We start from the raw sequence: 53,490 nt of genomic DNA, 5'->3' as shown, positions 1-53,490 counted from the left end.
CGCCGTCGCCTCGGTGGAGCTCTCCACCGGCGAGGTCGAGGTGCTGGCGACGGGCGTCTCGGGCCTGGCCTCGGCGCTCGCCGCCCTCGGCCCCTCCGAGATCCTGGTGCCGGACCGCCTGTTCTCCGACGAGGCGGTGAACCAGGCGCTGAAGGCCGCGGGCGGCTTCGTCCAGCCGCTCCCCCAGGCGCTCGCCGAGCCCGCCGCCTCGGAGGCCCGCCTGAAGCGCCTCTATGGCGTAGAGACCCTCGACGGCTTCGGGACCCTGACCGGCGCCGAGGTCTCGGCGCTGGGCCTGATCGCCGCCCACCTGGAGACCACCCAGGCCGGCCGCCTGCCGGCCCTCTCGGCGCCCCGCCGGGCGGGCGAGACCGACGTCATGGCCATCGACCCGGCGACGCGCGCCAGCCTGGAGATCGAAAGGGCCCAGTCCGGCGGCCGCGATGGCTCGCTGCTGTCGGCCATCGACCGCACGGTGACGGCGCCCGGCGCGCGCCTGCTCGCCGCCCGGCTCGCCCGCCCGCTGCTCGACCCCGCCGCCATCGACGCCCGCCTCGACGCGGTGGCCTGGTTCTGCGAGCAGCGCGGCCAGCGCCAGCGCCTGCGCGACCAGCTCAAGGGGCTGGGCGACATGGCCCGCGCGCTCTCCCGCCTGGCGCTCGGACGCGGCGGTCCGCGCGACCTCGGCTGCCTGCGCGACGGCCTGGTGGCCGCGGAAGCCGTCGTCGCCCTCTTCGCCCAGACCCGCGACCCGCTGGTCAATCCGCCGGGCGAGATCGCCGGCGCCCTGGCCGCGCTCAACCCGGACCTGCACGCCGACCTTCTGGCCTTCCGCGACCTGCTCTGCGCCGGCCTCGGCGCGGACCTCCCGGCGCTCGCCCGCGACGGCGGCTTCGTCGCCGCCGGCGTCCGTCCCGAGCTCGACCGGGCCCGCGCCCTGCGCGACGACAGCCGCCGGGTGATCGCCCAGCTGGAGGCCCGCCTCGCCCAAGAGAGCGGCGTGGCGCTCAAGGTCCGCCACAACGCCGTCCTCGGCTATTTCGTGGAGACCACCGCCAAGGCCGCCGAGCCGCTGATGGCCGCGCCGCTGAACGCCACCTTCATCCACCGCCAGACGCTCGCCAACCAGGTCCGCTTCACCACCGTCGAGCTGGCCGAGCTGGACGCGAAGATCGCCCAGGCCGCCGAGCGGGCGCTGGCGATCGAGCTGGAGACCTTCGAGGCCTGGCGCGAGGCGGCCCGCGAGGTCGCGCCCGCGATCCAGGCCGCCGCCGAGGCCGCCGCCCGCCTGGACGTGGCCGCGGCCTGCGCCGAATGGGCCGACGACGTGGGCGCGGTCCGCCCGGTCGTGGACCGCTCCACCGCCTTTGAGGCCGAGGCCGCCCGCCACCCGGTGGTGGAGACCGCCGTCCGCCGGGCCGGCGAGGCCTTCACCCCCAACGACTGCCGCCTCGACGGGGCGGGGGCCGGCGGCCCGCGGCTGTCCATCGTCACCGGCCCGAACATGGCCGGCAAGTCGACCTTCCTGCGCCAGAACGCGCTCCTGGCCGTCCTCGCCCAGGCCGGCTGCTTCGTGCCGGCGAAGCGCCTGCGGCTCGGCGTCGTCGACCGGCTGTTCAGCCGCGTGGGGGCCGGCGACGACCTGGCCCGCGGCCGCTCCACCTTCATGCTGGAGATGGTCGAGACCGCCGCCATCCTCACCCAGGCGACCCCGCGCAGCCTGGTGATCCTCGACGAGATCGGCCGCGGCACGGCCACCTACGACGGCCTGGCCATCGCCTGGGCCTGCGCCGAGGCCCTGCACGAGGTGAACCGCTGCCGGGCGTTGTTCGCCACCCACTACCACGAGCTCGCCGTGCTGGAGGGAAGGCTGGCCTATGTCGCCAACCTCAGCCTGCGCGCCAAGGAATGGAACGGCGACCTGATCTTCCTGCACGAGGCGGGTCCCGGGCCTGCCGACCGCTCCTACGGCGTGCAGGTGGCCAAGCTGGCCGGCGTGCCGCCCGCGGTGGTCGCCCGGGCCAAGGACGTGCTGGAGCGTCTGGAGCGCGAGGCCGGCGCCCCCGCCCACCTCGAGGACCTGCCGCTCTTCGCCGCCGCGGCCGAGGCCTCCTCCGCCGACCGCGCCGGCCCCAGCCCCGTCGAGGAGGCCCTGAAGGCCCTCGACCCCGACGGAATGAGCCCGCGCGAGGCCATGGACGCCCTCTACAAGCTCAAGGGCCTGCTGACCTAGGGCGCGCGCTCCGGATGTTGCGGCAGGCCGTCGTGGAGGCTGACCCACGGCAGTCTGGCGCTGAACCAGATGTGCATCTCCGGGCGCAGGGCGGCGGGGTCGTCGAGGGTGGCGAGCGCGACGCCGAGGCGCGCGGGCGGGTCCTTCGGCGCCGCAAACATCGGCGTGCCGCAGCGGGCGCAGGACAGCCGGTCGAGCCGGTCCGACGAGGGCCAGCGGGTGGTCTCGCCCTCGTGCGCGATATCCTCGGCGAGGAAGATCGCCCGGGCGAAGAACGGCGCCCCGGTCGCCCGCTGGCAGAGCCGGCAGTGGCAGACGCGCACGTTCGCGGGCTCGGCGGTCGCCCGCCAGCTCACCTGCCCGCAGAGGCAGCGCCCGGTGTAGTCCGCCATGGCCGGAATCCCGACGACCTGTGTTCTCCCAGACCTAGCGCGCACGGCGACGCTTGCCTACGTACGCGGTTCGCTTCGGGGGAGGTGAGCATGGGCGCGCTGCATCTGGACACCGCGGTCCGCCGCGACGGCGAGCGCCTGGTGGCCGAGCTGTCGCGGGACTGGGAGATCTGGGGCCCGAACGGCGGCTATGTCTCCGCCGTCGCCCTGCGCGCGGCCGGCGCCGTGGTCCCGGACGGCCACCGGCCGGCGACGCTGAGCGTGCAGTACGTGGGCGTCGGCGGCTTCGGCGAGACCGAGTGCCGGGTGAGCCCGGTGAAGCAGGGGCGCAGCGCCTGGCTGGTCAACGTCGAGCTCGTCCAGGCGGGGAAGGTGTTCCTGCAGGCCCAGGTCTGGACCACCAGCCGCACCGACGGCCCGGTCACGGCAGAGGCGGCGATGCCCGACGCTCCCGGGCACGAGACGCTCCTGACCTACGAGGAGCATGCGCGGCGCCACTACGGCGACCAGGCCCCGCCGCCGCACGTCTTCTGGAGCAACTTCGACGGCAAGCCCCTGAGGTGGCAGCCGTTCGACGGGCCGCGCCAGCCGGGTCCCGCCCAGCTCTCGGAGTGGTTCCGCTTCCGCGGATTCGAGCCGGGAGCGGACCCTTTCCTGGACTTCGGCCGGGCGGTGATCCTGCTCGACACCCTGATCTGGCCGACCCACCACCGCGGGCTGCCCGAGGCGCCGGACTACATCGCCCCGAGCCTCGACCTGACGGTGTGGTTCCACGACCCGCCGGGGGCGGCCGAGTGGCTGCTGGTGGACGGCGTCGCCGACACCGCCCGGGCGGGCCTGATCCACGGCCACAGCCGGCTGTGGGCCGAGGACGGGCGGCTGGTGGCCACCGGCGGCTCCAACCTGCTGCATACCCCGAGGCGTTAGCCCTGGGCGCAGACCTCGCCCAGCTCGCTGGCCAGATGGTCGAACATCAGGCGCATGCGACGGCTGCCCTTCAGGTTCTCGTGCATGCAGATCCACACGTCGAGCTTGAACTGGAAGGTTCCGGGCAGGACCTGGACCAAGCCGTTGCGGCGGGCGATCTGGTGCTGGCAGACCCCGATGCCGAAGCCGGCCTTCAGCGCGGCGAGCTGGGCGGCGTCGTTGTCGGTGCGCAGGGCGAAGAGGTCGCGGGTGATCGGCCGGCCGATGTCGATGCCGCCGGGCACCGAGGGCGGACGGCTGTCGTAGCCGATCAGGGTGTGGCTCCCGAGGTCGTCGAGGCTGGACGGCGTCCCGGCCAGGGCGACGTAGTCGGGCGTGGCGTAGAAGCCGAAGGCCACCTCCCCGACCTTGCGGGCCACGAGGTTGTTCTGGGTCGGGCGGGCCATGCGCACGGCGATGTCGGCGTCGCGCCGCGAGAGGTCCTCGTTGCGGTTGGAGGTCACCAGCTCCACGTCGATCGCCGGATGGGCCCGGCGGAAGCGGGCGAGCACCACCGGCAGCACCTCGATGCCCATGATCTCCGAGGCGGTGACGCGGACCACGCCGCCCGTGCTGTCGGCCGCACCCGATGCGTCGCGCATGGCCGCGCCGGCGGCGGCGGCCATGTCGGCCAGGTGCGGCTTGAGCGAAAGCGCCAGGTCGGTGGGCTGGATGCCGCGCGGGCTGCGTAGGAACAGGGGCGCGCCGAGCTGGCGCTCCAGCTGGTCGATGTGGCGGCCGAGCGTCGGCTGGGTCAGCCGCCGGGACTTGGCCGCCGCCGACAGGCTGCCGGCCTCCAGTACGGCGTGCAGGCTCTGCAGAAGGTCCCAGTCGGCGTAGGAGGCCATGCGGACATGCATAGCGCATCTCCCGCCGCCGCGCGAAGCGGATGCCCGGGCGAGCTGCGCAAGAAAATTGCTGCAACCGCACCGCTAATGCGGCGACGCAGCACTAGACGTGCGCGCATCCGCAGACCTACATGGCCGCCATGCCCGGCAAGACCCTTTACGACAAGATCTGGGACGCCCACGTCGTCGACCAAGCGGACGGCGAGGAGGCGATCCTCTACATCGACCTGCACCTGATCCACGAGGTGACCACGCCGCAGGCCTTCGCCGGCCTCCGCGCGGAGGGCCGCAAGGTGCGCCGCCCCGACCGCACGCTCGCCGTCGCCGACCACAATGTGCCGACCGAGAACCAGGAGCTGGGGGTCGGCGCGGTGGCCGACGAGGAGGCCCGCCTGCAGCTGCAGACCCTGGCCCGCAACGTCGCCGACAACGGCATCGAGTTCTTCCCGATGGGCGACATCCGCAACGGCATCGTCCACGTGGTCGGTCCCGAGCAGGGCCGCACCCAGCCGGGCATGACCATCGTCTGCGGCGACAGCCACACCTCCACCCACGGGGCGTTCGGGGCGCTGGCCCACGGCATCGGCACGTCCGAGGTGGAGCATGTGCTGGCCACCCAGACGCTGCGCCAGAAGAAGGCGAAGAACTTCCGCGTCCGCATCGAGGGCGAGCCGGCCCCCGGGGTCGGCGCCAAGGACTTCGCCCTGGCGGTGATCGGCGAGATCGGCACCGCCGGCGGCACCGGCTACGTCATCGAATATGCGGGCTCCGCGGTCCGCGGCCTCTCCATGGAAGGCCGCATGACGCTCTGCAACCTGACCATCGAGGCCGGCGCCCGGGCGGGCCTGGTGGCGCCGGACCAGACGACCTTCGACTACATGAAGGGCCGCCCGGCCGCGCCCAAGGGCGGCGCCTGGGAGATGGCCCTGGAGTACTGGAAGACCTTCTTCACCGACGAGGACGCCGTCTTCGACCGGGAGATCGTGCTCGACGCCGCGAAGATCGCGCCCCTGGTCACCTGGGGCACCAGTCCCGAGGACGTGATCGCGGTGACCGACCGCGCGCCGGACCCGGCGTCCTTCCCGACCCCCGACAAGCGCGCCGCGGCCGAGCGGGCGCTGGCCTACATGGGGCTCACGGCCGGCCAGCCGATCACCGAGGCGAAGGTCGACGTGGTGTTCATCGGCTCGTGCACCAACAGCCGCATCGAGGACCTGCGGGCCGCCGCCCAGGTGGTGCAGCACGCCTTCGTCCACGGCCGCCTCGTGGCGCCGCATGTGCGCGCCATGGTGGTGCCGGGCTCCGGGCTGGTGAAGGAACAGGCCGAGGCCGAGGGGCTGGACGCGATCTTCAAGGCCGCCGGCTTCGAGTGGCGCGAGCCGGGCTGCTCCATGTGCCTGGGCATGAACCCCGACCGCCTGCAGCCGGGCGAGCGCTGCGCGTCCACCTCCAACCGCAACTTCGAGGGCCGCCAGGGCCGCGGCGGGCGCACCCACCTGATGAGCCCGCCCATGGCCGCGGCCGCCGCCATCGCCGGCCACATCGCCGACGTGCGGGACTTCCTCGGGTGATCACCGGCCTCGACCACGTCGCCGTCGCCGTCCGCGACTTCGACGCCGCGGTCGACGGCTATCGCCGGCTGTTCGCGCGCGAGCCGGAGCTGAGCGGCCGGCGCGCCGCGTTCCGCTTCCCGAACGCCGACCTGCAGGTCACGCCCGGTGAGGACGAGGGCCTGTCGGCGCTCGCCTTCCGGGTCGAGGACCTCGCGGAGGCGACCCGGCTGCTCGCCCGGCGGGGCCTCGACGTCACGCCCGGCGACGGCGAGACCGTGGTGCGGGCCGCCGGCCTGACTTTTCGGCTGGGCGAGGCGGCCGGCAGTCCCCCGTCCCCCGCCACCGCCGAGGGACCGGTCGACGCCCTCGACCATGTGGTCGTCCACACGGCCAACCCCGACCGGGCGCTCGCCGTGTTCGGCGCCAAGCTCGGCCTGGACCTGCGGCTCGACCGCGAGAACGCCCAGTGGGGCGCGCGCCAGCTGTTCTTCCGCTGCGGCGGGGCGGTGGTGGAGGTGGGCGCCAGCCTGAAGGCGCCGGTCTCCGACGCCCCCGACCGGTTCGGCGGCCTCGCCTGGCGGGTGGGCGACCCCGCGGCCGCCCGGGCCCGCATGGCCGCCGCCGGCTTCGACGTCTCGGAGCTGCGCACCGGCCGCAAGCCCGGCACCCAGGTCTTCACCGTCCGCGACGCGCCCGGTGGCGTCCCCACCCTGATGCTGCAACCCAGCCCGCAGGCGGGGGTCGGATGATCGAGGCCCTGATCCTCGCGGCCGCGGTGAAGGCGGTCCCCATGGAGGTGCGCCTGAAGGACGGCGCGACCTGGACGGTCACGGCCGAGCGGACCCACACCGAGCAGCGCGACGGCGCGTCCGCCGGCTGGTCCCTGCGCACCGAGCGCCAGCTCCGCTGGCGAAAGGGCGGGCTCACCGGCAACGACGAGCTGACGATCACGCCGGTGAAGGCCGAGGCGGGCCCCGGCGCCGCGCCGGACCTGGCGGCGGCCCACGCCTTTCCGGGTCCGGTCACGGTGGAGGTGGACTTCCAGCTAAAGCCGATGAGCTTCGTCGATCCCAAGGCCGTGCGGACGATCCAGGCCGGGCTCGAGCCGGAGAGCGCCAAGGGTCCCGCCTGGCGCACGGACGCCGCGGCCATGGCCCGGATCGCGCCCGAGCTCGCCCTGGTGAGCCGCGGCCAGAGCCATCCGCTCGTCCCCGGCAAGCCGCAGACCTACGCCCCCACCCTGCCCGGCCCCGTGGGGCCGGTGAAGGGCCAGGGCGCCTTCATGCTGGAGTCGCACGATCCGCAGGCCGGGCGGGCGGTGATCGTCTGGCGCCAGACCGTCGAGCCCGCCGCCATCCGGGAAAGCGTCGAGCAGGCGCTCGCCATGGCCCGCAAGATCGATCCCACCCGGGCCGAACGGCTCGCCCGGGAGATGCCGGCCTTCACCACCGGGTTCGAGGACACCTGCCGTTACGAGATCGACCTGCCCACCGGGCTGGCGGCCCGCACCGTCTGCGACCTGACCGCCGGCTCCGATACGCACCGCGTGTCGGACCGCTGGGTCATCACCCAATCCCTTCCGGAGCCCCGCTGATGGAAGCCTTCACCCGCCTTGACGCCAAGGCCGCGCCGCTGCCGCTGGCCAACATCGACACCGACCAGATCATCCCCAAGCAGTTCCTCAAGACCGTGGAGCGCGAGGGGCTGGCGAAGGGCCTGTTCTACGACTTCCGCTTCGACGAGCAGGGCCGCGAGAAGCCGGACTTCGTGCTGAACCGGCCGGAGTACCGGGGCGCGGGCGTGCTGGTCACCGGCGACAACTTCGGCTGCGGCTCGAGCCGCGAGCACGCGCCCTGGGCGCTGATGGACTTCGGGATCCGCTGCGTGGTCTCCACCAGCTTCGCGGACATCTTCTACAACAACTGCTTCCAGAACGGCCTCTTGCCCGTGGTGCTGAAGGCCGACGAGGTGCAGCAGCTGATGGACGAGGCGCGCGGCGGCAATCACGTGGTCAGCGTCGACCTGGAGACCCAGACGGTCACCTCGCCGTCGGGCGCCAGCTTCCGCTTCGAGATCGACCCGCAGCGCAAGGAGAAGATGCTGAAGGGCCTCGATGCGATCGGCGAGACCCTGCAGAAGGCGGACGCCATCGACCTCTTCGAGATGAAGCGGGCGCTCGCCCAGCCCTGGACGGAGGACGCGTGACCGTCCTGATCGCAGGTACGTTCCGCCTGCCGCCGGAGGCCGTGGAGCGGTTCCGGCCGCACATGGAGACCATGCTGGCGAAGAGCCGGGCCGAGGACGGCTGCCTCACCTATTCCTATGCCTTCGACGTGCTGGAGCCCGGCTTGGTGCGGGTGTTCGAGGCCTGGCGCGACCAGGCGGCGCTGGACGCCCACTTCGCGACCGCCCACCTGGCCGAATGGCGGGCGGCCGGCGTCGGGCACGGGGTCTCCGACCGCAGGCTCAGCATCTACGATGTCGCCGCCGAGCGTCCCCTCTGACGGGAACGCCCGGCGGCGCGCATTCCCGGCCTTAGCGGGGCGGGTCCTCGGTCTTCACCTCGGCGTCCACGCCGCCGCTGGCGGTCGCGCCCGCGGAGGCGCCGGTGGCGTCGCCCGCCTGCGCCCCCACAGAGCCTGCGGCGCTGCCGGACGTGCCGGCGCTCGCGCCCGACGGACTGGCCGTGGCGCCGCCGGTCGCGCCGAGCGCGCCGGAGGCCGCGGCGCCGGAGCTGGCCGCCTCGTCCGCCGCCGAGCCGGCCGCCTGGGTGGCCGTGCCGGCCGCGTCACGCGCCGTCCCCGCGGTTTCCGAAGCCTTGGCCTTCGCCTTGTCCTTGGCGGGCTTGGCCGCGCCGCGGGCGGTGCGGGTAGTGTCCTGGGCGGTGTCCTGGGCGATCCGGGTCGAACCGCGCACCGTGGAGCCGACCGTGCCCGTCACCCCGCTGGTCACGCCGCCGAGGGCTCCCGTCGTGGCGCCGATCTGGCCGCCCACCTGGCCGCCGCCGCCCAGGCTGATCTGGGCCGCCGCAGGCGCAGCCAGCGCCAGACCGCCCGCCATGGCCACGATTGCGGTAAGGGTTCGCGTCATGAGTAATCCTCCGTTCGGCGACCGTCTCCCTTGGTCGCCCAGTGGTCCCCACCGACTGCGCCGCGAGACTTGACCGCCAGTTGGGGCGACAAAACGGCCCCGCCGTGGCCTGAGCGGGGCCGCTTACGCCTTTGCGCGCGGCCGCTCTTCGCCTAGGAGGTCGCCACCGAACCTAAGACCAAGCTCCGGGGGACCGACCGTGACCGACCTGCTTCTCCTGCCCGGCGACGGCATCGGGCCCGAGGTGACGGCCGAGGTCCGCAAGGTGGCCGGAGCGCTCGCGCCGCACCTCTCGCTGGACGAGCGGCCGTTCGGCGGCAAGAGCTACGACCTGTTCGGCGTTCCCCTGACCGACGAGACCCTGGCCGCCGCCCGGGCCGCCCGCGCCGTGCTGATGGGCGCCGTGGGCGGACCGAAGTGGGCCGGCGTCCCGCGCGACAAGCGGCCGGAGGCGGGGCTGCTGGCGCTGCGCGCCGGCATGGGGGTGTTCGCCAACCTGCGCCCCGCCCTGTGTTTCCAGCCGCTGGCCGACGCCTCCTCGTTGAAGCGCGAGGTGGTGGAGGGCCTCGACTTCATGATCGTCCGCGAGCTGACCGGCGGCATCTACTTCGGCGAGCCGCGCTACATCGAGGACCTGCCCGGCGGCGGCAAGCGGGCGGTGGACACCCAGGTCTACACCACTGCGGAGATCGAGCGGGTGGCGCGCGTGGCCTTCGAGCTGGCGCGCGGCCGGCGCAACAAGGTGACCAGCGCCGAGAAGTCCAACGTGATGGATTCCGGCCTGCTCTGGCGCGAGGTGGTCACCGACCTGCACAGGCGCGAGTTCAGCGGCGTCACCCTGGAGCACATCCTGGCCGACAACGCGGCCATGCAGATCGTCAAGAACCCCAAGCAGTTCGACGTCATGGTCACCGACAACCTGTTCGGCGACATCCTCTCGGACGCCGCGGCCCAGCTCACCGGCTCGCTCGGCATGCTGCCGTCGGCGGCGCTCGGCGCGCCGGGGACACCGGGGCTCTACGAGCCGATCCACGGCTCGGCGCCCGACATCACCGGCCAGGGGATCGCCAACCCGCTGGCGGCGATCCTGTCCTTCGAGATGGCCCTGCGCTGGTCCCTGGACCGGGCGGACCTCGCCGACCGGCTGTTCGCCGCGGTGACCCGGGCGCTGGAGGGGGGCGCGCGGACGCCGGACCTTGGCGGTAAGCTGTCCACGGCGGCGATGGGCGACGCGGTGGTCGCGGCCCTCTAGACCGTCGAAGGCATGGAGAGGGGACCATGGCCCACTGGCTCGTGAAGTCGGAGCCCAATACCTACAGCTTCGCGGACCTGCGGCGGGACGGCCGCACCGTCTGGGACGGCGTACGCAACAACGCCGCGGCCCTGCACCTGAAGGCCATGAGGGCCGGAGACGAGGTCCTTTTCTACCACTCCCAGGAGGGCTTGGCGGTGGTGGGGATCGCGCGGGTTTCGAAGGAAGCCTTTCCGGACCCGGGCGACCCCTCGGGCCGGTTCGTGGCCGTGGAGCTCGAGCCCGTCCGGCTGCTGAAGGCGCCGGTGAGCCTGGCGCAGATGAAGGCCGAGCCGGCGCTGTCCGAGATGGCCATGGTCCGCCAGTCGCGGCTCTCGGTCTCGCCGGTCACCGAGGCGGAGTGGGCGGCGATCCTGAGGATGGCGGGGGAATAGGCCCCTCCCCGAGGACAGGGATTTGCGGCCGCGGCCATGAGGTTCGCCGGCTTATCGTTGCGACGGAAAGGCTCCGTTAACCGCGTCGGGCAAGCATGGCCCCCGGAGCTCAGCCGTAGCAGCCGACGGACCCACGCACCCATGGCGCTCGATCCTGCCTCACGGTCCCGCTACAACCTCGAGGACGCCTCCGTCCTGCTCCTCGACGACACGACCATGGGAATGGCGATCCTCGTGCAGATCGTCACCGGCCTGGGCGCCAAGAAGCTCTACCGCTGCAGCAACGTCGACATGGCCCAGGAGGCGGCCACCAAGCACGAGATCGACCTGGCGATCATCGACGGCATGGCCCCGTCGGGTATGGGCTACGACTTCGTGAAATGGATGCGCACGAGCTGCCAGGAGCCCAACTGCTACACGCCGGTGATCATCACCACCGCCCACACCCCCGCCACCGACGTGGTCCGGGCCCGCGACTGCGGGGGGCACATCATCGTCAAGAAGCCCTTCGCTCCGATCGTCATGCTGGAGCGGATCATCTGGGTGGCCAAGGAGGGCCGGCCGTTCCTGTTCTCGGGCGACTATGTCGGCCCCGACCGCCGGTTCCGAGACCACGCCCCGCCCGCCGGCGCCGGCCGCCGGCGCGATGACCAGCCCGCGGACCCCGTCCTGGTGGACGGCGAGGCGGACGCAGGACTGCAGCCCAGGCTTGCGTCATGACCAACGTGCGGTTCGTCTTCCCCAAGCCGCGACTGGCCAAGCTCCTGAAGACGCCCGGGGGCCTGCCGGTCGCCGAGGCGCTGGAGCGCGCCCAGGCGAACCTCGAGACGATCCGTCCCACCTGCCTGGCCGAGCTGCAGGCCCTGCTGGAGCTCACCGAAGCCCGGTTCGAGGCCATGGGCCGGGACTTCGACGACCAGCAGCTCGCCGACCTCTACGCGGTCGCGGTGCGCGGCATCGGCGGCGGCGAGGTCTGCCTCGTTCCGGCGGTCGACCTGGCGCTGACCAGCCTATGCGACCTGCTGGACCACCTGCGCACCGCCCGCCGCTACGACCGCGACGCCATCGCGGTGCACGTGCAGGCGTGGCGGATGCTGATGGTCATGGGCGACCAGCCGGGGGCCGCGGCCGTGGTCGACGGCCTGCGCAAGGTGAGCGCCCGCTACGCCGCCTAGGCGGTCTCGATGGTCATCTGGGTCTGCACGACCAGCGCCAGCAGCCGGCCCTCGGGCGCGGTGATGCGGGTCTGCCAGACGCTGGAGCGGCGGCCGACGTGCAGCGGCGTCGCCTCGCCGAACACCTCCGTTCCGACCTTCGCCGAGCCCAGGAAGTTGGTCTTGGATTCCAGGGTCGTGGTCCGCGCGCCGGGCGGCAGGTTCATGAAACCGGCGATGGCCCCCAGAGCGTCGGCGAAGGCCATGTAGGCGCCGCCGTGCAGGATGCCGCCGGCCGTGCAGAGGTCCTCGCGCACCACCAGGCGGCCGCGCACCCGGTCCTTCGACCGCTCCAGGATCTCCACGCCCATCAGGTTGGCGAACGGCATCCCGGTCTCGGTGATCACGGCTTCGGACATGGCGCGGCTCCTCCCGTATCCCCCGCACCATAACGGCCCTTCCGGGCCTTGCGAGGGCTGCACCGCGCCTGCACGGACAATCCGCCGAACCCCGGCTTGCAGGCGGCGGCCCCGCGCGCCATCTGTCGCAGGGCCGAACGGCCAGCCGATCTGAGGCGGCTGTAAGTTCTGCTCGCCTTGCGTCCGAGGCTCCCGAGGGGTACGGGAACCCTCCCCAGTATCAGGAGAATTGCGATGGGTTACCGGGTGGCCGTTGTCGGCGCCACGGGCAATGTGGGCCGCGAGATGCTGAACATCCTCGAGGAAGTGAACTTCCCCGTGGAGAAAATTCACGCGATCGCGTCGCGCAAATCCATCGGCGCCGAAGTCGCGTTCGGCAACGAGATCATCAAGTGCGAGGACGTCGAGCAGTTCGACTTCTCGAAGGTCGACCTCGTGCTGATGAGCGTCTCCGGCTCCTTCTCCAAGGAGTGGGCCCCGAAGATCGGCGCCGCCGGCCCCATCGTCATCGACAATTCGTCGGCCTGGCGCATGGACCCCGACGTGCCGCTGATCGTGCCGGAGGTGAACCCGGACGACGTGTCCTTCGCCGACCGCAAGAACATCATCGCCAACCCGAACTGCTCGACGGCCCAGCTGGTCGTGGCCCTGAAGCCGCTGCACGAGCGCTTCCGGATCAAGCGCGCGGTGGTCTCGACCTACCAGTCGGTCTCCGGCGCGGGCAAGGAAGGCATGGACGAGCTGTTCGACCAGACGAAGAACGTCTTCGTCCTGGGCGCGACGCCGCCGAACAAGTTCCCCAAGCAGATCGCGTTCAACGTCATCCCCTTCATCGGGTCGTTCCGTGACGACGGCTACACCGACGAGGAGGCCAAGATGTGGAACGAGACCCACAAGATGATCGACCCGGAGATCAAGCTCACGGTCACCTGCGTGCGCGTGCCGGTGATGGTCGGCCACTCCGAGAGCGTGAACCTGGAGTTCCACGACCCCGTCGACGAGGACGAGGCCCGCGACCTGCTGCGCGAGAGCCCCGGCCTGATCGTCATCGATAAGCGGGACGACAAGGGCTACATGACGCCGAAGGAGGCCCAGGGCGAGTTCCCGGTCTTCGTGTCGCGCATCCGCCGCGACCCGACCGTGGAGAACGGCCTGAACCTGTGGGTCGTGGCCGACAACCTGCGCAAGGGCGCGGCGCTCAACGCCGTGCAGATCGCAGAGCTCCTCCACGAGCGCGGCCTGATCCGCCAGAAGGCGCTCGCCTAGGATGCCGCCCGCCTCCGCGCCTGGTGGGGAAGCCCGCCTGGCGCTGGGGGCGGGGATAGCCTGCTACCTCATCTGGGGCTTCGTGCCGCTGGCCATGCAGGCTATCGGCGCGCTCGGCGTGGGCGCGGCGGAGATCCTCGTCCACCGCATCGTCTGGAGCGTGCCTACCGCGCTGACCTTCGTCCTGGCCGCGCGCCAGGGCCGCCAGGTGCTGGACGTGCTCCGGCGGCCGAAGGTGCTGGGGTGGCTCGCGCTGTCGTCGGTGCTCATCGCCATCAACTGGATCGTGTTCATCTGGGCGGTGAACTCGGGGAGGCTCCTGGAGACCTCCCTCGGGTATTACATCAACCCGCTGGTCAACATGGCGGCCGGCGCGCTCCTGTTCCGCGAGCGGATCGACCGGATCGGCAAGGCGGCGATGGCGCTGGCCGCCGTCGGCGTGGTCGTGCAGGCCGTGGCGCTGGGCCACCTGCCCTGGGTGTCGCTGGCGCTGGCGATTTCGTTCGGCGGCTACGGCGTGGTGCGCAAGCAGGTGGCGGCCGACGCCCAGACGGGACTGTTCGTGGAATGCCTGCTGCTGGGGCTGCCCAGCCTCGCCTTCATCGCCTGGTTGCAGGCCCAGGGGACCGGCCACTTCGCCGACAGCACGGCCACCGTCGCCTGGCTGATCGCCGCCGGCCCGATCACCGCCATCCCGCTGGTGCTGTTCGCCTGGGCCGCCCGGCGCATGCCGCTGTCGGCCATGGGCTTCCTGCAGTTCATGGCCCCGACCATCAGCTTCATGATCGGCCTGGCCCAGGGCGAGCCGTTCACCCCGCTGCGGGCGCTCTCCTTCGCCTTCATCTGGGGCGGGGCGGCGGTGTTCTGCTACGGCGCCTGGCGGCGGACCCGCTCGGTGGCCATGGCCGAGAAGGTGATCGCCGAGGCGCCGGCGCCGTAGCTTCGCCGCAAGGTCGCGCCGCTTGGCCGCTCTTCGGCTGCGGGCGCACGGCCGCGGGCCTAGGCTCGCCGGATGCTGCGTCCCGCCCTCGCCCTGCTGCTGGTCCTCCTCGCCCTCCCCGCGCGGGCGGTGGAGCCGGACCCCGCCCAGGCGCCCCGCGTCTTCGCTCGCGAGACCGTGGAGGTCGCGCCCGGCGTTTGGCTGATCCACAAGCCCGCCGTCACCGACCCGCCCTTCGAAGGCAATGTCACCGTGATCGAGCAGGCCCGGGAGCTGGTGGTGATCGACGCCGGCGGCTCGCCGGCCTCGGGCCGGGCCATCGTCGCCGAGATCCGCAAGCTCTCGAGCAAGCCGGTGCGCTGGATCGCCTACACCCACTACCACGGCGACCATAACCTGGGCGCGGGCGAGCTCCTGAAGGCCTGGCCGGAGGCGGTCACCGTCTCCACCGCAAAGACCCGCGAGAACATGGCCGGGCCGCCCATGGCCTATGTGGCGGGCTATGCGGCGTCATACGCCGGCATGGCCGATTTCGCGGCGGGGCAGGCGGCGGATCCCAAGCTGCCGGAGGCCCTGCGCGCCGGCTGGGCGCGGGTGGCCGCCGCCGGGCCCGGGATGGTCGCCGGCTACTCAGGCATGCAGGCCTATCCGGCGCAGCGCACCTTCACCGACCGGTTCGTGATCCCGGACGCCCGCGCGCCGGTGGAGCTCGTCTTTCTGGGCCGCGGCAACACCGATGGCGACGCGGTGGCCTGGATGCCCAGGCAGAAGGTGCTGGCCGCCGGCGACCTGGTGGTCGCGCCCGTCCCCTACGCCGCCCACACCTATCCCGGCGAATGGATCGCGACGCTCGGGAAGCTGGAGGCCTACGACTTCCGCCGGCTCGTGCCCGGCCACGGCCCGGTGCAGTCGGACCGCGCCCATATCCGCAGGCTCGCCGCCGCCCTGGAGGAGGTCCGCGCCCGGGTGGCGCCGCTGAAGGACCTGCCGCTGGAGGAGGTCCGCAAGCGCGTGGACCTCGCGGACGTGAAGGCCGGCTTCACCGGCGGCGATCCGTGGCTCGAGGTCCTCATCGACGCGGTGTTCACCGGCGACCTGGTCGCCAACGCCTGGAAGGAGGCCCGCGGCGAGGCCGTGGTCCAGGGGAAGGGCTAGAGCGCCGCGTAGGCCGCCTCGATCAGGCGCTTCGGGCGGGCGTCGCCCATCAGGGCGATCCCCTGCCTGTTCATGGCGTAGGCGCCGCCGAGCTTCCGGTCCGGGTCGGCGAAGGCGCAGGAGCCGCCCCAGCCCGAGTGGCCGAAGGTCTGGTTCCCGGGGCCCCAGGGATGCTCCGTCTCGTTGCGCATGAAGCCAGCGCCCCAGCTCATCACGAACGGCAGGACGAGGTCCTGGCCGCGGATGCGCTCGCGCGCGGCCTCGGCGATGAGCGCAGGCGAGAGGATCTGCCCGCCGTCCAGCCAGCCGTCGTCGGCCAGCGCCCCCATCAGCCGGGCGAGCGCCTCGGCCGTGGCGTGGCCGTTGGTGGAGGGGATCGGCAGGGCCCGCCACTCGGCCTGCGGCTTGCCGGCGGCGGCGGACCAGGGGGTGAGGAAGGCGGCGCGGGTGGGTTCGTTGACCTCGCCGAAGTCCGGCAGGGCGCTCGGCCGCTGCAGCTCGGCGATGCGGCCGAACTCCGACTCCGGCACGCCCATCCAGAGGTCGAGGCCGAACGGCTCGGCGATGTCGTCGCGCAGCGCCTGGCCCATGGTGCGGCCGTCCACGCGGCGGAAGATCTCGCCCACGATGTAGCCGACGGTGATCGGGTGGTAGCCGCTGGCGGTCCCCGGCGGCCACATGGGGGCCATGGCGGCGAGTTTCGCGCAGATCGCGTCCCAGTCGAACCAGGTGACCGGGTCCATCTCGTCCGGGAAGCCGGAAAGGCCGGCCTGGTGGGAGATCGCCTGCTCGACGGTGACGGCCGCCTTGCCGGCCTGGCCGAACTCCGGCCAGACGCTGGCGACGGTCTGGCGGTAGTCGAGCTTCCCCTGGTCCACCAGCCGGGCGATCAGCAGGGAGGCCATGGCCTTGGTGGTGGAGAAGACCGGGACCAGGGTGCGCTCGTCGAAGGCCCGGGTCCCCTTACGGTCCGCCGAGCCCGCCCAGAGGTCCAGCACCGTCTCGCCGGCCTCCACCAGGCTGAAGCGGGCGCCCAGCTCCTCGCCGGCGGCGAAGTTGGCGGCGAAGGCGTCCTTGACGGCGGCGAAGCGGGCGGGCGCGAAGCCACAGATCTCGACCATCTCTACTCCGTGGGGCGTTCGCCGAAGGCGTCGCTGCCGTCGTCCTGCGCCGGCGACCGGGTGACGCCGCTGACCCGGGCGCTCGGAGGTCCCTTGGCGCAGGCGGCGGCCAGCTCGTCGACGGCGTCGGGATCGCCGATGGCCAGGACCTCGACCGAGCCGTCGGCGCGGTTGCGCACCCAGCCGGCGAGGCCGATCTCCCGCGCCACCGTCACCGCCCACCAGCGGTAGCCCACGCCCTGGACGCGGCCCTCGATCCGGAAGCTTTCGGCGCGACGCATCAGAGGCGTTCTATACGCACCTCGGCGGTCGGCCGCACGAGGCGATCGCCGAGCGCCACGATGGGCAGCTCCGGGGCGTCCCAGGCGTGGCCGGCCTTGACGGTCTCCGCCGCGGCCCGGGAGGCGCGCTCGGCGGCGGCCAGCGGGCTGAGCCCCTCCACCAGGCCCGCGCCGAAGCTGGCGGCCACGAGGTCGCCCGTGCCGTTCGGCGCGCGCTCCAGCCGGCCGTGGGTGAAGAGGGTCGCCGTGTCGCCGTCGACAAGCAGCAGGCCGATCCGGTCGGCGCCCGCGGGGACCGAGGTCACGAGCGCGCGGCCCCCCAGCTCGCGCACGGCGGCCGCGGCGTCGGCGGCGTCGGCCACGTGGCGGCCCACCAAGTGCGACAGCTCCCAGACGTTGGGGGTGATCCAGTCGGCCAGGGGCACGAGGCGCCGGGCGACGGCTTCGGCGACCTCGGGCGTCACGTAAAGGCCCTTGGGCTCGTCGCCCATGATCGGGTCGACCACCACGGTCGGGCGGCCGGCGTGGGCGCCTTCACGCGTAGCGTCCCGCACGCGCTCCAGCACGCCGGCGGCGATCTCCACCTGCTCGGCCAGGGAGAAGTGGCCGGTGATGACCAGGTCGACGAGGCCGAACAGGGCGTCGGCCTCGATGTCGCCGAGCATCCGGCGGAACACCTCGGGCGAAGTCACCTCGCCGGTGGCGCCCTTGGCCGGGCTGCGGCCGAACATGACGGTGGGCGCCAGCACCGGATCGATCCTGTGGCCCGCCAGCACATACTGCTGCGCCGCCCCGCCGATCCGAGAGGCGGCCACGAAGGACGACATGATCAGGGCCAGCGGCATGGCGGAGGTGTAGCGGAGCGCGGCGGCAGGAACCATCCTTCTCCCGCGACACGGGAGAGGCCCCGCCGAAGACGAAGAAGGGCCCCGCAGCGGAGCTGCGAGGCCCTGGTCCACCTGGAGAGATGGAAACCTAGTAGCGGTAGTGGTCCGGCTTGAACGGGCCTTCCGGCGTGACGCCGATGTAGTCGGCCTGGTCCTTGGACAGCTTGGTCAGCTTCGCGCCGAGCTTCTCGAGGTGGAGCATGGCCACCTTCTCGTCGAGGTGCTTGGGCAGGGTGTAGACCTTGGTCTCGTAGTTCTTGCCGTTCTGCCACAGCTCGATCTGGGCCAGCGTCTGGTTGGTGAAGGACGCCGACATGACGAAGCTCGGGTGGCCGGTGGCGTTGCCGAGGTTCACCAGGCGGCCTTCCGACAGGACGATGATCTTCTTGCCGTCCGGGAACTCCACGTGGTGGACCTGGTCCTTGATCTTGTCCCACTTGAAGTTGCGCAGGCCCGCGATCTGGATCTCGGAATCGAAGTGGCCGATGTTGCAGACGATGGCGTTGTTCTTCATCCGCCGCATGTGGTCGACGGTGAGCACGTCCTTGTTGCCGGTGGCGGTGACGAAGATGTCGGCCTTGTCGGCGACGTCGTCCATGGTCTGGACCTCATAGCCCTCCATGGCCGCCTGCAGGGCGCAGATCGGGTCGATCTCGGTGACGATCACGCGGGCGCCGCCGTTGCGCAGCGAGGCCGCCGAGCCCTTGCCCACGTCGCCGTAGCCGAGCACCACCGCGACCTTGCCGGCCAGCATGACGTCCGTGCCGCGGCGGATGGCGTCCACCAGGCTCTCGCGGCAGCCGTAGAGGTTGTCGAACTTCGACTTGGTGACGCTGTCGTTGACGTTGATCGCCGGGAACGGCAGCTCGCCGCGCTCGGCCATCTGATACAGGCGGTGCACGCCCGTGGTGGTCTCTTCCGACACGCCCTTGCAGGCGTCGCGGATCGCCGAATAGAAGCCCGGCTTCTCCTTCAGGTACCGCTTCATCACGGTGAAGAGGGCTTCCTCCTCCTCGTTCTGCGGGTTGTTCAGGACGCTGGGGTCCTTCTCGGCCTTGGGACCCAAGACGCAGAGCAGTGTAGCGTCGCCGCCGTCGTCGAGGATCAGGTTCGGGTAGCCGCCGTCGTGCCACTCGAAGATCTTGTGGGCGTACTCCCAGTACTCGATCAGGGTCTCGCCCTTGATGGCGAACACCGGCGTGCCCTTCACGGCGATAGCCGCGGCGGCGTGGTCCTGGGTGGAGAAGATGTTGCACGAGGCCCAGCGGACCTCCGCGCCCAGCGCCTGCAGGGTCTCGATGAGGACGCCGGTCTGGATGGTCATGTGCAGGGAGCCGGCGATGCGGGCGCCCTTCAGCGGCTGGTCCTTGCCGAACTCGGCGCGCACGGCCATCAGGCCGGGCATCTCGGTTTCGGCGATGTCGAGTTCCTTGCGGCCCCATTCGGCCAGCGAGATGTCCTTCACGACGTAGTCGGTCATGGGGTCTTCAAGTCCTGATGCGGGATTTCGGGTTTGCCGCTCTATACCGGCGACCGGCCCCCGCCGCAACGATCATATAAAGAAATCTTTATGTGATCAGCGCCAGAAGCGCGGCGCATCCTCCAGGCTCTCGAAGGCGCGCACGGCCCGGCGGATGTGGGCGGCCTTGTCCTTCGACTGCCGGCCCAGGAGGTCGCGCGCCGCCTCCGCTGCCGCCGGCGTGAGGTCGAGACCCTCGAGCACGGGCTCGGCGGTGGCGACGTCGTTGAGTGCGCCCAACTCCTCCTGTAGGGCCTTCAGCCGGCCCACGAAGCGGGCCGTGGCCTTTTCGGGAAACAGGCTGGCGAAGGTCTCGGCGGCGTAGCGGAGCTTCTTGGCCTCGATCCGCGCCTCGTGCCGCGCCTCGTCCGAGACCTCGTCGAGCCGGCGGGCGAGCTTGCGCAGCTTGCGGCGGCGGCGGTCCAGGGCGGCGGCGGCGAAGGCGGTGGCCTTCTGGTCGCGCACGTCGCGGCCGGCGTCGTCGGCCAGCCAGGCGCCGGTCTCGATCCAGGCGGTGGCGTCGATCATCAGCGTCCGGAAGCGCTGCGAGCGGACGGCGTCGACCGCGGCGGCGGTGGCGGAGCGGCGCGCCGTCGCCACCGCCTCGGCCAGTTCATCCAGGCCCTTGCCGGCCGGCCGCTTCGTCCGCGCCTCGGCCACCCGCTCGGCCAGGACGTCGAGGTTGCGGGCGGCGTCGCAGGTGTGGGCCAGCCAGCGCAACTCGGCCTTGATGGCGTCGGCCTCCGCCTCGCTGAGCAGCGGGCCGAAGGTTGAGATGACGCTGCGCAGCCGCCGGGCGGCGACGCGGAGCTGGTGGGTGGCGTCCGGCTGGCCGGTGTCGCGCATGACCACGGCGTTGGCGGCGATCTGGCCCAGGGCGTTGCGGGCCGTGGCCCGGAAGGCCTGCGCCGCCGTCGTCCCGGCCGGCAGTTCGACCCGCTCCTTGCGCCGGGCCTGAAGCGGGGCTCCGGCGGCGAGGGCCTGGCCCCGGGCGGCCTTGCTGTCGAACGACAGGTAGAGGGGCGCGGCGCGGTCGAGCTCGCGCGCCAGGGCGAACAGGGCCTTCGGCCGGCCGGACTTCAGCTCCAGCTCCACCTCGCTGATCCGCGCGGTGCGCCCGCCGGCCTGGACCTCGCCCTCGTCCACCGCCAGCTCAATCTTCGCCCCGCCGTGGCGCACCAGCCGCTGGCGGCGGGTGAGCCGCACGTCGAAGGCGGGCCGCAGCGCCGCCGCGGCACCGTCCGGCAGGATCTCCGGCAGGGGGCCGAGCCGGGGATCGGGCGCGTCGCCGTCGACCGGGTGCTCATGCTCCTCCCGCGCCAGGCCGTCGCCGCGCTTCAGGGTCTGGACCCGCCGGCCCTTGCTCTCGCGGACCCGCAGGGAGACGCCTTTCTTCTGCAGGACGAGGTCAGGCGTATCGAAATAGACGCTGCGCAACTCGCGGGTCTCGTCCTCGCCCGGCGGGGCCGCGGCCAGCACCCTGGCGAGGTCGTCGGCGGCGCAGAGGAACTTCAGCTCGATCTCGTGAGACCCGCTCATCCAGGCGCTCTCCAGGCCCTCGTCCCGGCGGCCCTAGCACAAGGCGGCGACGGGAACATGCGCGGGATCAACATTGGATAAGAAAATTTGCGGCCCCGGCGGCGGCTTGCCCGATGCATCCCGCCGCGCTCTAAGCGGCGGGCCCCCAGATCCGAGGAGCCGCCCGCGATGAACGCCCCCTTCCGTCCCGCCGACCCCGCGCAGCCCCGCCACGACTGGACGCTGGAGGAGGTGGAGGCGCTGTTCGAGCTGCCGTTCACGGAGCTGGTGTTCCGGGCCGCCGAGGTCCACCGGCGCTGGTTCGACCCCACGGAGCTGCAGATCAGCCAGCTGCTGAGCGTGAAGACCGGCGGCTGCCCGGAGAACTGCGGCTACTGCGCCCAGTCGCAGCACTTCAAGACCGGCCTCTCCGCCTCCAAGCTGATGGATGCCGAGACGGTGATCGCCGCCGCCCGGGAGGCGAAGGATGGCGGCGCGCAGCGCTTCTGCATGGGCGCGGCCTGGCGCGACCTGAAGGACCGCGACCTGCCGAAGGTCGCCGCGATGATCGGCGGGGTGAAGGCGCTGGGCCTCGAGACCTGCGCCACGCTGGGCATGCTGACGCCGGAGCAGGCCAAGGCGCTGAAGGCGGCGGGCCTGGACTACTACAACCACAACCTCGACACCGGGCCGGACTACTACGACCAGGTGGTGACCACGCGGACCTACCAGGACCGGCTCGACACCCTTGCCGCGGTGCGCGACGCGGGGATGTCGACCTGCTGCGGCGGAATCGTCGGCATGGGCGAGACGCGCCGCGACCGCGCCGGCCTGCTGCACCAGCTCGCCGTCCTGCCGGCCCACCCCGACAGCCTGCCGGTCAACGACCTGATGCCGATCCCCGGCACGCCGCTGGGCGGCTCCGAGGCCGTGGACCCGCTGGAGTTCGTGCGCATGATCGCGGTCGCCCGGCTGGTCTGCCCGAAGTCGATGGTGCGCATCGCCGCCGGGCGCGAGCACATGACGAAGGAGCTGCAGGCGCTCTGCTTCCTGGCCGGCGCCAACTCGATCTTCGTCGGCGGTCGCCTGCTGACCACCGCCAATCCGGACAAGGATTCCGACGCCGCCCTGCTGGCCGACCTGAAGATGCGGCCGATGTCGCCGAAGGTGTCGGAGCCGGCCTAGCTTAACCGTCCTAGGGACCCTATCTCGGGGCCTTCAGAGGGGGACGCGTGCAACCGATCATCAGCATCGAGGGCCTGTCGAAGACCTATGCCGGCGGGTTCCAGGCCCTGAAGAACGTCGACCTGGAGATCCGCAAGGGCGAGATCTTCGCCCTGCTGGGTCCCAACGGGGCGGGCAAGACGACCCTGATCGGCATCACCTGCGGCATCGTCAATCCGACGAGCGGCCGGGTGCTGGCCGACGGCCACGACGTGGTGCGCGACTACCGCGCCGCGCGGGGCAAGATCGGCCTCGTCCCGCAGGAGCTCTCCACCGACGCCTTCGAGACGGTATGGGCGACGGTCAACTTCTCCCGGGGCCTGTTCGGCAAGCGGCCGGACCCCGCCTACCTGGAGAAGGTGCTGAAGGACCTCAGCCTCTGGGACAAGAAGGACGTCAAGATCATGGCGCTCTCCGGGGGCATGAAGCGGCGGGTGATGATCGCCAAGGCGCTCTCCCACGAGCCGCAGATCCTGTTCCTCGACGAGCCCACCGCCGGCGTCGACGTCGAGCTGCGCCGGGACATGTGGGAGATGGTCCGGGGGCTCCGCGAGAGCGGCGTGACCATCATCCTGACCACCCACTACATCGAGGAAGCCGAGGAGATGGCCGACCGGATCGGCGTGATCTCCCGGGGCGAGCTGATCCTGGTGGAGGAGAAGCGGGCCCTGATGCAGAAGCTCGGCAGGAAGCAGCTCACCCTGCACCTGCAGGAGCCGCTGGCCGCCCTGCCCGAGGGGCTCGGCGCCTACGACCTGGAGCTCGCCAACGAGGGCCAGGAGCTGATCTACACCTTCGACACCCAGGCCGATCACACCGGGATCGCCGAGCTGCTCCGGGAGCTGTCGAAGCGGGGGGTCGACTTCAAGGACCTGCAGACCAGCCAGAGCTCGCTCGAGGAGATCTTCGTGAGCCTGGTGCGGGGAGGCCGCGCATGAACCTGCACGCCGTCCGGGCCATCTACCTGTTCGAGATGCACCGCTGGTTCCGCACCATCGTGCAGAGCGTCGCCGCGCCGGTGATCACCACCAGCCTCTACTTCATCGTCTTCGGGGCCGCGATCGGCCGCCGGATGCCGGAGATCGACGGCGTCAGCTACGGCGCCTTCATCATCCCGGGCCTGATCATGCTGTCGATCCTGACCGAGAGCATCTCCAACGGCTCGTTCGGCATCTACATGCCGAAGTTCGCGGGCACGATCTACGAGGTGCTGTCCGCGCCGATCTCGGTGGTGGAGATCGTCCTGGGCTACGTCGGCGCGGCGGCCACCAAGTCGGTGGTCCTGGGCCTGGTGATCATGCTGACCGCCCGGGTGTTCGTGGACTACTCCATCGCCCACCCGCTGGTGATGCTCGCCTTCCTGGTGCTGACCAGCGTGACCTTCAGCCTGTTCGGCTTCCTCACCGGCATCTGGGCCGACGGCTGGGAGAAGCTGTCGATCATCCTGATGATGGTGGTGACGCCGCTCACCTTCCTAGGGGGAAGCTTCTATTCCATCGACATGCTGCCGGACTTCTGGCGCACGGTCGCCCTGTTCAACCCGGTGGTCTACCTGGTGAGCGGCTTCCGCTGGGCGTTCTACGGAATCTCGGACGTGGGCGTGGGCGTGAGCCTGATGGCCACCCTCGGCTTCCTGCTGCTCTGCCTGGCCGCGGTCGCCTGGATCTTCCGCACCGGCTGGCGGCTGAAGACCTAGCTACTCGCCTTCGTCGAAGCGGCACTCGACCAGGGCGCAGAGGGCTTCCAGGGCCTGCTCGGCCTCCGCGCCCTCGGCCTCGATGGCGATCTCGCTGCCGGGGCCGGCGGCCAGCATCATCAGGCCCATGATCGAGCGGGCGTCGACGGTCTGGCCGTCCTTGGTGACGCGCACCTCGGCGTCGAAGCCGGCGGCGGTCTTGACGAACTTGGCCGAGGCGCGGGCGTGCAGCCCCCGCTTGTTGCAGATCTCGACCGTGCGGGAGGCGGCTTCGCTCACTTTTCCCCGGCGAGCACGTAGGAGGCCACGGAGATGTACTTGCGGCCCGCCTCCTGGGCGCAGGCGACCGCGTCCTCCAGGCTCTGGCGGGTGCGCACGCTGGCCAGCTTGATCAGCATGGGCAGGTTGAGCCCGGCGATGACCTCGGCCTTGGTCTGCTCCATCACCGAGATGGCCAGGTTCGAGGGGGTGCCGCCGAACATGTCGGTGAGCAGGATGACGCCGCCGCCGGACTCCACGCGGCCGCAGGCCTCCAGGATGTCCTGACGCCGGCGCTCCATGTCGTCCTCGGGGCCGATGCAGATGGCCTCGACCGCCGTCTGCGGCCCCACCACATGCTCCATGGCGAAGATGAACTCTTCCGCCAGCCGCCCGTGCGTGACGATCACGAGCCCGATCATAGAAACTCTCTCAAGGGGTATCCCCACCCGGCCGCGGCGGTCCGCGAGCCGTGCTAAATACGCCTCTTGGCGCGGGCGTCAAAGGCGGCGAGCGCGTGACTCAGTTTCGCAGGCGCCGAGGATTCGCCCAGGCCGAGAACGGCCAGCGGGACCTGCAACCCCAGGATGTCGGCGAAGGCCGGGTCCGGCACGCGCTCGGGCGTTCCCGGCCGCACCACAAGGGCCACCTCGGCGAGCGGCAGGGGATCGAGCCGGACCACGCCAACGCCCCGGACCTCCATCAGGCCCGCGATAGTGTCCGGCGCGCGGCCGAACAGCCGCCCCCCCGAGGTCCAGAGCAGCACCCGGTCGTCCGCCGCCAGCCGGAAGCCGGCCTGGAGGGCCCGCAGCATCAGGTCGCTCTTGCCCGCGCCGGAGGGCCCCTCGATGAGCACGCCGCGCCAGGCGCCTTCGCGGCGCGCGGCGATCAGGCCGGCATGGACGATCACGCGCCGACGCTCGGCAGGGTGAGGCTGAAGAGGGCGCCGATCACCCTGTCGTCGGCCCCCAGGCGGTTCTCGGCGCGCAGGGTCCCGCCGTGCGCCTCGGCGATCTGGCGGGCGATAGAGAGGCCAAGCCCCGAATTCCCGCCGAACGCCGCGCCCTTAGGCCTGGAGGTGTAGAACCGCTCGAAGACCGTCTCCAGGTTCTCGGGCGGGATACCCGGCCCGTTGTCGGAGACGGTGGCCAGCACCTCGTCCTTCAGCCGGTAGAGGGAGACGGTCACCTCGTCGCCCGGCGGCGAGAAGGAGCGGGCGTTGTCGATGAGGTTTCGGAAGATCTGCCCCAGCGGCCCCTCCCGGCCCATCACCTTCACCGGCTCCATGCCGCCCGCCGACTGGAAGCGGACGCGCACCTCGCCGGGCTTCAGGGTCGCGTCGTAGAGCGCCACGACGTCGAAGATCAGCCGCTCCAGGTCCACCACCTTCGGCTGGTCGCGCGACAGCTCGGCGTCGAGGCGCGAGGCGTTGGAGATGTCGGTGACCAGCCGGTCCAGCCGCTGGACGTCGTTCTTGAGGATGCCCAGGAGCCGGTCGCGGGCGGCGGGATCCTTGACCAGCTCCAGAGTCTCCACCGCCGAGCGCAGGGAGGTCAGCGGGTTGCGGATCTCGTGGGCCACGTCGGCGGCGAAGCTCTCGATGGCGTCCATCCGCTCCGACAGGGCGTGGGTCATGTCCTCGAGGCTGCGGGTGAGGTCGCCGAGCTCGTCGTCGCGGTCGGCGAGGTCCGGCAGGGAGATCGCCCGGGCCCGCGCCTGGCGGACCCGGTCGGCGGCCCGCGCCAAGCGGCGCACCGGCTGGGCGATCAGCCGGTTCAGCAGCAGCGACGAGATCAGGGTCACCGCCACGGCGATCAGGATGAAGGGGATCAGCGCCATCCGCTCGCGGGCGATGATCTCGTCCACGTCGCGCGCCTCGAGGGTCAGGACCCCCAGCACGGCCTGGACGTGCTGGATCGGGATGGACACGGAGACCACGCGGTCGCCCCCGCCGGTTCGGCGCAGGCCCGAGACGTGCTCGCCGCGCAGCGCCCGGCCGAGCTCGGCGTCCAGCGCCCGGCGGGCGGACTCCCGCGTGGGCCTCTCCTGTTCGGGCAGCTGCAGGTCGAGCTTGAGCCCTCCCTTCGCCTCGCTGCGGCTGCGGGCCGGCGGCAGGATCTTCATCTCCACCCGATCGAGCACCCAGTCGCTGTCGGCGACCACATTCCCCTCGGCGTCGAACAGCCGGGCGCGCTGTCCCCTCGGGTTGGCCAGGAGCTGCAGGACGATGTCGTTGGCGTAGGCCGCGTCCATGGCCGGCGCGGGCTCTCCGACCGTGGCGGCCTGCTCGATGATCGACGCCATCAGTTCGCCCTGGGTCGTCAGGCTGTCGATCCGCGCCTCCACGAGGCCGCGGCGCAGCTCGTTCAGCACGAGGGCCCCGGAGACCAGGATCGCCAGGCCAAGCACATTGAGCGCGATGATCAGCCGGCCGAGACGGGTGCCCGGCAGCCACGAGAGGCTGGAGCGGCGCTTGGGCCGCTCAGCTCTCGCGGTATCGGTAGCCGACGCCATAGAGGGTTTCGATCGCGTCGAACTCGGGGTCCACGTCGCGGAACTTCTTGCGCATGCGCTTGATGTGGCTGTCGATCGTGCGGTCGTCGACATAGACCTGATCGTCGTAGGCGGCGTCCATCAGGTTGTCGCGGCTCTTCACGAAGCCCGGGCGCTGGGCGAGCGACTGCAGGAGCAGGAACTCGGTGACGGTAAGCTTCACCGGCTTGCCGTCCCACAGGCAGTCGTGGCGCGCGGGGTCGAGCGTAAGCTTGCCGCGCTTGATGGCCCGGGACCCGCCCTCGGCCGTGGGCGCGGGGCCGGCCGCGCCGTTCTCCTCACCCTCCACGCCGGCGCGGCGCAGCACCGCCTTCACCCGCTCGATCAGCAGGCGCTGGCTGAACGGCTTGTGCATGTAGTCGTCGGCCCCGAGGTTGAACCCCAGGATCTCGTCGATCTCTTCGTCCTTGGAGGTGAGGATGATCACCGGCAGGTCGGAGGTCCGGCGCAGGCGGCGCAGCACCTCCATGCCGTCCATCCGGGGCATCTTCACGTCGAGGATGGCGAGGTCCGGCGGGTCGTTCTCAAGCGCGGCCAGACCGGCGGCGCCGTCGAAATAGGCCTTCACGGCGTGGCCATGGCTTTCCAGCGCCAGGCTGACCGACGTCACGATGTTCTCGTCGTCGTCCACCAGGGTGATCTTGGCCATTTGAGCTCGTGGTCTCCTTCGGGAAGAGGTGAAGCTAGTCGCCGCGCACCGTGGCCTCAATGGGGCGGAGCAAAAGCCGTTCCCGGCAACGCGGCCTTAAGGTTGTTCCCCCACGTTAGGAGTCATCCCGGGGGTTGAGTCATAGATGGGCGGCGCGCGCGTACATTTCGAGGTCTTCGTCCGGCGCAAGCCCGGCGCGAGCTGGACGTTGGAGCTGGCGACGGAGAACCGTGCGCTCGCGATCTCCAACGCCGAGGACACCTTCAAGGAGGGCGGCGTCCACGCGGTCAAGGTGACCAAGGAGACGCAGGACCCCGAGACCGGCGAATTCCAGACCGTCTCCATCCTGAACCTGGGCATGCCCGAGCCGCTCACCAAGCGCCGCGCCCCGCCGGAGAACCTGGAGCCGCTCTGCGTCACGCCGCAGGACCTCTACAGCCTGCACGCCCGTGACCGCATCGGACGACTGCTCGAGGGCTGGCTGGCCCGCAAGTCGGCGACCCCGTTCGAGCTCTTGCACCGGCCCGACCTTGTCGAGCAGCTGGAGGCCTCCGGAAACGAGCTGCAGCACGCCGTGCAGAAGATCGCCGTGCCCGAGGCCCAGGCCCGGGGCGGCAACGTCCACGAGATGATGCGCACCTTCCACGGCCTGATCGACCGCACGGTCGACCGGCTGATGAAGGACTGGCGCCGCGGGGCCCTGCCGGATCTCTCCAAGGAGACCTTCGCCGTCGCCGCCGAGCGCCTGGCGGCCGATCCGGACGGGCCCTACCTGCTGGGCTGCGGCGTCGCCATGGGCATCGCGGCGGGCCGCGACTGGACCGACAAGCTGTCGCGGCTGATGGATTTCGCCGCCGCCGCGCCGCCGGCCGCCGGCCCCGCGCGCAAGCTCGCCATCGCCGTCCTGCAGCAGCCGATCGCCGAAATCCTGGAATCCCGCGCCGGCCTCGAGGGCATCGTCGGCAAGACGCCGCACCTGGGCGCCTCGCTCGCCGCCCTCACCCGCCTGGCCGCCGCCGACTCCGTCGACATGCTGATCAAGGTGGAGAAGTCGGTCGCCAAGGTGATGCCGGAGCTCTCCACCGAGGCCAAGCGGCTCGGCCGCTGGCTGGGCGGCGAGGACTTCGTCGAGGTGCGCACAGCGCTGGGCAAGCGCATCCTCGCCGAGCTGAACGGCCCGCGCCGCCTGGTGCCGGGCGACGCGGCCCTGGAGATCGACGTGCTGCGCGCGCTCGCCATGTCGCTGACCGCCGCGGCCGGCAAGCTGCTGCCGCTGGAGGACGTGCAGGCGGCCTTCTCCGTCCGCTCCAAGATGCTGGTCACCGGCGACTTCGTGGAAAGCTACCTCGGCCAGGGCAAGACCGCCCGCGAGGAGGCCGAGGCCCTGGTCTGGCTGACCGAGAACGTCATCGGACCGCAGAACAAGCGCCACGCCGGCCGCTGGCTCAAGGCGCTGGTCACCAACAACCGGCTGGAGAAGGAAACCCTGGCCTCCAACGAGACCCCGCCGGTGCGCCTGGCCGCGCTGGCGGCGCTGCAGCGGTCCGTGGGCCGGTGCGGCCTCGCGCCCGAGGACGCCGCGCCCGTGCAGGAGCACCTGGGGATGGTCGGCGGCAAGGTGGAGGCCGAGGCGCGGCTGATCTCGGCGCTCACCAAGGCCAACGCCCCGGCGGTGCAGAAGCTGACCTTCCTGCTGCGCCTGGCCAGCGGCGAGACCGCGCCGCTCGGCCCGGCGGCCGACCGCGCCCGCAGCGAGGCCATGCGCCTGGTCCGCGACGATGGTCTGCGCTCGGAACTCGCCCAGGCGCCCGACCAGATGGCCGCCGTCCGCGACCTCGTCGAGAAGGCCCAGCTCGCCGCCTAGAGGCCGAGCGACTCCGCAAGCGCCCGGACCACCATGTCCACGTCGGCGTCCGCCATCCCCGGATAGAGCGGCAGGGAGAGACAGCGCGCGTACCAGGCCTCGGCGCCGGGCAGGTCGAGGACGCCATACCGCTCGCGGTAGTAGGGCTGGCGGTGGACAGGGATGTAGTGGACCTGGCTGCCGACGCCGCGGGCCCGGAGCGCGTCGACGACTTCGCGCCGGGAGCGGCCGGCCGCCTCGAAGTCGATCAGCACGCACATCAGGTGCAGGGCCGGGTCGCTCCAGGCCGGGGAGGCCGCCGGCCGCACCAGCGGCGCGAGCGGCCGCAGGGCCTCCACGTAGGCCGCGCTCAACACGCGACGCCGGGCCACGAACCGGCCCAGCTTGGCGAGCTGCGAGAGCCCCAGAGCGCAGAGGATGTCGGGCAGCCGGTAGTTGAAGCCCGGCTCCGGCATCTCGTACCACCAGGGGTCGGAGCCCTCCGGCCGCACCATGCCGTGGCTGCGCAGCGTTCGCAGGCGCGCGGCGAGCGCCGGGTCGTTGGTGGTGACCATGCCGCCCTCGCCGGTGGCGATGGTCTTCACCGGATGGAACGAGAAGGTGGCCATGGCCGAGTGGCGGACGTCGCCGATGGTCTCGGCCACGTTTCCGAAGGTCGCGGTGGTCCCCAGCGCATGTGGCGCGTCCTCGACGAGGACGGCTCCGGCGTCGCGGGCCAGCGCCTCGAGGCCCGGCAGGTCGCAGGCGTCCCCGCGCAGGTGGACCGGCAGGACGGCGCGGACCGGGCCGCCGGCGCGCTCCAGCGCGGCCTCCAGGGTGGCGGGCGTCATCAGGCCGCTGTCGGGATCGACGTCGGCGAACACCACCTCGGCGCCGACGTAGCGGGCGCAGTTGGCGGTGGCCAGGAAGGTGATGGCCGGCGCCACCACCCGCTCGCCCGGCTGCGCGCGCAGGGCCAGCATGGCCAGGTGCAGGGCCGCCGTGCCGTTGGCGCAGGCCACCGCGTGGGCCGCGCCAACGGCCTGGGCGAACGCCGCCTCGAAGGCGTCCACCGTCGGGCCGGTGGTCAGGAAATCGGCCTTCAGCGCCTCGACCACCGCGGCGATGTCGTCGTCGTCGATCGTCTGGCGGCCGTAGGGCAGGACCATGTCAGTCGGTCGCCCGGCGCCGGCGGGGCGCGGGCGCGGCCGCCAGCATGGCAAGCAGGCCCTCGCCGCTCAGCCACTCGTCATTGGTGTCGGAGGCGTAGGAGAAACCCTCGACCAGCCGACCGCCCTGCAGCGGCTCGCGGGTGTAATCCACGAAGGCGGGCTCGATAGCGTAGCGGTCGCCCAGGTCGACGGTGGAGCGCGCGTCGTCGGCCGAGATCATCATCTCGTGCAGCTTCTCGCCCGGCCGGATGCCGATCACCCGGGTGGCCAGGCCCGGGGCCATGGCGGCGGCTATGTCGACCACCTTCATGGACGGGATCTTGGGCACGAAGATCTCGCCGCCGCGCATCATGGCCAGCGACGAGAGCACGAACTCGACGCCCTCGTTGAGGGTGATCAGGAAGCGGGTCATCCGCGGGTCGGTGATCGGCAGTTCGGTGGCGCCCTTGGCGATCAGCCGCTCGAACAGCGGGGCGACCGAGCCGCGCGAGCCCACGACGTTGCCGTAGCGCACCACCGAGAACCGCGTGCCGATGTCGCCCGACAGGTTGTTGGCGGCCACGAAGGTCTTGTCCGACGCCAGCTTCGTCGCGCCGTAGAGGTTGATCGGGTTGCAGGCCTTGTCGGTGGAGAGCGCCACCACCTGCTTCACCCGGTTCGTCAGGCAGGCCCAGACCACGTTTTCCGCGCCCAGCACATTGGTGTGGATGCATTCGGACGGGTTGTACTCGGCGGCCGGCACCTGTTTCAGGGCGGCGGCGTGGATGACGATGTCGACCCCGCGCAGCGCCAGCGTCAGGCGCTCGCGGTCGCGCACGTCCCCCAGGAAGAAGCGCATGCAGGCGAGCTTCTCGGCCGGGAACCGCTCGGCCAGGTCGATCTGCATCTCGCTCTGCTTCAGCTCGTCGCGCGAATAGACGATCAGCTTGCGTGGGCTTCCCCGGGTGAGCACGGTCTCGACAAAGCGGCGGCCGAAGGAGCCGGTGGCGCCGGTGACGAGGATGACCTTGCCATCGAGGTCGAGGGTGGTCGGCGCAAATCGGCCCAAATGCGGGGCTCCACAGGCAGCGAATCTCTCAAGTCCGACCGAGCTTCGTCCCCGGGCGTAAAGAGAGCGCTAACCATGATCGGGCAGGCTCTGCGGCCATGAGACGCCGCAGCTTCCTTGGCCTGGTCCTCGCCGTCACGGCGCCCGCGACGGCCTTGGCGTCGGGCTCGTCCGAGCCGGCGGAGACCAAGAAGCGGGCCGGCGGCGCTTCCTACATCGTCATCCAGACGCTGGCGGCGACCACCAACAAGGGCGGCGGCCGCCGGGGCGTGCTGACCGTGGAATGCGGCCTCGACGTGCAGGACGCCGCGCTCCGCGCCCGCGTGGAGCAGAACCTGCCGCGTCTGCGGGCCGCCTACTACCAGACCGTCCAGACCTACGCCGCGGGCCTGCCGCCGGCGACGGCGCCCAACGCCGACTTCCTCGCCCAGAACCTGCAGCGCCAGACCGACGCCATCGTCGGCAAGCCGGGCGCGAAGCTCCTGCTGGGCGCCATCCTCGTCAACTGATCACATCGCGCTGATGCCGCCGTCGAGCTTCAGCTCGGCGCCGGTCATGAACCGGCTCTCGTCGGAGGCCAGGTAGAGCACCGCGTTGGCGATGTCGGCGGGCTGGCCGATGCGGCCCAGCGGCACCTGGCGGGCGAGCTTGGCCTCGGCCTCCTCCTTGCCGAACCGCTGGCGCAGCGGGTCGAGGATCGGGGTGTCGATGAAGGTCGGGTGGATGGAATTCGAGCGGATGTCGAGGCCCTGCTTGGCGCAGTGCAGGGCGATGCCCTTGGAGAGCAGCCATACGGCCGCCTTGGAGGCGTTGTAGACGGGCGTGTTGTGGGCCGCGATCAGGCCGGCGATCGAGCTTATGTTGACGATCGAGCCGGGCTGGTTCTGGCGCATGTACTTCAGGGCGTGCTTGGTCCCGAGGAACACGGAGTCCGTGTTGACGCCCATCACCAGCTTCCAGTCCTCGAAGCTGAGCTCCTCGATGTTGCCGCCGCGGCTGATGCCGGCGTTGTTCACCAGCACCGAGATCCCGCCCATGGCCGCGTCGGCCTCCTCGAGGGCGAAGATCCACTGGTCCTCCTTGGTGACGTCCAGCGGGAAGGCGAAGGCGGTCCCCGCGCCGTGGGCGGCGTTGATCTCCGCGGCCACGGCCTCGGCGCCCGGCAGGTTGATGTCGCCGAGGGAGACCTTGGCCCCCTCCTCGGCGAGCCGCCGCGCCATCGCCGCGCCCAGCCCCTGAGCCCCGCCCGAGATGAACGCCTTCTTGCCCGCGACCCGTCCCGCCATGTCCCGTATCTCCCTGTTCTTCTTCAGTCCGCGCCGGTGGCGCGCGCCGCCTCGTCCATGAACCGGGCGAGCGTCACGTCGAGTTCGGTGACCCCGTCGGCGTCATGGGTGGCCAGCGTCACCTCCACGCGGTTGTAGACGTTGAACCACTCCGGATGGTGGTCGAGCTTCTCGGCCATCATCGCCACCCGGGTCATGAAGCCGAAGGCCGCGTTGAAGTCGCGGAAGCGGAAGGTCCGGCAGATGGCGTCGCGCTCGCCCTCCGGCGACCACCAGTCCGGCAGGGACTTCAGCGCCTCGGCGGCGCCGATCTTCGCGGGCCGGCTCATGCGACCTCCTCGGGCGCGAAGTCGAGGCCGGTGGCGGCCGAGAGCTCGGCCAGCGTCTGGTCCACGTCCACCACCTTGATCGCCTTCATGCCCAGCCCCGCGGCCGGCTTGCAGTTGATGCCGAGGTCGTCGAGGTAGACGCAACCCTCCGGCTGCACGGCCAGGAGGTCGCACATCATCAGGTAGATGCGCGGGTCGGGCTTGCGGACACCCGCCTTGGAGCTCTCGATGATGGCGTCGAACAGCGGCATGACCTGGGCCATGGCGCCGGCCATCTTCTGCCCCTCGTCCTGGCCGGGGCTGTGCTCGGAGACGACGTTGTTGGTGATGCAGCCCACCTTGTAGCCGGCCGCCTTGCAGGCCTTGAGCGCCGCCACCATCCGCGGCCGCAGCCGGCCCGAAAGCAGCGGCAGGACGTCGGCGCCGCGCACCGGGTGGCCGAGCGCGGTGGATTCCTCGAGGAACAGGGCGTCGAAGCGGGCCGCGTCGATCTCGTTGCGCTCGAACAGGGCCCACGCGTTGTGGTCGGGATTGGTGGCGTTCACCCGCCGGATCAGGTCCTTCGGCAGACCCGCCTCGGCCTCGTAGCGGTTGAAGGCCTCGAAGGGCGAGGTCGTGAACACCCCGCCGAAATCCCAGATCACCGCCTCGACCGCCATCCGCACGCTCCTCTTGCCGGGCGCGGACGCTAGAGAGGCGGGCCCGGGCATGCAAGTAAAGGGCGATGCGCCCGTCCGCCCTTCCCCGCCCCGTCCGGCTCGGCCTCTACGGCGGCGCCGTCGCGGTGCTGCTCTGGCTGTGCCTGGCGCCCAGCGAGACCCTGCCGCAGCCGGAGGGCCTGAGCGACAAGTGGGAGCACACCATCGCCTGGTTCGTGCTCACCGCGAGCGGCCTCGTGCTGGCGCCGCGGCGGTGGCGCGCCATCGCCGGCTTCGCCCTGGCCCTCGGGGCCGCGGTGGAGGTCCTGCAGGCGACCCTGGGCTTCGGCCGCCACGGCGACTGGCGCGACCTCATCGCCGACAGCCTGGGCGTCGCGGCCGCCCTCGGCCTGTTCCTGCCGCTGCGCCGGCGGCTCGACCCGGCCCGGGCCGGCGCCTAAGCTGGCGCCATGACCGACCGGCCGTTCATCTATCTCGCCGCCCCCTGCTTCGGCGGCCAGGTGAACCTCTACTTCATGACCTCCGTGCTGCGGCTTCAGGAAGCCTGCGAGACCCGGGGGATCGGCCTGCACGTGGAACTCCTGGCCAGCGACGCCCTGATCACCCGGGCCCGAAGCCGGCTGGCCGCGGGCTTCCTCGCCCACCCCGAGGCGACCCACCTGCTGTTCGTGGACGCCGACATCGGCTTCGCCCCGGAGAACGTCTTCCGCCTGCTGGACGCGGGCAAGGACGTGGTCGCCGCGGTCTGTCCCCTGAAGCATATCGACTGGGAGAAGGTCCGCGCCGCGGCCAAGGCCGGGGTCGAGGACCTGCAGGCCGCCGCCATCGGCTATGTGGTGCGCTTCATCCCCACGCCGGACAATTCGGTCGAGGTTGAGGACGGCATCGCCCGGGTGGCGTACGGCGGCACCGGCTTCCTGATGATCCGCCGCGACGCCCTGCAGCGGATCGCCGACGCCCATCCCGAGCTCCGCGCCATCCTCGACGACGGCACGGAGGCGGTGATGGTGTTCGACACCCTGGTGGAGCCGGAGACCGGCCAGTACCTCTCCGAGGACTACGCCTTCTGCCGGCGCTGGCGCGACCTCGGCGGCGACATCTGGGCCGACATGGAGGCCCGGCTGACCCATGTGGGCCACGCGGCCTACACGGGCAGCCTCATCCAGGCGATGCGGCGCGGCTGAGCTATTCGGCCGGCGCCGCTACGGGCGCGCCGGTCGTCCCCGCCTGGCCGCGCTCCGCCGCGGACGTGCGCGCCGCCGCGCGGCGCACCGCCAGCGCCGCCTTGGTCTCCTCGTAGCTCCGCCGGTTGATGCTGTAGCGGGCGTAGAACAGGGCGGCGACCAGGCCGGGAACCGCCGCCACGACGCTGTCGGTCAGGGCGAGGTTGAACAGGACACCCTCCGGCACCTGGCCCGGCTGCGCCTTCTCCGGGAAGGCGATGAAGGTGATGATGAAGCCGGCGAGCGCCGCCCCGATCGCCGCGTCCATCTTGGCGGCGAGCGAACGTGTGGAGTAGAGCACGCCTTCCTGGCGGATGCCGTGCTTCAGCTCGTTCTGGTCGGCGATGTCGGCCAGGGCGGACATGACGCTGATCTGCAGGACGCTCATCGCCGCGTACTGGACGGTGGCGAAGGCGATCAGGATCGGCAGCAGGCCCGGGCTGCTCGGCGAGAGAACGCCCGTCATGCCGAGGATCAGCGGGATCGGCGGGACGATGGTGTAGATCAGCACCGACGAGATGATCGTCCGCTTCTTGTCGAACATCCCGTGCAGGCGGGGCGCGAAGACGAAGGCCGAGAGATACCCCACGAAGCTGCCGATGATGAACAGGCTGAGCTGCTCGGAATTCAGCTGCCAGTAGAAGGTGTTCACGTACATCCGGAGCGCCTCGCGCAGCCCCAGCATCAGCGACAGGAAGAAGTAGGCGATCAGCAGCCAGACGTAGTTGATGTTGGAGAGCGCCTTGCCGACGTCGCGGACGAACTCCGCGGGGCTGAAGCCGGGGGTGTCGGCGCCCCGCGTCGGCAGGTGCGGGATGCGGTCCCGCGTGAACCAGGCGGAGGCGAACAGGATCGCCACGACCGCGATGGAGATCGCCATGGCGTAGGTCGACCAGGGCGCGGGGTTCAGGATTCCGCGGGGATATTCCGGCGTCGACGGGAAGAAGATCCTGAGCGCCAGGGTGGTTGTGAAGGCGGCGCCCGCCCAGAGGAAGAAGCTGTTGTAGGCCATCACCTTGGACCGCTCGGTGTAGTCCCGGGAGAGCTCGGCCCCCAGCGCCAGGTGCGGCGTGTGGAAGAAGGTCATCGCTTGGCGCATCAGCACCACCGCCACCCCGAACCAGATCAGCAGGCCCGTCTGGCCGAGCCCGGACGGCGGGTTGAAGATCGCGTAGAGTGAAAGCGCGATGGGAACCGGGGCCGCGAACATATAGGGGTGCCGGCGTCCCAGCCGGGAGCGCGTGCGGTCGGACCAGGACCCCACGAGCGGATCGGAGATCGCGTCGAAGACGAGGCTCGCCGAGATCGCCAGCCCGGCAAGGTGCGCCGGCACGCCGAGCACCTGGTTGTAGAACAGCATGGCGAAGCTGGAGACCGAATAGAGCGCGATCGACTCCGCCGCGCTGCCCACGCCGAACGCGAGCTTGGTGTTCACCGGGAGGCGTCCGGCCTCCGATGACGAGGCTGTGGCCACTGGGTTCTTCCTCCGGGGCGCGTGCTCTCGGCCGGCCGCTCTCCCGCCTCAAGCAAGCCTCAAGCCGGGGCGGCCGTCAATCGAACTTTGGGTATGGTTTGCGCGCACTCCCCCGGGCCGGGCCCCGCCTTGCGCCGCGTCGGGCCCCCGGATCGCGCCCGGGGCATGCCCGCGCGGGTCGTGTCCGGCGCCGGCCCTCCGGTCGCGGGGGCGCCCGGGGGGCGCCGCGCCGCGCTCTGGCCTTCGCAACAGGCCGCCGCTAAGCAGGCGGCTCACGGTTTCCGGAGGTTGCGACACCATGGCTGGTCTCACGCGGCGCGTTCTGTTCCTGGCCGCGACCCTGGCGCTCTGCGCCGCGCCGGCCGCGGCCAGGGTCCGGCCGGTCGCCCCGATCCTGACGACGCCGGACGCGGTGGACGTCCGGTCCTACGCCGAGCCGCGCAGGGCGCGCGTCACCCACGTCGACCTCGACCTGGCGGTGGACTTCGCCAGCCGGACCCTGCGCGGGACCGCAGCGCTGGACGTGCTCGCCCAGCGGGGCGTGGACGAGGTCGTCCTCGACGCCCTGGGCCTCCAGATTGAGAAGGTGACCACGCCCGCCGGCAGGCCGCTGGCCTGGCGGCTGGGCGCCAGGGACGGCGACAAGGGCGCCCCGCTCACCGTGCAGCTCGGCGGCGCGAAGCGGATCGTCGTCACCTACGCCGCGGCCCCGGAGGCCAGCGCGCTGCAGTGGCTGCCGCCGGAGCTGACCGCCGGCAAGGCCAAGCCCTTCCTCTACAGCCAGGGCCAGCCGACCCTGAACCGCAGCTGGTTCCCCACCCAGGACAGTCCCGGCGTGCGCCAGACCTGGACGGCGCGCCTCGTGGTCCCTGAGGACCTCGTGGCGGTGATGAGCGGCGAGCGGCTGACGCCGAAGGGCGAGCCCGCCGGCCCCGGCAGGCGGGCCTACCGCTTCCGCATGGAGCACCCGGTCCCGACCTATCTAGTGGCGCTCGCCGTGGGCGACCTCGCCTTGCGCGAGCTCGGCGCGCGCACCGGCGTCTACACCGAGCCCGCCATGCTCGACCGCGCGGCCCATGAGCTCGCCGACACCGAGAAGATGGTCGAGGCCGCCGAGGCGCTCTACGGCCCCTACCGCTGGGGCCGCTACGACGTGCTGGTCCTGCCGCCGGCCTTCCCATACGGCGGCATGGAGAACACCACGCTCACCTTCCTGACGCCGACCTTCATCACCGGAGACCGGGCCAACGTCGGCCTGGTCGCCCACGAGCTGGCGCACAGCTGGTCGGGCAACCTGGTCACCAACGCCACCTGGCCCGACGTCTGGCTCAACGAGGGCTTCACCAGCTACGTCGAGAACCGGATCATGGAGGCGATCTACGGCCGCGAGCGCGCGGTGATCGAGGCCGACCTCACCTGGGACGGGCTGCAGGCCGACATCGCCGAACTGGGCGGGCCCGCGGACCCGCGCACCAGGCTCTACGGCGAGCCCGGCGGACAGATCGACTACTTCAAGGGCGAGACCTTCCTGCGGACCCTGGAGACCCTGGTCGGCCGCGCCCGCTGGGACGCCTACCTGCGCGGCTACTTCGACCGCCACGCCTTCCAGCCGCAGACCACGGCCGGCTTCCTCGCCGACCTGCGCAAGCACCTGGTGAAGGGGGACGCCGCGCTCGAGGCCAAGCTGCAGCTCGACGCCTGGGCCTACGGGTCGGGACTGCCGGACAACGCCGTCCACCTGCGCTCGCCGGCGCTGGCGGAGGTCGACCGCTCGGTGAAGGCGTTTGCCGACGGCGCGCCGGCCGCCTCGCTTCCCGCCAAGGGCTGGACCACCCAGGAGTGGCAGCGATTCCTCAACAACCTGCCGCGGAAGCTGAGCGCGACCCAACTCGCCGACCTCGACGGGGCGTTCGGCCTCTCCGCCTCGACCAACGGCTACGTCCGCTCGGCCTGGCTGGAGCTGGCGATCGCCAACCGCTACGAGCCGGCCCTGCCGTCGCTGCGGGGGTTCCTGGGCGGCGTCGGCCGCGGCCTGTTCGTCAATCCGCTCTACTCGGGCCTGATGAAGCAGGGCGACTGGGGCCAGGCTCTGGCCCGCCAGTACTTCGCCGAGACGAAGGCCACCTACCACCCGAGCCTCGCCGCCCGGATCGCGCGCACGGTGGCGGGCCAGCCGGAGCGCTAGCTCCGGCGCGGCGTGCGTTTCCGCCATGTGGCTGAAAACGCTGGCGCACCCGACACGATTCGAACGTGTGACCTTTGCCTTCGGAGGGCAACGCTCTATCCAGCTGAGCTACGGGTGCGTTTCAGCGGGATGGTGTCTCTAGCCGAAAGCCTCGCCGGCCGCAAACGGCCTTCCAGATTTCACGCGGGCAATTTTCCGAAGGCCCGGTACGGCTAGCTTCCCCGACGAAGCCGTCCGCGACGAGACGGCGCGCCGACATCAGGGGGAACACATGGTCATCGGATCCCGACACCTGCGCCTGGCGGCCGGCCTCTCCGCGGCTGCGGCGGCGGCGCTGGCGGCGGGCCTCGCGCTGGCCCAGGTCGCACACGGACAGGACGACCGGGAAACCCACCCGGGCAAGGCGGTCTACGACCAGTCCTGCGCCGCCTGCCACAACGCCCCGGAGGCCGGCAGCCGCGCCGCGCCCCTGGCCTCCCTGCGCAAGATGAGCGCCCAGACGCTGTCCACGGCCCTGACCTCCGGCGTGATGAAGCCGATCGGCGACCAGCTCACCCGCGAGCAGCTGCGCCAGGTGGTGGGCTACCTCGCCGCGCCCGAGGCGCCGGTGGGCACGGCCTGGATCGACGAGGCCATGTGCCCGGCCGACCGCCGCAAGGTGGAGCTCTCCGCGAAGCCGGCCCAGATCGGCTTCGGGGTCGACCTGGAGAACACCCGCAGGATGAGCGCCGCCCAGGCGGGGCTGAAGACCAAGGACCTCGCCAACCTGGAGGTCGCCTGGGCCTTCGCCATGCCGAAGACCTCGGGCCTGAGGGGCCAGGGGGTGGTGGTCGGCGACACCGTCTTCTACCCCGCGGGCCAGGCGAACCACATCCTGGCTCTGGACACCCAGACCGGCTGCGTGAAGTGGGCGACCCCCACCGAGGCGCAGGTCCGCAACAGCCTGGCCTACGGCCGGCTCGGCAAGGACGGGCCGCTCGGACTCGTCGGGGGCGACGCCCAGGGCAATCTCGTGGCGCTGGACGCCGCGACGGGCAAGCTGCTGTGGCGGGCCGACCCGCGGCACGACAAGACGGCGCCGCTGTCGGGCTCGCCGCTGATCCACGACGGCAAGATCATCGTGCCCATCTCCGGCAGCGACGTGGGCGCGGCCATGCGGCCGGCCTACGAATGCTGCAAGGGCCACGGCGCCGTGGCGGCGGTGGACGCCGCCACCGGCAAGGTGCTCTGGACCTGGCACACCATGGAGGACGCCAAGCCGCTCGGCCGCACCAACGCGCAGGGGGTCGCCGCCTACGGCCCCTCCGGGGCGCCGGTGTGGTCCAGCCCGGCGATCGACGTGAAGCGCGGCGTGGTGTTCGCCTCCACCGGCGAGAACACCTCGCCCCCGGCGACCAAGACGAGCGACGCCATCGCCTCCATCGACCTGGCCACGGGGAGGCAGAACTGGGTGTTCCAGGCGCTGGAGAACGACATCTGGAACATGTCCTGCCCGGTGGGCGTGGACGGCAGCCGGCCTCCGGGCGCCAACTGCTACTTCGCCAAGGACGGCAGCGTGCTGCTCGACCACGACTTCGGCGCGGGTCCGGTGGTGTTCCGCGGCAAGCGCGGGAAGGACGTGATCCTCGGCGGCCAGAAGTCCGGCGACGTTTGGGCGCTGGACCCGGCCAACGGCAAGGTCCTGTGGCGCCGGCAGTTCGGCAAGGGCTCCCCGCTGGGCGGCGTCCACTGGGGCATCGCCACCGACGGCGTGCGGGTGTTCGCGCCGATCAGCGACCCGAATGTGCCGAAGGACCTCTCGGCGGCGGGGATGCACGCGGTGGACGTCGCCACCGGCAAGGTGGCCTGGCAGTGGCGCGCCGAGCCCGACTGTGAGGGCCCGCGGGCCAAGGTGACGATCTGCGCCAACCGCTACGGCCTGTCGGCCGCGCCCCTGGTGGTGGACGGCGCGGTGGTGGCGGGCTCGCTGGACGGCCGGCTGTGGGTGTTCGACGCCGCCACCGGCAAGGTGCTGGCCATGCACGACACGGCGACCACCGCCTACCAGCCGGTGAACAAGATCCCCGGCGCCGGCGGCTCGATCGACGCGGCGGGCGTCTTCGCGGGCGGCGGCATGCTGTTCGTGAACTCTGGCTACGCCAGCTTCGGCCAGGCGGCCGGCAATGTGCTGGTGGCCTACCGGCCGAAGGGCGCGAAGTAGCGGTTCGGGAGGGGCGGGCCTCAGGCCCCCGTCACCTCGTCCCAGAACCGCTTGGCCTTGCCGAGGAAGTTGGCCTGCTTGGGGTGCTGCTGCTCCGAGCAGGTGCCGGCGAACTCGCACAGCAGCTCCTTCTGGCGGGCGGTGAGGCGGGTCGGCGTCTCGACGAACAGCTCGACCACCAGGTCGCCGCGCTCGCGCGACCGCAGCGAGGGCATGCCGCGGCCCTTCACGCGCACGGTCTTGCCGGTCTGGGCGCCTTCCGGGACCTTCACCGGGATCTTGCACTCGCCGTCGCAGTTGTCGCCGCCCAGCAGGCAGGGGGCCTCGATCTCGCCGCCCAGGGCCGCGACGGCCATAGGAACGGGGACGGTGCAGAGCAGGTCCAACCCGTCGCGCTCGAACAGCTCGTGCGGGCGCACCGACAGGAAGATGTAGAGGTCGCCGCGCGGGCCGCCCCGGGCGCCGGAGTCGCCCTCCCCGGCCAGCCGGATACGCGCGCCGTCGTCCACGCCGGCCGGGATGCGGACCGAGAGCATCCGCTCCTTGCGCACCTGGCCCTGGCCGCGGCAGTCCGAGCAGGGATCTAGGATCAGCGTGCCCGAGCCGCCGCAGCGGGGGCAGGCGCGCTCGATGGAGAAGAACCCCTGGGTGGCCCGCACGCGGCCGGCGCCGCCGCAGGCGTTGCAGGCGGTCGGGCTGGTGCCCGGCTTGGCGCCGGAGCCCTCGCAGGTCTCGCAGGTCATGGCCGCCGGGACGGTGATCTCCACGTCGGCGCCGGCGTAGGCCTGCTCGAGCGTGATCTCCAGATCGTAGCGCAGGTCCTGGCCGCGGGCCGGACCGCGGCTCTGCTGGCCGCCGCCGCGGCGACCGCCGAACATGTCGCCGAAGACGTCGCCGAACACTTCGTTGAAGATGTCATGGACGTCGTGGAACTGGGCCCCGCCCGCACCGCCGCCGCCCATGCCGTTGACGCCGGCGTGGCCGAAGCGGTCGTAGGCCGCCCGCTTCTGCGGGTCGGACAGGACGGAATAGGCTTCGTTGAGTTCCTTGAAGCGGCCCGCCGCTTCCTCGCACCCGCCATTGCGGTCGGGGTGGTGTTCCATGGCGAGCTTGCGGAAGGCGGCCTTCAGGGCCCCTGCGTCGCAGCCGCGCTCGACGCCCAGGATCTCGTAATAGTCCCGCATCAGACGCTCAGGCGCTCAAGGTTCTGTTGTTGGGAAGGTGGGATGGCCCCCGCCCGGCTGCAAGGCTTGCGGCCGAGCGGGCGAGGGCCCCTTTGTCGTGCTGCAGAAGCGGCGGCGACGTCCCCAGTGACGGCGTTCTCGCACTGGCTGCGGGAAGCCGCCATGGGGCGCGATGTCACGCCGACTTCTTCTGGTCGTCGACTTCCTCGAACTCCGCGTCGACCACGTCGTCCGAACCGCCGGCGTCGGAGGTCGCCTCGGCGCCCTCCTGGCCGGATTCCTGCTGAGCCTTGTACATGGCCTCGCCGAGCTTCATCGAGGCCTGGATCAGCGCCTGGGTCTTGGACGAGATCGCCTCGGCGTCGTCGCCCTCCATGGAGGACTTCAGCTCGTCGAGCGCCGTCTGGATGGCGGCCCGGTCGGCTTCGCCCACCTTGTCGCCGTGGTCCTTGAGCGCCTTCTCGGCGGTGTGGACCGCGGAGTCGGCCTGGTTCCTGGCGTCGACCAGGGCCTTGCGCTTCTCGTCCTCGGCCTTGTTGGACTCGGCCTCCTTGACCATGGCCTCGATGTCCGCGTCGGAGAGGCCGCCGTTGGCCTGGATGCGGATCGACTGCTCCTTGGCGGTGGCCTTGTCGCGGGCCGAGACGTTGACGATGCCGTTGGCGTCGATGTCGAAGGTGACCTCGACCTGCGGCACGCCGCGCGGCGCCGGCGGGATGCCCACCAGGTCGAACTGGCCGAGCATCTTGTTGTCCTGCGCCATCGGGCGTTCGCCCTGGAAGACCCGGATCGTCACGGCCGACTGGTTGTCGTCCGCGGTCGAGAAGGTCTGGGACCGCTTGGTCGGGATGGTGGTGTTGCGCTCGATCAGCGGGGTGAACACGCCGCCCAGGGTCTCGATGCCCAGGGTCAGCGGCGTCACGTCCAGCAGCAGCACGTCCTTGACGTCGCCCTGCAGCACGCCCGCCTGGACCGCGGCGCCCAGGGCCACGACCTCGTCGGGGTTCACGCCCTTGTGGGGCTCGCGGCCGAAGAACTCCTTCACCGTGTCGACGACCTTGGGCATGCGGGTCATGCCGCCGACCAGGATCACCTCGTCGATGTCGGTCTTCTTCAGGCCCGCGTCCTTCAGCGCCTGCTCGCAGGGGCCGATGGTCTTGGCGATCAGGTCCTCGACGAGGGCTTCCAGCTTGGCGCGGGAGAGCTTGATGTTGAGGTGCAGCGGACCCGAGGCGTTCATCGAGATGAAGGGCAGGTTCACCTCGTACTGGGTGACGCTGGACAGCTCCTTCTTGGCCTTCTCGGCCTCTTCCTTCAGGCGCTGCAGGGCCAGCTTGTCCTTGCGCAGGTCGACCGAGGTCTCCTTGCGGAACTCGTCGGCCAGGTAGTCGACGATCCGGAGGTCGAAGTCCTCGCCGCCCAGGAAGGTGTCGCCGTTGGTCGACTTCACCTCGAACACGCCGTCGCCGATCTCCAGGATCGAGACGTCGAAGGTGCCGCCGCCGAGGTCGTAGACGGCGATCTTCTTGCCGTCGTTCTTCTCGAGGCCGTAGGCCAGCGCCGCCGCCGTCGGCTCGTTGATGATCCGCAGGACCTCGAGGCCCGCGATCTTGCCCGCGTCCTTGGTCGCCTGGCGCTGCGCGTCGTTGAAGTAGGCCGGGACGGTGATGACCGCCTTTTCGACCTTCTCGCCGAGGTGCTGCTCGGCGGCTTCCTTCATCTTCTGCAGGATGAAGGCGGAGACCTGCTGGGGAGAATAGTCCTTGCCCTGGGCCTTCACCCAGGCGTCGCCCGTCGGGCCCTTCACGATCTCATAGGGCACCATGCCCTTGTCCTTCTCGACCATCGGGTCGGAGAAGTTGCGGCCGATCAGGCGCTTGATCGCGAACAGGGTGTTCGACGGGTTGGTGACGGCCTGCCGCTTGGCCGGCTGGCCCACAAGGCGCTCGCCGTCCTCCAGGAAGGCCACGACGGAAGGCGTGGTGCGCGCGCCTTCGGCGTTCTCGATCACCTTGGGCGTCTTGCCGTCCATGATGGCGACGCACGAGTTCGTGGTGCCGAGGTCGATGCCGATGATCTTGCTCATTGAGAGTCTTGCTCGCTCCTAATTGGCGGACGCCGCGGGTTGGCCTTCGATTGAAGCGCCCTGGTTGCGACGCCCCCGGTCGATCACTCGCCGCGAGGTTTCCTTTAACGGAAGCCCCGCGTCGCCAGCCGATATGGGGAAAATCGCAGGCCCTGCAAGGGCGAATGTCCTCAATCCCGACAAGGACATGGCCTCACCCCCGCCGCCAGGCGCGCTGCACATTGGCATAGAGCTCCGGCGGGTGCGGCGTCTTGGCGCCCCGCGAGGCCAGGAAGGCATGCTGCACGACCATCGCCTGCTGCTCGATGTTGAGGCCCGCGAAGTCCGGGCCGCCGGAGAGGTCATAGGCGTAGCTGGCCTGGCTGTCGCCGGCTTTGATCTTCGCCAAGAGAAGGCGGATCCCGTTCTGGGCCTGCCAGACGTGGGTGAGCTCGTGGACGAACACCGCCTGCAGGCCAAGGGGGGCGCGGGCGAAGTCGTCCGGCAGGCCCCCGGCCGGCCACACGATCAGGCCGGGGCCGGCCACGAAGGCGCGGTTCCAGAAGGGGATGGTCGCGATCCGCACGCGGGCCGGGTCAAGCCCGTCGCCGAACATCTCGTGGGCCAGAGCCCGTTCGCCGGGCGTCAGGCGTCTGAGGCTGAGCGGCTTGGCGGGCATGACGCCTCAACGCACGAGACGCCGGCGCGCACCGTCAGAACGGCGGGTCTTCCGCGGCGGGCGGGGGCGGCGGATTGGCCAGGATGTCGCCCACGCGGTCAGGCTGCGGAGCCTGGGTGGTCGGCGCGGCGGGATCGACCTTCGGCAGGGCGGCCTGCTCGGCAAGCCTGGCGGCCGCGGCGGCCTCCTCCCTGGCCTTCTTCTCGGCTTCGAGCCTGGCCAGCTCCTCGGGCGTGGGCTCCGGCGGCGGGGGCGGGCCCTCGATCCGCTCCTGGCTGAGCGGGACCGCCTCCACCGCCTCGATCGGCGCGGCCTTGCTGCCGTCGGCGCGCTCGCCGGGCAGGCGCCCGCGCGAGGGGGCGTTGGCGACGCCGAGCGAGAAGGAGCCGACGGCGATCAGGACGAGGCCGCCGGCGACCACCTGCAGCACCGGACGGGGCATGGACCAGTTCATGGGCGCGGACCCTAATGCGCCACGCGATCCTTCGGAAGCGCCATCGCGCCGCAATCCACCGCCGGGAAATGGCGGGCCAGGGTAAACGGCCGTTAACCCGCGGCGCGCCAAAGATGCCCTTCGATCACATCGGAGGCTGAGGGAGCGGCATGGCGCGGGCGGCGCGGAAGACGGGCATGGAGCTCTTCTGGCACATCGCCGGGCTCGCCTGGGCGCATCCCTCGACAGCGCGCCTGCGCGGCGGACTGACGGCGGCGGCCGGCGTCGCCGCGGCGATCGCCTTCGCCACCTACAACGCCGCCGACCCCAGCCTGAACGCCGCCGGTCCCGGCGCGCCGCAGAACGCGCTCGGCCGGGTCGGCGCGACGGTCGCGGACATCGGCGTGCAGTCGCTGGGCCTGGGCGTGGCGCTCGCCGCCCTGCTGATGGTGGTGCTGGGCCTGTCCCGCGTCACCGCCCCGGAGCCGGACCTGACCCGTGGACATATCCGCCTGCGCGCGCTGGTCGGGGCGCTGGGGGTTCTGGCTCTGGCCGGCGCGCTCGCCCTGCCCGCCCCGCCCGCCGCCTGGCCGCTGGCCAAGGGCCTCGGTGGTTTCTGGGGCGACGCCCTGCTGCAGGGCCTGGCCGGCCTCATCGACTGGGCGCACATCCCGCTCGCCAAGCTGATCGCCGGCGTCGTGCTGGCCGCCGGCGCGGCCGCCGCCCTGGGCTACGGCGTCGGCCTCTCCCGACGCGACCTGCGCGGGGCCGGTGAATGGCTCCAGCTCGCCCTTCAGCCGAAGCCCAGGATCGCGCTCGCGGTGAAGCCGGAGAAGGCGCCGAAGCCTCCGAAGCGGCCGAAGCGGGAGGCCGGCATCCCGACCGCCGCGCTCGACCCGGCCCCGGCCATGCTTGCCGACGACGATGACGACGACGTCCTGCCCAGCCCCGCGCCGCAGCTGAAGGTCAAGGCGCCCAAGCTGACGCCGAAGGAGAGCACGCGCGAGCAGCGGGAGGCCCAGGCCACCTTCGACTTCGTCCAGCCCGGCGGCTTCCGCCTGCCCGAGCTCTCCATGCTGGCCAAGCCCAAGCCCCGCGCCTCCCAGTTCGATGAGGGCGCGCTGCGCCAGAACGCCCAGCTGCTGGAGAGCGTGCTCGCCGAGTTCGGGGTCCGCGGCGCCGTGGACCAGATCCGCCCGGGGCCCGTGGTCACCCTGTACGAACTCGTGCCGGCCGCCGGCGTGAAGTCCGCCCGGGTGGTGGCGCTCGCCGACGACATCGCCCGTTCCATGAGCGTCGCCGCATGCCGCGTCTCCGTGGTGCCGGGCCGCAACGCCATCGGCATCGAGCTGCCCAACGCGCGGCGCGAGACCGTCTACCTGCGCGACCTGCTGGCGGCGCCCGAGTACGAGAAGGGCGGCCAGACGCTCCCCATGGCGCTCGGCGAGACAATCGGCGGCGAGCCCTACATCGCCGACCTCGCCAAGATGCCCCACCTGCTGATCGCCGGCACCACCGGCTCGGGCAAGTCGGTGGGCGTCAACGCCATGATCCTGTCGATCCTCTACAAGCTGCCGCCCGAGCAATGCCGGATGATCATGATCGACCCGAAGATGCTGGAACTCAGCGTCTACGACGGCATCCCGCACCTGCTGGCGCCGGTGGTCACCGAGCCGAAGAAGGCGATCGTGGCGCTGAAGTGGGCGGTCCGGGAGATGGAGGACCGCTACCGGCGGATGTCGAAGATCGGCGTCCGCAACGTCGCCTCCTACAACGAGCGCGCCAAGGAGGCCCTGGCCAAGGGCGAGCACTTCGAGCGCACCGTCCAGACCGGCTTCGACGAGGCCGGGCGGCCGATGTACGAGAGCGAGAAGATCCTGCCCGAGCCGATGCCCTACCTCGTGGTGATCATCGACGAGGTGGCCGACCTGATGATGGTCGCCGGCAAGGACATCGAAGGCGCCGTTCAGCGTCTGGCGCAGATGGCCCGGGCCGCCGGCATCCACGTGATCATGGCCACCCAGCGCCCGTCGGTGGACGTCATCACCGGCACCATCAAGGCCAATTTCCCGACCCGGATCTCCTTCCAGGTCACCTCGAAGATCGATTCGCGCACCATCCTCGGCGAGCAGGGCGCCGAGCAGCTGCTGGGCCAGGGCGACCAGCTCTACATGGCCGGCGGCGGCCGGATCACCCGCCTGCACGGCCCCTTCGTCTCGGACGGCGAGGTGGAGGCGGTGGCCAAGTTCCTGCGCGAGCAGGGCACGCCGCAGTACCTCGAGGAGGTCACCGCCGGCGGCGACGAGGAGGGCGACGAGGGCCCCAACCTCGGCTTCGGCGGCGACACGGGCGACGCCAACGACCTCTACGACCGCGCCGTGGCCATCGTGACGCGCGACGGCAAGGCCTCCACCTCCTACGTCCAGCGCCGCCTGCAGATCGGCTACAACCGCGCCGCCTCGCTGATCGAGCGCATGGAGCAGGAGGGCGTGGTGGGACCCGCCAACCACGCCGGCAAGCGCGAGATCCTGGCCGCCGCGCCGCCCTGAGGCGTCTAGCCCTTCCGCCGGCCGCCGGGCCTGTGGCCGCGGGTCATCGGATCGGGCTTCTTCGGCAGGGGCTTGGTTCCCTCGGACGCGTAGCGCTCCTGGCTGGAGCCCAGACCCATCCGGCCGGGCTTCTGCTCCACGAGGCCGCTCTCGCCCCGGCGGATGCGATCGATGGCGTCGCGCAGCAGGGCGGCGGTCTCGAAGTCCTCGTCGGCGACGGCTTTCGCCAAGCGCGCTTCCAGTTCGGCGATCATGGCCAGGGGAACGCCCCTCCAAGCTTGGACGTTGCCGCCCGACATCTTCGCGCCCTAATGACGCCCCGCGTCCGGGTTAGCCTGATCCCATGCCGGAGCCCAAGATGAGCCTTACCCGTCGATCCCTCGCGCTCGCGCTGGCCGCCACGCCGCTGGCCGGCGTCGCCCTGGCCCAGGCGCCGAGCCTGTCCGCAGCCGACAAGGCGCTGGTGGACCGCGCCACCGCCTACCTGCAGGGCGTCACCGAGGCCCGCGCCCGGTTCGTGCAGACCGACGCCCGCGGCTCCACCAGCCAGGGCACGGTCTATCTGAAGCGCCCGGGCAAGGCGCGCTTCGCCTACGACCCGCCTTCCGGCCTGCTCGTGGTGTCCGACGGGGGCAACGTGGCCGTCCAGGACAGCCGGCTGAAGACCTTCGACCGCTATCCCCTGCAGTCGACGCCGCTGTCCCTCTTCCTGGCCCGCAACATCCGGCTGGACAAGGGCGTGACCGTTACCCGGGTCGCCCGGATGGCCGACGGCTTCTCGATCACCGCCCGCGACGCCTCCCGCAAGACCGCCGGCCAGATCACCCTGGACTTCTCCAACGCGCCGCTGGCGCTGACGGGCTGGACGGTGACGGACGCCCAGGGCCGCGCCACCCGCGTCCGTCTCGCCGGGCTGCAGCGCGCCCCGGGCCTGTCGGCGGACCTCTTCGTGTTGAAGAACCCCTACCGGAACCGGGTGTGACTTTCCCGCCACGCCCAAGTCTTAACCTTTGATGGCTTGATTTTTTCGCGAGCCGTGGCCATAATGCCACTATGTCGGATGCGCGACGCTCGCGCGACCGAACCCGTGCCGGAACCTATCCCCTCCCGGCGGCGGCATGAGAGACCACTGCAACGCCCGGGCTTCTCCAGTGCCCGGGCGTTTCTTTTGCCGCGTTGGCGAACCGCGGTCCGGCGCTTAGTTAGGCGGCATGCGACTTCGGATCTGCACCTGGAACGTCAACTCCGTCCGCCTGCGCCACGAGCAGGTGGCGCGCTTCGTGCGCGAGCAGGCCCCCGACGTCCTGTGCCTGCAGGAGATCAAGTGCCGGGAGGGCGAGTTCCCCCGGGAGGCCTTCGTGGAGATGGGCCTGCCGCACCTGAAGATCGCCGGGCAGAAGGGCTGGCACGGTGTGGCCATCGCCTCGGCCCTGCCGCTGGAGGACGCCCCGCCGCTCGACGTCTGCCGCGAGGGCCATGCCCGCTGCGTGGGCGCGACCGTAGCCGGCGTCGAGGTCCACAACTTCTACATCCCGGCCGGCGGCGACACGCCGGACCGCGCGGCGAACCCGAAGTTCGACCACAAGCTGGACTTCTACGAGAAGCTGACCGCCGAACTCGGCCGCCGCGACCGCAAGGCGCCGCTCGCCGTGGTGGGCGACCTCAATGTGGCGCCCGGCGAGTTCGACGTCTGGAACCACCGCTACATGTCGAAGATCGTCAGCCACACGCCGGTGGAGGTGGAGGCCTTCGCCGCGCTGAAGGGCTCGCTCGACTTCATCGACCTGCTGCGCGAGACCACGCCGGAGCCGCAGAAGCTGGCCTCTTGGTGGAGCTACCGGGCCCAGGACTTCCGGGTCTCGAACCGAGGCCTGCGCCTGGACCACATCCTGGTCACGCCAGGCCTGCGCGAGGCGGCCTTCCGGATGGGTTCGGCAGCCTGCCGCGTGCACGACGACGTCCGCGCCTGGGAGCGCCCCAGCGACCACGCGCCGGTCACGGCGGACCTGGTCCTCTAGAGACCTTAGGGCGCGAGCTTGTAGCCGCCGGCCTCGGTGAGCAGCAGCCGGGCGTTGGCGGGATCGGGCTCGATTTTCTGGCGCAGCCGGTAGACGTGGGTCTCGAGCGTGTGCGTGGTGACGCCGGCGTTGTAGCCCCAGACCTCGGCCAGAAGCTCCTCGCGCGACACCGGCTTCTCGCCGGCGCGGTAGAGGTACTTCAGGATGTTGGTCTCCTTCTCCGTCAGCCGGATCTTCTTCTGCTGGTCGTCGACCAGCAGCTTGGCGGCGGGACGGAACTCGTAGGCCCCGAGCCGGAAGACCGCGCCCTCGGAATGTTCGGCGCTGCGCAGCTGGGCGCGGATGCGGGCCAGCAGGACGGCGAACTTGTAGGGCTTGGTGACGTAGTCGTTGGCCCCGGCGTCGAGGCCCTGGACGGTGTCGTCGTCCCCCGCCGCGGCGGTCAGCATGATCACCGGAGCGGCGACGCCCTTGGCGCGCATCTGCCGGCAGGCCTCGCGGCCGTCCATGTCGGGCAGGTCCACGTCCAGCAGGATCAGGTCGGGGCGCTTCTCGACCGCCAGCCTGACGCCGTCGCCGGCGGTGTCCGCTTCGAGGGTGGTGAAGTCTTCGGCCTGGAGCTGTTCGGCGACCGCGCCGCGCAGGTCCGCGTCATCGTCGACGATGAGGAGGGTCTTGCGTTGAGGCATGGGCAAGACCATGCACCGTAATGTGGGCCAGGGGCAAACTTTCCGGGAGCTGATGTGATCTTCACCGCCACGCCCGACGGGTTCCTCGATCTCGGCGACGGTCGCCGGGCGCGCTGCGCGCTCGGACGCTCGGGCGTGGTCCCGGCCGCCGAGAAGCGGGAGGGCGACGGCTTCTCGCCGGCCGGCGCCTGGCCGATCCGTCGCGTGCTCTACCGGCCAGACAAGGGTCCGCCCCCGGAGACCGCGCTTCCGGTCGAAGCGATCGCCCCCGACGACGGCTGGTGCGACGCGCCCGGCGACCCGGCCTACAACCGCCCGGTGAAGCTGCCCTATCCGGCCAGCGCCGAGCGGATGTGGCGCGACGACGAGGTCTACGACCTGGTGGTGGTGCTGGGCCACAACGACGATCCCGTCGTGGACGCCATGGGTTCGTGCATCTTCGCGCACCTGCGGCGGCCGGGATACCTGCCCACGGAGGGCTGCGTGGCGCTCGCGCCCGAGGACATGGCCGCGTTCCTGAAGGCCGCCCGGCCCGGGGACGTGCTCGAAATCCGCCTCTAGCCGCGCGCGCCGAACACCGCCGAGCCCACCCGCACGCTGGTGGCGCCGAAGCGGATGGCGGTCTCGAAGTCGTCGCTCATGCCCATGGAGAGCTTCGCCAGCCCGTTGCGGGCGGCGATCTTGCGCAGGAGGGCGAAGTGCGGGCCCGGCGGCTCGTCCACGGGCGGGATGCACATGAGCCCCTCGATCGCGAGACCGTAGGCCCCGCGACAGGCGGCGAGGAAGGCGTCGGCGTCGGCCGGGAGAACGCCGGCCTTCTGCGGCTCCTCGCCGGTGTTCACCTGGACGTAGAGGCGGGGCGCGCGGCCCTGCTTCTGCATCTCCTCGGCCAGCACCCGGGCGAGCTTCTCGCGGTCCAGGCTCTCGATGACGTCGAAGAAGGCCACGGCCTCCTTCGCCTTGTTGGTCTGCAGCGGGCCGATGAGGTGCAGCTCCAGCCCCTGCGCCTTGCCCTCCCAGCGGGCCATGGCCTCCTGCACGCGGTTCTCGCCGAACACCGTCTGGCCGGCGGCCAGGACCGGCTCCACCGCCTCCCAGGGCTGTTGCTTGGAGACGGCGACGAGGGTCACGTCGGCGGGAGCGCGACCGGCCGCTTGCGCGGCGCGCGCAATCCGGGCCAACACGTCGTGGTAAGCGGCGGCAGGATGTGAGGGAGCGGCGGCCATTTCGACGGGTTTCTGGACCTTGCGCAGGACTGCGGCGCTCTTAAAGCCCGCCGCGCCGCCACGGAAGGCCCTGCCGCACCTGCTGTTCTTCACCGACCCCGTGCGGACGCCTGACCCGGCGGCCGTCGCCCGGACCCTGCCGGCCGGCTCGGCGGTCGTCTTCCGGACGTTCGGGGCGCCGGACGCCGAGAGCCGGGCCCTGCAGCTGCTGGCGGTCGCCCGCCAGCGCCGCCTGCGTCTGCTGATCGGAGCCGACTGGCGCCTGGCCCGAAGGATCGGTGCGGACGGCCTGCATCTGCCCGAGCGTCTGGCCCGTCACGCCCGGGCGCTGAAGACCGCCCGCCCGGGCTGGACCGTCACCACCGCCGCCCATTCGCTGCGGGCCGCCCGCGCGGCCCTGGCCGCAGGCGCCGACGCCGCGGTGGTCTCCGCCGCCTTCGCCAGCAACAGCCGCTCGGCCGGGCCGCCGCTGGGGCCCGTGCGGCTGGCGAGGCTCGTCCGGGCGGCGGGCGGGCCGGTCTATGCGCTGGGCGGGATCAACAACGAAACGGCCCGCCGTCTGAAGGACGCGGGCCTGGTCGGTCTGGCGGCCGTGGAAGGGCTCGCCGGAGCTAGAACTTGAAGTTGGTCTCGAGCCGCACGCGCGGCTGGCCTTCGGTGGGGTCAGGCTTCTTCGGGCCCGGAGCGACCTCCTGCTCGCCCAGGGCGACCGCGCCGCCCACCCGCAGGGACGGGGTGATCCGGTAGTAGGCGCCGGCCTCGACGTCGTTCAGCGTCGAGGGACGGCTGTTCGGCTGCTCGAGGTTGAGGGTCAGACCCCAGCGGCCGCGGCGCGCGTCCCACTTCATGGTCTTGGCGTCGGGGGAGATCGGGGAGGCGGCTTCCTGCCGGACGGTGAAATCCAGCTTCTTGTCGGCAGCCTCGGCGGCGCCCGCAGCCGCGCCCATGAGCGCGGCCGTGGCGATCAATCCGATGATCCGACGACCCGACATACCCAACATATAGCCCCTGCGCCCCGCTAGCGCAGCCCCCGCTCCCACGGAGGCCGCCACGGTCGAGGTCGATTAGAAGTCCGCGTACCGCTGGGTCAATCGTGAGTCTGCGGCAGAAGGTCCCGCCGGACGCAGTTCGTCCGGCGCCTGTGTCTGCAGAGCCACGCGATTCCTGTTTGGCGCCGGCGGGGCCGTTGTTATAGAGGGCCCGGCGCGGGGCGGCGCCGTAGCGCTGTGATGCGCGACGGAAACCATTGGAGCGGGTGAATATGCCGTTTGTGCGCGGATCTTGGATGCGTGGCGTCTCGACGGGCGTGCTGGTGCTGACCCTGACGGGCCTCGCCGCCTGCTCCAGCGGCCCGCGTCTGTTCGGCCGCGGGCAGGAGCGCCAGGCCGCCGCCGCTGAAACCGGCATCGGCGTGAACGGCTATCTGTGGCGCGCGACGCTCGACACGCTCTCCTTCATGCCGCTGGCCTCGGCCGACCCGTACGGCGGCGTGATCATCACCGACTGGTACACCAACCCGGAAAAGCCCGACGAGCGCTTCAAGGCGACCGTCTACATCCTGGATGCGCGCCTGCGCGCCGACGGCCTGAACGTCGCGGTCTTCAAGCAGAACCGCGACGCGGGCGGGAACTGGATCGACGCCGCGCCGGCGACCCAGACCGAGACGGACATCGAGAACGCCATCCTGACGCGCGCGCGTCAGCTCCGACTTTCGAACATCCGGGGCTGAGGCTCTCCCTCCGGGGGAGCTCCGGCGCGAGCCGGTGAGGGGGTTTCGCCCCACCCACGTTCGAAGGTCGGCGGCGCCGGACCATGATCGG

At 71.4% G+C, this 53,490-nt stretch carries 57 protein-coding genes and 1 tRNA gene (1 of these 58 running past the window's edge); 29 read left to right on the top strand and 29 right to left on the bottom strand.

The window, feature by feature from the left end; translation table 11 throughout:
* Positions 1 to 2,233: the 3' portion of a DNA mismatch repair protein MutS gene (gene mutS / locus V7Z97_RS01120; RefSeq protein ID WP_334160832.1), read on the top strand. It extends 446 nt beyond the left edge of the window; only the last 2,233 of its 2,679 coding nucleotides appear in the window; the start codon falls outside the window, past its left edge; its stop codon occupies positions 2,231 to 2,233.
* Here mutS and V7Z97_RS01115 read toward each other — a convergent pair.
* On the bottom strand, positions 2,230 to 2,625 hold the full coding sequence (locus V7Z97_RS01115; protein ID WP_334160830.1) for a GFA family protein: 396 nt from the start codon (positions 2,623 to 2,625) through the stop codon (positions 2,230 to 2,232). The two genes, mutS and V7Z97_RS01115, sit on opposite strands and share 4 nt — an antisense overlap.
* A gap of 90 nt (positions 2,626 to 2,715) precedes the next feature.
* Here V7Z97_RS01115 and V7Z97_RS01110 point away from each other — a divergent pair, with 90 nt between their 5' ends.
* Complete coding sequence (locus V7Z97_RS01110) at positions 2,716 to 3,552, top strand: thioesterase family protein (protein ID WP_334160829.1); 837 nt, start codon at positions 2,716 to 2,718, stop codon at positions 3,550 to 3,552.
* Here the strand turns inward: V7Z97_RS01110 and V7Z97_RS01105 are convergent.
* Entirely contained in the window at positions 3,549 to 4,451 is a 903-nt protein-coding gene (locus V7Z97_RS01105) for a LysR family transcriptional regulator (RefSeq protein WP_334160828.1), read from the bottom strand. The genes V7Z97_RS01110 and V7Z97_RS01105 overlap by 4 nt on opposite strands.
* Positions 4,452 to 4,579: 128 nt before the next feature.
* On the opposite strand from V7Z97_RS01105, the gene leuC reads away from it, so the two are divergent.
* The 5 genes from leuC to V7Z97_RS01080 are packed head-to-tail and all read left to right on the top strand — an operon-like array spanning position 4,580 to position 8,496.
* The gene (gene leuC / locus V7Z97_RS01100; protein WP_334160938.1) at positions 4,580 to 6,010 is read left to right on the top strand and encodes a 3-isopropylmalate dehydratase large subunit; all 1,431 of its coding nucleotides are present in this window, start codon (positions 4,580 to 4,582) and stop codon (positions 6,008 to 6,010) included.
* Entirely contained in the window at positions 6,007 to 6,741 is a 735-nt protein-coding gene (locus V7Z97_RS01095; protein ID WP_334160826.1) for a VOC family protein, read from the top strand. The genes leuC and V7Z97_RS01095 overlap by 4 nt, the downstream gene beginning before the upstream one ends.
* Positions 6,738 to 7,586, top strand: coding sequence for a hypothetical protein (locus V7Z97_RS01090; protein WP_334160825.1), 849 nt, complete (start codon positions 6,738 to 6,740; stop codon positions 7,584 to 7,586). Before V7Z97_RS01095 ends, V7Z97_RS01090 begins: the two co-directional genes overlap by 4 nt.
* On the top strand, positions 7,586 to 8,197 hold the full coding sequence (leuD, locus tag V7Z97_RS01085) for a 3-isopropylmalate dehydratase small subunit (protein WP_334160823.1): 612 nt from the start codon (positions 7,586 to 7,588) through the stop codon (positions 8,195 to 8,197). Before V7Z97_RS01090 ends, leuD begins: the two co-directional genes overlap by 1 nt.
* On the top strand, positions 8,194 to 8,496 hold the full coding sequence (locus V7Z97_RS01080) for a putative quinol monooxygenase (RefSeq protein ID WP_334160822.1): 303 nt from the start codon (positions 8,194 to 8,196) through the stop codon (positions 8,494 to 8,496). Before leuD ends, V7Z97_RS01080 begins: the two co-directional genes overlap by 4 nt.
* Before the next feature lie 31 nt (positions 8,497 to 8,527).
* Here the strand turns inward: V7Z97_RS01080 and V7Z97_RS01075 are convergent, their stop codons facing one another.
* Complete coding sequence (locus V7Z97_RS01075; protein ID WP_334160821.1) at positions 8,528 to 9,082, bottom strand: hypothetical protein; 555 nt, start codon at positions 9,080 to 9,082, stop codon at positions 8,528 to 8,530.
* A gap of 199 nt (positions 9,083 to 9,281) precedes the next feature.
* Between V7Z97_RS01075 and leuB the strand changes: the two genes are divergently transcribed.
* The 4 genes from leuB (at position 9,282) to V7Z97_RS01055 (ending at position 11,943) form a co-directional block, all read left to right on the top strand.
* The gene (leuB, locus tag V7Z97_RS01070; protein ID WP_334160820.1) at positions 9,282 to 10,334 is read left to right on the top strand and encodes a 3-isopropylmalate dehydrogenase; all 1,053 of its coding nucleotides are present in this window, start codon (positions 9,282 to 9,284) and stop codon (positions 10,332 to 10,334) included.
* A gap of 26 nt (positions 10,335 to 10,360) precedes the next feature.
* Complete coding sequence (locus V7Z97_RS01065) at positions 10,361 to 10,768, top strand: EVE domain-containing protein (protein WP_334160819.1); 408 nt, start codon at positions 10,361 to 10,363, stop codon at positions 10,766 to 10,768.
* A gap of 141 nt (positions 10,769 to 10,909) precedes the next feature.
* Positions 10,910 to 11,488 carry a response regulator gene (locus V7Z97_RS01060; RefSeq protein ID WP_334160817.1) on the top strand — a complete coding sequence of 193 codons (579 nt, stop codon included), beginning with the start codon at positions 10,910 to 10,912 and terminating at the stop codon, positions 11,486 to 11,488.
* Positions 11,485 to 11,943: a hypothetical protein gene (locus V7Z97_RS01055; RefSeq protein ID WP_334160816.1), complete on the top strand. Its 459-nt coding sequence runs from the start codon at positions 11,485 to 11,487 to the stop codon at positions 11,941 to 11,943. Before V7Z97_RS01060 ends, V7Z97_RS01055 begins: the two co-directional genes overlap by 4 nt.
* Here the strand turns inward: V7Z97_RS01055 and V7Z97_RS01050 are convergent.
* A complete protein-coding gene (locus V7Z97_RS01050) occupies positions 11,940 to 12,341 on the bottom strand; it encodes a PaaI family thioesterase (RefSeq protein ID WP_334160814.1) in 402 nt (133 codons plus the stop codon). The genes V7Z97_RS01055 and V7Z97_RS01050 overlap by 4 nt on opposite strands.
* A 234-nt stretch (positions 12,342 to 12,575) precedes the next feature.
* Here V7Z97_RS01050 and V7Z97_RS01045 point away from each other — a divergent pair, with 234 nt between their 5' ends.
* The 3 genes from V7Z97_RS01045 (at position 12,576) to V7Z97_RS01035 (ending at position 15,702) form a co-directional block, all read left to right on the top strand.
* Positions 12,576 to 13,607, top strand: coding sequence for an aspartate-semialdehyde dehydrogenase (locus V7Z97_RS01045; protein WP_334160813.1), 1,032 nt, complete (start codon positions 12,576 to 12,578; stop codon positions 13,605 to 13,607).
* Position 13,608: 1 nt separating this feature from the next.
* Positions 13,609 to 14,547, top strand: coding sequence for an EamA family transporter RarD (gene rarD / locus V7Z97_RS01040; protein ID WP_334160812.1), 939 nt, complete (start codon positions 13,609 to 13,611; stop codon positions 14,545 to 14,547).
* Positions 14,548 to 14,619: 72 nt separating this feature from the next.
* On the top strand, positions 14,620 to 15,702 hold the full coding sequence (locus V7Z97_RS01035) for an MBL fold metallo-hydrolase (RefSeq protein ID WP_334160810.1): 1,083 nt from the start codon (positions 14,620 to 14,622) through the stop codon (positions 15,700 to 15,702).
* Here V7Z97_RS01035 and V7Z97_RS01030 read toward each other — a convergent pair.
* The 5 genes from V7Z97_RS01030 to V7Z97_RS01010 form a co-directional block, all read right to left on the bottom strand.
* Entirely contained in the window at positions 15,699 to 16,823 is a 1,125-nt protein-coding gene (locus V7Z97_RS01030) for a serine hydrolase domain-containing protein (protein WP_334160808.1), read from the bottom strand. The genes V7Z97_RS01035 and V7Z97_RS01030 overlap by 4 nt on opposite strands.
* 2 nt (positions 16,824 to 16,825) lie before the next feature.
* Entirely contained in the window at positions 16,826 to 17,104 is a 279-nt protein-coding gene (locus V7Z97_RS01025) for an acylphosphatase (RefSeq protein WP_334160806.1), read from the bottom strand.
* Positions 17,104 to 17,985, bottom strand: coding sequence for a PfkB family carbohydrate kinase (locus tag V7Z97_RS01020; RefSeq protein WP_334160804.1), 882 nt, complete (start codon positions 17,983 to 17,985; stop codon positions 17,104 to 17,106). The genes V7Z97_RS01025 and V7Z97_RS01020 overlap by 1 nt, the downstream gene beginning before the upstream one ends.
* 94 nt (positions 17,986 to 18,079) lie before the next feature.
* On the bottom strand, positions 18,080 to 19,471 hold the full coding sequence (gene ahcY, locus V7Z97_RS01015) for an adenosylhomocysteinase (protein ID WP_334160802.1): 1,392 nt from the start codon (positions 19,469 to 19,471) through the stop codon (positions 18,080 to 18,082).
* Between the two features lie 96 nt (positions 19,472 to 19,567).
* Positions 19,568 to 21,049 carry a CYTH and CHAD domain-containing protein gene (locus V7Z97_RS01010; RefSeq protein WP_334160801.1) on the bottom strand — a complete coding sequence of 494 codons (1,482 nt, stop codon included), beginning with the start codon at positions 21,047 to 21,049 and terminating at the stop codon, positions 19,568 to 19,570.
* Positions 21,050 to 21,217: 168 nt separating this feature from the next.
* Here V7Z97_RS01010 and bioB point away from each other — a divergent pair, with 168 nt between their 5' ends.
* From bioB to V7Z97_RS00995, 3 genes are read left to right on the top strand one after another with little or no spacing between them, the layout of a single operon-like run.
* Complete coding sequence (gene bioB, locus V7Z97_RS01005) at positions 21,218 to 22,213, top strand: biotin synthase BioB (RefSeq protein ID WP_334160800.1); 996 nt, start codon at positions 21,218 to 21,220, stop codon at positions 22,211 to 22,213.
* Positions 22,214 to 22,260: 47 nt separating this feature from the next.
* Positions 22,261 to 23,190, top strand: a complete 930-nt coding sequence (locus tag V7Z97_RS01000; protein ID WP_334160799.1) for an ABC transporter ATP-binding protein — start codon at positions 22,261 to 22,263, stop codon at positions 23,188 to 23,190.
* The gene (locus V7Z97_RS00995) at positions 23,187 to 23,948 is read left to right on the top strand and encodes an ABC transporter permease (protein ID WP_334160797.1); all 762 of its coding nucleotides are present in this window, start codon (positions 23,187 to 23,189) and stop codon (positions 23,946 to 23,948) included. The genes V7Z97_RS01000 and V7Z97_RS00995 overlap by 4 nt, the downstream gene beginning before the upstream one ends.
* On the opposite strand, the gene V7Z97_RS00990 is transcribed toward V7Z97_RS00995, so the two are convergent.
* From V7Z97_RS00990 to V7Z97_RS00970, 5 genes are read right to left on the bottom strand one after another with little or no spacing between them, the layout of a single operon-like run.
* Positions 23,949 to 24,227, bottom strand: a complete 279-nt coding sequence (locus tag V7Z97_RS00990) for an HPr family phosphocarrier protein (protein ID WP_334160796.1) — start codon at positions 24,225 to 24,227, stop codon at positions 23,949 to 23,951.
* A complete protein-coding gene (locus V7Z97_RS00985; RefSeq protein WP_334160795.1) occupies positions 24,224 to 24,628 on the bottom strand; it encodes a PTS sugar transporter subunit IIA in 405 nt (134 codons plus the stop codon). The genes V7Z97_RS00990 and V7Z97_RS00985 overlap by 4 nt, the downstream gene beginning before the upstream one ends.
* A gap of 53 nt (positions 24,629 to 24,681) precedes the next feature.
* Positions 24,682 to 25,116 (bottom strand): HPr kinase/phosphorylase, encoded by a 435-nt coding sequence (locus V7Z97_RS00980; protein WP_334160793.1) that lies wholly within the window; start codon positions 25,114 to 25,116, stop codon positions 24,682 to 24,684.
* Positions 25,113 to 26,720 carry an ATP-binding protein gene (locus tag V7Z97_RS00975; RefSeq protein ID WP_334160791.1) on the bottom strand — a complete coding sequence of 536 codons (1,608 nt, stop codon included), beginning with the start codon at positions 26,718 to 26,720 and terminating at the stop codon, positions 25,113 to 25,115. Before V7Z97_RS00975 ends, V7Z97_RS00980 begins: the two co-directional genes overlap by 4 nt.
* Positions 26,689 to 27,408, bottom strand: a complete 720-nt coding sequence (locus V7Z97_RS00970) for a response regulator transcription factor (RefSeq protein WP_334160790.1) — start codon at positions 27,406 to 27,408, stop codon at positions 26,689 to 26,691. The genes V7Z97_RS00975 and V7Z97_RS00970 overlap by 32 nt, the downstream gene beginning before the upstream one ends.
* Positions 27,409 to 27,553: 145 nt before the next feature.
* On the opposite strand from V7Z97_RS00970, the gene V7Z97_RS00965 reads away from it, so the two are divergent.
* Positions 27,554 to 29,272 carry a hypothetical protein gene (locus V7Z97_RS00965; protein WP_334160789.1) on the top strand — a complete coding sequence of 573 codons (1,719 nt, stop codon included), beginning with the start codon at positions 27,554 to 27,556 and terminating at the stop codon, positions 29,270 to 29,272.
* On the opposite strand, the gene pseC is transcribed toward V7Z97_RS00965, so the two are convergent.
* Together pseC and pseB are read right to left on the bottom strand one after the other, a co-directional pair.
* A complete protein-coding gene (gene pseC / locus V7Z97_RS00960) occupies positions 29,269 to 30,420 on the bottom strand; it encodes a UDP-4-amino-4,6-dideoxy-N-acetyl-beta-L-altrosamine transaminase (protein ID WP_334160787.1) in 1,152 nt (383 codons plus the stop codon). The two genes, V7Z97_RS00965 and pseC, sit on opposite strands and share 4 nt — an antisense overlap.
* A 1-nt stretch (position 30,421) precedes the next feature.
* On the bottom strand, positions 30,422 to 31,471 hold the full coding sequence (pseB, locus tag V7Z97_RS00955) for a UDP-N-acetylglucosamine 4,6-dehydratase (inverting) (RefSeq protein WP_334160786.1): 1,050 nt from the start codon (positions 31,469 to 31,471) through the stop codon (positions 30,422 to 30,424).
* A 98-nt stretch (positions 31,472 to 31,569) separates the two neighbouring features.
* Here pseB and V7Z97_RS00950 point away from each other — a divergent pair, with 98 nt between their 5' ends.
* A complete protein-coding gene (locus tag V7Z97_RS00950) occupies positions 31,570 to 31,980 on the top strand; it encodes a Tat pathway signal protein (protein ID WP_334160784.1) in 411 nt (136 codons plus the stop codon).
* Here V7Z97_RS00950 and V7Z97_RS00945 read toward each other — a convergent pair whose 3' ends face one another.
* Genes V7Z97_RS00945 through V7Z97_RS00935 form a run of 3 tightly spaced genes read right to left on the bottom strand, consistent with a single transcriptional unit; the run spans position 31,981 to position 33,745 of the window.
* On the bottom strand, positions 31,981 to 32,757 hold the full coding sequence (locus V7Z97_RS00945) for an SDR family oxidoreductase (protein WP_325459389.1): 777 nt from the start codon (positions 32,755 to 32,757) through the stop codon (positions 31,981 to 31,983).
* A gap of 23 nt (positions 32,758 to 32,780) precedes the next feature.
* Positions 32,781 to 33,086 (bottom strand): 4a-hydroxytetrahydrobiopterin dehydratase, encoded by a 306-nt coding sequence (locus V7Z97_RS00940; protein WP_334160783.1) that lies wholly within the window; start codon positions 33,084 to 33,086, stop codon positions 32,781 to 32,783.
* Positions 33,083 to 33,745 carry an HAD-IA family hydrolase gene (locus V7Z97_RS00935; protein ID WP_334160781.1) on the bottom strand — a complete coding sequence of 221 codons (663 nt, stop codon included), beginning with the start codon at positions 33,743 to 33,745 and terminating at the stop codon, positions 33,083 to 33,085. Before V7Z97_RS00935 ends, V7Z97_RS00940 begins: the two co-directional genes overlap by 4 nt.
* A 65-nt stretch (positions 33,746 to 33,810) precedes the next feature.
* Between V7Z97_RS00935 and V7Z97_RS00930 the strand changes: the two genes are divergently transcribed.
* Positions 33,811 to 34,185, top strand: coding sequence for a VanZ family protein (locus tag V7Z97_RS00930; protein ID WP_334160779.1), 375 nt, complete (start codon positions 33,811 to 33,813; stop codon positions 34,183 to 34,185).
* A 9-nt stretch (positions 34,186 to 34,194) separates the two neighbouring features.
* Positions 34,195 to 34,929 (top strand): hypothetical protein, encoded by a 735-nt coding sequence (locus V7Z97_RS00925; protein ID WP_334160778.1) that lies wholly within the window; start codon positions 34,195 to 34,197, stop codon positions 34,927 to 34,929.
* A 1-nt stretch (position 34,930) separates the two neighbouring features.
* Here the strand turns inward: V7Z97_RS00925 and V7Z97_RS00920 are convergent, their stop codons facing one another.
* On the bottom strand, positions 34,931 to 36,403 hold the full coding sequence (locus V7Z97_RS00920; RefSeq protein WP_334160777.1) for an MFS transporter: 1,473 nt from the start codon (positions 36,401 to 36,403) through the stop codon (positions 34,931 to 34,933).
* Between the two features lie 337 nt (positions 36,404 to 36,740).
* On the opposite strand from V7Z97_RS00920, the gene V7Z97_RS00915 reads away from it, so the two are divergent.
* Positions 36,741 to 38,627, top strand: coding sequence for a M1 family metallopeptidase (locus V7Z97_RS00915; protein ID WP_334160776.1), 1,887 nt, complete (start codon positions 36,741 to 36,743; stop codon positions 38,625 to 38,627).
* A 41-nt stretch (positions 38,628 to 38,668) separates the two neighbouring features.
* Here the strand turns inward: V7Z97_RS00915 and V7Z97_RS00910 are convergent.
* A tRNA-Arg gene (locus tag V7Z97_RS00910) sits at positions 38,669 to 38,745 on the bottom strand.
* Between the two features lie 153 nt (positions 38,746 to 38,898).
* Here V7Z97_RS00910 and V7Z97_RS00905 point away from each other — a divergent pair.
* Complete coding sequence (locus tag V7Z97_RS00905) at positions 38,899 to 40,827, top strand: outer membrane protein assembly factor BamB family protein (RefSeq protein ID WP_334160775.1); 1,929 nt, start codon at positions 38,899 to 38,901, stop codon at positions 40,825 to 40,827.
* A 20-nt stretch (positions 40,828 to 40,847) separates the two neighbouring features.
* On the opposite strand, the gene dnaJ is transcribed toward V7Z97_RS00905, so the two are convergent.
* From dnaJ to V7Z97_RS00885, 4 genes are all read right to left on the bottom strand, one after another.
* Positions 40,848 to 42,011, bottom strand: coding sequence for a molecular chaperone DnaJ (dnaJ, locus tag V7Z97_RS00900; protein ID WP_334160774.1), 1,164 nt, complete (start codon positions 42,009 to 42,011; stop codon positions 40,848 to 40,850).
* Positions 42,012 to 42,186: 175 nt separating this feature from the next.
* A complete protein-coding gene (gene dnaK, locus V7Z97_RS00895) occupies positions 42,187 to 44,097 on the bottom strand; it encodes a molecular chaperone DnaK (protein ID WP_334160773.1) in 1,911 nt (636 codons plus the stop codon).
* 193 nt (positions 44,098 to 44,290) lie between these two features.
* Entirely contained in the window at positions 44,291 to 44,755 is a 465-nt protein-coding gene (locus V7Z97_RS00890) for a hypothetical protein (RefSeq protein WP_334160771.1), read from the bottom strand.
* 34 nt (positions 44,756 to 44,789) lie between these two features.
* A complete protein-coding gene (locus V7Z97_RS00885; RefSeq protein ID WP_334160770.1) occupies positions 44,790 to 45,209 on the bottom strand; it encodes a hypothetical protein in 420 nt (139 codons plus the stop codon).
* Between the two features lie 149 nt (positions 45,210 to 45,358).
* On the opposite strand from V7Z97_RS00885, the gene V7Z97_RS00880 reads away from it, so the two are divergent.
* The gene (locus tag V7Z97_RS00880) at positions 45,359 to 47,737 is read left to right on the top strand and encodes an FtsK/SpoIIIE family DNA translocase (protein WP_334160768.1); all 2,379 of its coding nucleotides are present in this window, start codon (positions 45,359 to 45,361) and stop codon (positions 47,735 to 47,737) included.
* Positions 47,738 to 47,742: 5 nt separating this feature from the next.
* On the opposite strand, the gene V7Z97_RS00875 is transcribed toward V7Z97_RS00880, so the two are convergent.
* Complete coding sequence (locus tag V7Z97_RS00875) at positions 47,743 to 47,991, bottom strand: UvrB/UvrC motif-containing protein (RefSeq protein ID WP_334160767.1); 249 nt, start codon at positions 47,989 to 47,991, stop codon at positions 47,743 to 47,745.
* A 104-nt stretch (positions 47,992 to 48,095) separates the two neighbouring features.
* Between V7Z97_RS00875 and V7Z97_RS00870 the strand changes: the two genes are divergently transcribed.
* Positions 48,096 to 48,719 (top strand): LolA family protein, encoded by a 624-nt coding sequence (locus V7Z97_RS00870; RefSeq protein ID WP_334160765.1) that lies wholly within the window; start codon positions 48,096 to 48,098, stop codon positions 48,717 to 48,719.
* 229 nt (positions 48,720 to 48,948) lie between these two features.
* Positions 48,949 to 49,755, top strand: a complete 807-nt coding sequence (locus V7Z97_RS00865; RefSeq protein ID WP_334160763.1) for an exodeoxyribonuclease III — start codon at positions 48,949 to 48,951, stop codon at positions 49,753 to 49,755.
* Between the two features lie 5 nt (positions 49,756 to 49,760).
* Here the strand turns inward: V7Z97_RS00865 and V7Z97_RS00860 are convergent, their stop codons facing one another.
* Complete coding sequence (locus tag V7Z97_RS00860) at positions 49,761 to 50,444, bottom strand: response regulator transcription factor (RefSeq protein WP_334160762.1); 684 nt, start codon at positions 50,442 to 50,444, stop codon at positions 49,761 to 49,763.
* A 54-nt stretch (positions 50,445 to 50,498) separates the two neighbouring features.
* On the opposite strand from V7Z97_RS00860, the gene V7Z97_RS00855 reads away from it, so the two are divergent.
* Positions 50,499 to 51,005, top strand: coding sequence for a L,D-transpeptidase family protein (locus V7Z97_RS00855; protein WP_334160761.1), 507 nt, complete (start codon positions 50,499 to 50,501; stop codon positions 51,003 to 51,005).
* Here V7Z97_RS00855 and V7Z97_RS00850 read toward each other — a convergent pair.
* The gene (locus V7Z97_RS00850; protein WP_334160760.1) at positions 51,002 to 51,670 is read right to left on the bottom strand and encodes a YggS family pyridoxal phosphate-dependent enzyme; all 669 of its coding nucleotides are present in this window, start codon (positions 51,668 to 51,670) and stop codon (positions 51,002 to 51,004) included. The two genes, V7Z97_RS00855 and V7Z97_RS00850, sit on opposite strands and share 4 nt — an antisense overlap.
* Positions 51,671 to 51,689: 19 nt before the next feature.
* Here V7Z97_RS00850 and V7Z97_RS00845 point away from each other — a divergent pair, with 19 nt between their 5' ends.
* The gene (locus V7Z97_RS00845) at positions 51,690 to 52,292 is read left to right on the top strand and encodes a thiamine phosphate synthase (protein ID WP_334160759.1); all 603 of its coding nucleotides are present in this window, start codon (positions 51,690 to 51,692) and stop codon (positions 52,290 to 52,292) included.
* On the opposite strand, the gene V7Z97_RS00840 is transcribed toward V7Z97_RS00845, so the two are convergent.
* A complete protein-coding gene (locus tag V7Z97_RS00840) occupies positions 52,282 to 52,638 on the bottom strand; it encodes an NtrZ family periplasmic regulatory protein (protein WP_334160758.1) in 357 nt (118 codons plus the stop codon). The genes V7Z97_RS00845 and V7Z97_RS00840 overlap by 11 nt on opposite strands.
* A gap of 293 nt (positions 52,639 to 52,931) precedes the next feature.
* On the opposite strand from V7Z97_RS00840, the gene V7Z97_RS00835 reads away from it, so the two are divergent.
* Positions 52,932 to 53,399: a DUF3576 domain-containing protein gene (locus tag V7Z97_RS00835; RefSeq protein WP_334160757.1), complete on the top strand. Its 468-nt coding sequence runs from the start codon at positions 52,932 to 52,934 to the stop codon at positions 53,397 to 53,399.
* Positions 53,400 to 53,490 lie beyond the last annotated feature (91 nt).

The organism is Phenylobacterium sp., assembly GCF_036821595.1.
GTDB lineage: Bacteria > Pseudomonadota > Alphaproteobacteria > Caulobacterales > Caulobacteraceae > Phenylobacterium.
This window is presented reverse-complemented; position numbering and strand designations above follow the sequence as displayed.

Coding starts and splice junctions, on each gene's coding strand:
- V7Z97_RS01115 (WP_334160830.1), bottom strand. CDS start 2,625: ATGGCGGACTACACCGGGCGCTGCCTCTGCGGGCAGGTGAGCTGGCGG.
- V7Z97_RS01110 (WP_334160829.1), top strand. CDS start 2,716: ATGGGCGCGCTGCATCTGGACACCGCGGTCCGCCGCGACGGCGAGCGC.
- V7Z97_RS01105 (WP_334160828.1), bottom strand. CDS start 4,451: ATGCATGTCCGCATGGCCTCCTACGCCGACTGGGACCTTCTGCAGAGC.
- leuC (WP_334160938.1), top strand. CDS start 4,580: ATGCCCGGCAAGACCCTTTACGACAAGATCTGGGACGCCCACGTCGTC.
- V7Z97_RS01090 (WP_334160825.1), top strand. CDS start 6,738: ATGATCGAGGCCCTGATCCTCGCGGCCGCGGTGAAGGCGGTCCCCATG.
- leuD (WP_334160823.1), top strand. CDS start 7,586: ATGGAAGCCTTCACCCGCCTTGACGCCAAGGCCGCGCCGCTGCCGCTG.
- V7Z97_RS01075 (WP_334160821.1), bottom strand. CDS start 9,082: ATGACGCGAACCCTTACCGCAATCGTGGCCATGGCGGGCGGTCTGGCG.
- V7Z97_RS01065 (WP_334160819.1), top strand. CDS start 10,361: ATGGCCCACTGGCTCGTGAAGTCGGAGCCCAATACCTACAGCTTCGCG.
- V7Z97_RS01060 (WP_334160817.1), top strand. CDS start 10,910: ATGGCGCTCGATCCTGCCTCACGGTCCCGCTACAACCTCGAGGACGCC.
- V7Z97_RS01055 (WP_334160816.1), top strand. CDS start 11,485: ATGACCAACGTGCGGTTCGTCTTCCCCAAGCCGCGACTGGCCAAGCTC.
- V7Z97_RS01050 (WP_334160814.1), bottom strand. CDS start 12,341: ATGTCCGAAGCCGTGATCACCGAGACCGGGATGCCGTTCGCCAACCTG.
- V7Z97_RS01045 (WP_334160813.1), top strand. CDS start 12,576: ATGGGTTACCGGGTGGCCGTTGTCGGCGCCACGGGCAATGTGGGCCGC.
- rarD (WP_334160812.1), top strand. CDS start 13,609: ATGCCGCCCGCCTCCGCGCCTGGTGGGGAAGCCCGCCTGGCGCTGGGG.
- V7Z97_RS01035 (WP_334160810.1), top strand. CDS start 14,620: ATGCTGCGTCCCGCCCTCGCCCTGCTGCTGGTCCTCCTCGCCCTCCCC.
- V7Z97_RS01030 (WP_334160808.1), bottom strand. CDS start 16,823: ATGGTCGAGATCTGTGGCTTCGCGCCCGCCCGCTTCGCCGCCGTCAAG.
- V7Z97_RS01025 (WP_334160806.1), bottom strand. CDS start 17,104: ATGCGTCGCGCCGAAAGCTTCCGGATCGAGGGCCGCGTCCAGGGCGTG.
- V7Z97_RS01020 (WP_334160804.1), bottom strand. CDS start 17,985: ATGGTTCCTGCCGCCGCGCTCCGCTACACCTCCGCCATGCCGCTGGCC.
- ahcY (WP_334160802.1), bottom strand. CDS start 19,471: ATGACCGACTACGTCGTGAAGGACATCTCGCTGGCCGAATGGGGCCGC.
- V7Z97_RS01010 (WP_334160801.1), bottom strand. CDS start 21,049: ATGAGCGGGTCTCACGAGATCGAGCTGAAGTTCCTCTGCGCCGCCGAC.
- bioB (WP_334160800.1), top strand. CDS start 21,218: ATGAACGCCCCCTTCCGTCCCGCCGACCCCGCGCAGCCCCGCCACGAC.
- V7Z97_RS00995 (WP_334160797.1), top strand. CDS start 23,187: ATGAACCTGCACGCCGTCCGGGCCATCTACCTGTTCGAGATGCACCGC.
- V7Z97_RS00985 (WP_334160795.1), bottom strand. CDS start 24,628: ATGATCGGGCTCGTGATCGTCACGCACGGGCGGCTGGCGGAAGAGTTC.
- V7Z97_RS00975 (WP_334160791.1), bottom strand. CDS start 26,720: ATGGCGTCGGCTACCGATACCGCGAGAGCTGAGCGGCCCAAGCGCCGC.
- V7Z97_RS00970 (WP_334160790.1), bottom strand. CDS start 27,408: ATGGCCAAGATCACCCTGGTGGACGACGACGAGAACATCGTGACGTCG.
- V7Z97_RS00965 (WP_334160789.1), top strand. CDS start 27,554: ATGGGCGGCGCGCGCGTACATTTCGAGGTCTTCGTCCGGCGCAAGCCC.
- pseC (WP_334160787.1), bottom strand. CDS start 30,420: ATGGTCCTGCCCTACGGCCGCCAGACGATCGACGACGACGACATCGCC.
- V7Z97_RS00950 (WP_334160784.1), top strand. CDS start 31,570: ATGAGACGCCGCAGCTTCCTTGGCCTGGTCCTCGCCGTCACGGCGCCC.
- V7Z97_RS00945 (WP_325459389.1), bottom strand. CDS start 32,757: ATGGCGGGACGGGTCGCGGGCAAGAAGGCGTTCATCTCGGGCGGGGCT.
- V7Z97_RS00940 (WP_334160783.1), bottom strand. CDS start 33,086: ATGAGCCGGCCCGCGAAGATCGGCGCCGCCGAGGCGCTGAAGTCCCTG.
- V7Z97_RS00935 (WP_334160781.1), bottom strand. CDS start 33,745: ATGGCGGTCGAGGCGGTGATCTGGGATTTCGGCGGGGTGTTCACGACC.
- V7Z97_RS00930 (WP_334160779.1), top strand. CDS start 33,811: ATGCGCCCGTCCGCCCTTCCCCGCCCCGTCCGGCTCGGCCTCTACGGC.
- V7Z97_RS00925 (WP_334160778.1), top strand. CDS start 34,195: ATGACCGACCGGCCGTTCATCTATCTCGCCGCCCCCTGCTTCGGCGGC.
- V7Z97_RS00915 (WP_334160776.1), top strand. CDS start 36,741: ATGGCTGGTCTCACGCGGCGCGTTCTGTTCCTGGCCGCGACCCTGGCG.
- V7Z97_RS00905 (WP_334160775.1), top strand. CDS start 38,899: ATGGTCATCGGATCCCGACACCTGCGCCTGGCGGCCGGCCTCTCCGCG.
- dnaJ (WP_334160774.1), bottom strand. CDS start 42,011: ATGCGGGACTATTACGAGATCCTGGGCGTCGAGCGCGGCTGCGACGCA.
- dnaK (WP_334160773.1), bottom strand. CDS start 44,097: ATGAGCAAGATCATCGGCATCGACCTCGGCACCACGAACTCGTGCGTC.
- V7Z97_RS00890 (WP_334160771.1), bottom strand. CDS start 44,755: ATGCCCGCCAAGCCGCTCAGCCTCAGACGCCTGACGCCCGGCGAACGG.
- V7Z97_RS00885 (WP_334160770.1), bottom strand. CDS start 45,209: ATGAACTGGTCCATGCCCCGTCCGGTGCTGCAGGTGGTCGCCGGCGGC.
- V7Z97_RS00880 (WP_334160768.1), top strand. CDS start 45,359: ATGGCGCGGGCGGCGCGGAAGACGGGCATGGAGCTCTTCTGGCACATC.
- V7Z97_RS00875 (WP_334160767.1), bottom strand. CDS start 47,991: ATGATCGCCGAACTGGAAGCGCGCTTGGCGAAAGCCGTCGCCGACGAG.
- V7Z97_RS00870 (WP_334160765.1), top strand. CDS start 48,096: ATGAGCCTTACCCGTCGATCCCTCGCGCTCGCGCTGGCCGCCACGCCG.
- V7Z97_RS00865 (WP_334160763.1), top strand. CDS start 48,949: ATGCGACTTCGGATCTGCACCTGGAACGTCAACTCCGTCCGCCTGCGC.
- V7Z97_RS00860 (WP_334160762.1), bottom strand. CDS start 50,444: ATGCCTCAACGCAAGACCCTCCTCATCGTCGACGATGACGCGGACCTG.
- V7Z97_RS00850 (WP_334160760.1), bottom strand. CDS start 51,670: ATGGCCGCCGCTCCCTCACATCCTGCCGCCGCTTACCACGACGTGTTG.
- V7Z97_RS00835 (WP_334160757.1), top strand. CDS start 52,932: ATGCCGTTTGTGCGCGGATCTTGGATGCGTGGCGTCTCGACGGGCGTG.